Annotated in this window: 44 protein-coding genes, 1 rRNA gene, 1 pseudogene and 2 riboswitches (1 of these 48 running past the window's edge); of the genes and pseudogenes, 20 read left to right on the top strand and 26 right to left on the bottom strand. The window is 70.0% G+C overall.

The genetic code is table 11. The features are described from left to right. The 6 genes from acs to EAT51_RS20800 all read left to right on the top strand — a co-directional run. A protein-coding gene (gene acs / locus EAT51_RS12525; protein ID WP_130520705.1) for an acetate--CoA ligase crosses the window boundary here: on the top strand, positions 1–1,036 show its 3' portion. 917 nt of this gene lie to the left of the window's left edge; the window shows 1,036 of its 1,953 coding nt (coding positions 918–1,953); its start codon lies off the left edge, out of view; its stop codon occupies positions 1,034–1,036. A 117-nt stretch (positions 1,037–1,153) separates the two neighbouring features. Then, positions 1,154–1,822, top strand: coding sequence for a response regulator transcription factor (locus EAT51_RS12520; RefSeq protein ID WP_130520703.1), 669 nt, complete (start codon positions 1,154–1,156; stop codon positions 1,820–1,822). A gap of 120 nt (positions 1,823–1,942) precedes the next feature. Further along, positions 1,943–3,649, top strand: a complete 1,707-nt coding sequence (gene aceK, locus EAT51_RS12515) for a bifunctional isocitrate dehydrogenase kinase/phosphatase (protein WP_130561704.1) — start codon at positions 1,943–1,945, stop codon at positions 3,647–3,649. A 239-nt stretch (positions 3,650–3,888) separates the two neighbouring features. Continuing rightward, positions 3,889–5,271 (top strand): magnesium transporter, encoded by a 1,383-nt coding sequence (mgtE, locus tag EAT51_RS12510; RefSeq protein ID WP_130520699.1) that lies wholly within the window; start codon positions 3,889–3,891, stop codon positions 5,269–5,271. A 460-nt stretch (positions 5,272–5,731) separates the two neighbouring features. Continuing rightward, positions 5,732–8,437, top strand: coding sequence for a bifunctional acetate--CoA ligase family protein/GNAT family N-acetyltransferase (locus tag EAT51_RS12505; RefSeq protein ID WP_130520697.1), 2,706 nt, complete (start codon positions 5,732–5,734; stop codon positions 8,435–8,437). 121 nt (positions 8,438–8,558) lie between these two features. After that, complete coding sequence (locus EAT51_RS20800) at positions 8,559–9,521, top strand: hypothetical protein (RefSeq protein ID WP_130531892.1); 963 nt, start codon at positions 8,559–8,561, stop codon at positions 9,519–9,521. A 218-nt stretch (positions 9,522–9,739) separates the two neighbouring features. On the opposite strand, the gene EAT51_RS12495 is transcribed toward EAT51_RS20800, so the two are convergent. Next, entirely contained in the window at positions 9,740–11,158 is a 1,419-nt protein-coding gene (locus EAT51_RS12495; protein ID WP_130561703.1) for a hypothetical protein, read from the bottom strand. 213 nt (positions 11,159–11,371) lie between these two features. Between EAT51_RS12495 and EAT51_RS12490 the strand changes: the two genes are divergently transcribed. From EAT51_RS12490 to EAT51_RS12465, 6 genes are all read left to right on the top strand, one after another. After that, entirely contained in the window at positions 11,372–12,448 is a 1,077-nt protein-coding gene (locus tag EAT51_RS12490; RefSeq protein WP_228257924.1) for an alpha/beta hydrolase, read from the top strand. Positions 12,449–12,452: 4 nt separating this feature from the next. Further along, complete coding sequence (locus EAT51_RS12485) at positions 12,453–14,105, top strand: long-chain-fatty-acid--CoA ligase (RefSeq protein WP_130520691.1); 1,653 nt, start codon at positions 12,453–12,455, stop codon at positions 14,103–14,105. Between the two features lie 190 nt (positions 14,106–14,295). After that, entirely contained in the window at positions 14,296–14,772 is a 477-nt protein-coding gene (locus EAT51_RS12480) for a hypothetical protein (protein WP_130520689.1), read from the top strand. A 299-nt stretch (positions 14,773–15,071) separates the two neighbouring features. Continuing rightward, a complete protein-coding gene (locus tag EAT51_RS12475) occupies positions 15,072–16,037 on the top strand; it encodes a TerC family protein (RefSeq protein WP_130520687.1) in 966 nt (321 codons plus the stop codon). Between the two features lie 97 nt (positions 16,038–16,134). Beyond that, a complete protein-coding gene (locus tag EAT51_RS12470) occupies positions 16,135–16,938 on the top strand; it encodes a rhomboid family intramembrane serine protease (RefSeq protein ID WP_130520685.1) in 804 nt (267 codons plus the stop codon). 25 nt (positions 16,939–16,963) lie between these two features. Then, positions 16,964–18,145 (top strand): glycoside hydrolase family 18 protein, encoded by a 1,182-nt coding sequence (locus EAT51_RS12465; protein WP_130520683.1) that lies wholly within the window; start codon positions 16,964–16,966, stop codon positions 18,143–18,145. On the opposite strand, the gene EAT51_RS12460 is transcribed toward EAT51_RS12465, so the two are convergent. From EAT51_RS12460 to EAT51_RS12435, 6 genes are all read right to left on the bottom strand, one after another. After that, positions 18,129–18,545, bottom strand: coding sequence for an acyl-CoA thioesterase (locus tag EAT51_RS12460; protein WP_130520681.1), 417 nt, complete (start codon positions 18,543–18,545; stop codon positions 18,129–18,131). The two genes, EAT51_RS12465 and EAT51_RS12460, sit on opposite strands and share 17 nt — an antisense overlap. Positions 18,546–18,628: 83 nt before the next feature. After that, entirely contained in the window at positions 18,629–18,850 is a 222-nt protein-coding gene (locus EAT51_RS20795; RefSeq protein WP_165421985.1) for a diguanylate cyclase, read from the bottom strand. Beyond that, the gene (locus EAT51_RS20790; protein WP_130561702.1) at positions 18,805–21,594 is read right to left on the bottom strand and encodes a ligand-binding sensor domain-containing diguanylate cyclase; all 2,790 of its coding nucleotides are present in this window, start codon (positions 21,592–21,594) and stop codon (positions 18,805–18,807) included. Before EAT51_RS20790 ends, EAT51_RS20795 begins: the two co-directional genes overlap by 46 nt. 153 nt (positions 21,595–21,747) lie before the next feature. Then, complete coding sequence (locus EAT51_RS12445) at positions 21,748–22,767, bottom strand: ribonucleotide-diphosphate reductase subunit beta (RefSeq protein ID WP_130520677.1); 1,020 nt, start codon at positions 22,765–22,767, stop codon at positions 21,748–21,750. Between the two features lie 383 nt (positions 22,768–23,150). Beyond that, positions 23,151–23,321, bottom strand: coding sequence for a hypothetical protein (locus EAT51_RS20300; protein ID WP_165422518.1), 171 nt, complete (start codon positions 23,319–23,321; stop codon positions 23,151–23,153). Positions 23,322–23,518: 197 nt separating this feature from the next. Continuing rightward, positions 23,519–25,855: a ribonucleoside-diphosphate reductase subunit alpha gene (locus tag EAT51_RS12435; RefSeq protein WP_379655795.1), complete on the bottom strand. Its 2,337-nt coding sequence runs from the start codon at positions 25,853–25,855 to the stop codon at positions 23,519–23,521. Positions 25,856–26,124: 269 nt separating this feature from the next. Beyond that, a riboswitch (cobalamin riboswitch) is annotated at positions 26,125–26,357 on the bottom strand. A gap of 231 nt (positions 26,358–26,588) precedes the next feature. On the opposite strand from EAT51_RS12435, the gene EAT51_RS12430 reads away from it, so the two are divergent. Further along, the gene (locus EAT51_RS12430; protein WP_130520670.1) at positions 26,589–27,497 is read left to right on the top strand and encodes a ZIP family metal transporter; all 909 of its coding nucleotides are present in this window, start codon (positions 26,589–26,591) and stop codon (positions 27,495–27,497) included. Here EAT51_RS12430 and EAT51_RS12425 read toward each other — a convergent pair whose 3' ends face one another. Genes EAT51_RS12425 through EAT51_RS12415 form a run of 3 tightly spaced genes read right to left on the bottom strand, consistent with a single transcriptional unit; the run spans position 27,498 to position 29,251 of the window. Then, entirely contained in the window at positions 27,498–28,352 is an 855-nt protein-coding gene (locus tag EAT51_RS12425) for a sterol desaturase family protein (RefSeq protein ID WP_130520667.1), read from the bottom strand. It abuts the gene before it with no gap. Between the two features lie 12 nt (positions 28,353–28,364). Then, positions 28,365–28,667 carry an EF-hand domain-containing protein gene (locus EAT51_RS20915; RefSeq protein ID WP_425478238.1) on the bottom strand — a complete coding sequence of 101 codons (303 nt, stop codon included), beginning with the start codon at positions 28,665–28,667 and terminating at the stop codon, positions 28,365–28,367. A gap of 53 nt (positions 28,668–28,720) precedes the next feature. Beyond that, on the bottom strand, positions 28,721–29,251 hold the full coding sequence (locus EAT51_RS12415) for a hypothetical protein (RefSeq protein WP_130520666.1): 531 nt from the start codon (positions 29,249–29,251) through the stop codon (positions 28,721–28,723). Positions 29,252–29,426: 175 nt separating this feature from the next. On the opposite strand from EAT51_RS12415, the gene ompR reads away from it, so the two are divergent. The 4 genes and pseudogenes from ompR to EAT51_RS12395 all read left to right on the top strand — a co-directional run bounded on the left by ompR (position 29,427) and on the right by EAT51_RS12395 (position 34,834). Beyond that, positions 29,427–30,146, top strand: a complete 720-nt coding sequence (gene ompR, locus EAT51_RS12410) for an osmolarity response regulator transcription factor OmpR (protein WP_130520664.1) — start codon at positions 29,427–29,429, stop codon at positions 30,144–30,146. After that, positions 30,143–31,399, top strand: a complete 1,257-nt coding sequence (locus EAT51_RS12405; RefSeq protein WP_130520662.1) for an ATP-binding protein — start codon at positions 30,143–30,145, stop codon at positions 31,397–31,399. Before ompR ends, EAT51_RS12405 begins: the two co-directional genes overlap by 4 nt. A 21-nt stretch (positions 31,400–31,420) precedes the next feature. Continuing rightward, positions 31,421–32,317: an alpha/beta hydrolase gene (locus tag EAT51_RS12400; RefSeq protein WP_130520660.1), complete on the top strand. Its 897-nt coding sequence runs from the start codon at positions 31,421–31,423 to the stop codon at positions 32,315–32,317. Positions 32,318–32,593: 276 nt separating this feature from the next. After that, a pseudogene (locus EAT51_RS12395) lies at positions 32,594–34,834 on the top strand (TonB-dependent siderophore receptor). A gap of 416 nt (positions 34,835–35,250) precedes the next feature. Here EAT51_RS12395 and EAT51_RS12390 read toward each other — a convergent pair. The 7 genes from EAT51_RS12390 to EAT51_RS12360 all read right to left on the bottom strand — a co-directional run bounded on the left by EAT51_RS12390 (position 35,251) and on the right by EAT51_RS12360 (position 43,085). After that, on the bottom strand, positions 35,251–36,264 hold the full coding sequence (locus tag EAT51_RS12390; RefSeq protein ID WP_130561701.1) for a patatin-like phospholipase family protein: 1,014 nt from the start codon (positions 36,262–36,264) through the stop codon (positions 35,251–35,253). A 123-nt stretch (positions 36,265–36,387) separates the two neighbouring features. Further along, a complete protein-coding gene (locus tag EAT51_RS12385; protein ID WP_130561700.1) occupies positions 36,388–37,698 on the bottom strand; it encodes an arsenic transporter in 1,311 nt (436 codons plus the stop codon). Positions 37,699–37,887: 189 nt separating this feature from the next. Continuing rightward, complete coding sequence (gene arsC, locus EAT51_RS12380; RefSeq protein ID WP_130520654.1) at positions 37,888–38,301, bottom strand: arsenate reductase (glutaredoxin); 414 nt, start codon at positions 38,299–38,301, stop codon at positions 37,888–37,890. Positions 38,302–38,344: 43 nt separating this feature from the next. After that, positions 38,345–38,692, bottom strand: a complete 348-nt coding sequence (locus EAT51_RS12375) for an ArsR/SmtB family transcription factor (protein ID WP_130520652.1) — start codon at positions 38,690–38,692, stop codon at positions 38,345–38,347. Positions 38,693–38,848: 156 nt separating this feature from the next. Then, positions 38,849–39,859 carry a TIGR00266 family protein gene (locus EAT51_RS12370; protein ID WP_130520650.1) on the bottom strand — a complete coding sequence of 337 codons (1,011 nt, stop codon included), beginning with the start codon at positions 39,857–39,859 and terminating at the stop codon, positions 38,849–38,851. Between the two features lie 243 nt (positions 39,860–40,102). After that, a complete protein-coding gene (locus tag EAT51_RS12365) occupies positions 40,103–42,322 on the bottom strand; it encodes a TonB-dependent receptor (protein ID WP_130520648.1) in 2,220 nt (739 codons plus the stop codon). A 136-nt stretch (positions 42,323–42,458) separates the two neighbouring features. Beyond that, positions 42,459–43,085: a nicotinamidase gene (locus EAT51_RS12360; protein ID WP_130520646.1), complete on the bottom strand. Its 627-nt coding sequence runs from the start codon at positions 43,083–43,085 to the stop codon at positions 42,459–42,461. Positions 43,086–43,243: 158 nt separating this feature from the next. On the opposite strand from EAT51_RS12360, the gene EAT51_RS12355 reads away from it, so the two are divergent. After that, positions 43,244–43,942, top strand: a complete 699-nt coding sequence (locus EAT51_RS12355; protein ID WP_130520644.1) for an MgtC/SapB family protein — start codon at positions 43,244–43,246, stop codon at positions 43,940–43,942. A gap of 27 nt (positions 43,943–43,969) precedes the next feature. Here the strand turns inward: EAT51_RS12355 and EAT51_RS12350 are convergent, their stop codons facing one another. After that, positions 43,970–44,713 (bottom strand): sulfite exporter TauE/SafE family protein, encoded by a 744-nt coding sequence (locus EAT51_RS12350; protein WP_130520642.1) that lies wholly within the window; start codon positions 44,711–44,713, stop codon positions 43,970–43,972. 85 nt (positions 44,714–44,798) lie between these two features. Between EAT51_RS12350 and EAT51_RS12345 the strand changes: the two genes are divergently transcribed. Beyond that, a complete protein-coding gene (locus EAT51_RS12345; protein ID WP_205953623.1) occupies positions 44,799–45,698 on the top strand; it encodes a LysR family transcriptional regulator in 900 nt (299 codons plus the stop codon). A 79-nt stretch (positions 45,699–45,777) separates the two neighbouring features. On the opposite strand, the gene EAT51_RS12340 is transcribed toward EAT51_RS12345, so the two are convergent. From EAT51_RS12340 to EAT51_RS12310, 7 genes are all read right to left on the bottom strand, one after another. Then, positions 45,778–46,671, bottom strand: coding sequence for a fructose bisphosphate aldolase (locus EAT51_RS12340; RefSeq protein WP_130520638.1), 894 nt, complete (start codon positions 46,669–46,671; stop codon positions 45,778–45,780). Positions 46,672–46,842: 171 nt separating this feature from the next. Continuing rightward, positions 46,843–49,134 carry a 5-methyltetrahydropteroyltriglutamate--homocysteine S-methyltransferase gene (metE, locus tag EAT51_RS12335; RefSeq protein ID WP_130561699.1) on the bottom strand — a complete coding sequence of 764 codons (2,292 nt, stop codon included), beginning with the start codon at positions 49,132–49,134 and terminating at the stop codon, positions 46,843–46,845. Positions 49,135–49,365: 231 nt separating this feature from the next. Continuing rightward, positions 49,366–49,618, bottom strand: a riboswitch (cobalamin riboswitch). A 114-nt stretch (positions 49,619–49,732) separates the two neighbouring features. Continuing rightward, a complete protein-coding gene (locus EAT51_RS12330) occupies positions 49,733–51,247 on the bottom strand; it encodes a histidine kinase famiy protein (protein WP_265937035.1) in 1,515 nt (504 codons plus the stop codon). 156 nt (positions 51,248–51,403) lie between these two features. Further along, positions 51,404–52,153 (bottom strand): response regulator transcription factor, encoded by a 750-nt coding sequence (locus tag EAT51_RS12325; protein ID WP_130520636.1) that lies wholly within the window; start codon positions 52,151–52,153, stop codon positions 51,404–51,406. Positions 52,154–52,323: 170 nt separating this feature from the next. After that, complete coding sequence (locus EAT51_RS12320) at positions 52,324–52,809, bottom strand: hypothetical protein (protein ID WP_130561698.1); 486 nt, start codon at positions 52,807–52,809, stop codon at positions 52,324–52,326. Positions 52,810–53,029: 220 nt separating this feature from the next. Further along, positions 53,030–53,584 carry a hypothetical protein gene (locus EAT51_RS12315; RefSeq protein ID WP_130520631.1) on the bottom strand — a complete coding sequence of 185 codons (555 nt, stop codon included), beginning with the start codon at positions 53,582–53,584 and terminating at the stop codon, positions 53,030–53,032. Between the two features lie 171 nt (positions 53,585–53,755). After that, the gene (locus EAT51_RS12310) at positions 53,756–55,849 is read right to left on the bottom strand and encodes a catalase (RefSeq protein WP_130520629.1); all 2,094 of its coding nucleotides are present in this window, start codon (positions 55,847–55,849) and stop codon (positions 53,756–53,758) included. A 156-nt stretch (positions 55,850–56,005) separates the two neighbouring features. On the opposite strand from EAT51_RS12310, the gene EAT51_RS12305 reads away from it, so the two are divergent. After that, positions 56,006–56,824 carry a YdcF family protein gene (locus tag EAT51_RS12305; RefSeq protein ID WP_165421984.1) on the top strand — a complete coding sequence of 273 codons (819 nt, stop codon included), beginning with the start codon at positions 56,006–56,008 and terminating at the stop codon, positions 56,822–56,824. Between the two features lie 724 nt (positions 56,825–57,548). On the opposite strand, the gene rrf is transcribed toward EAT51_RS12305, so the two are convergent. Further along, positions 57,549–57,663, bottom strand: a 5S ribosomal RNA gene (rrf, locus tag EAT51_RS12300). Positions 57,664–57,671 lie beyond the last annotated feature (8 nt).

The raw sequence follows: 57,671 nt of genomic DNA, 5'->3' as shown, positions 1-57,671 counted from the left end.
GGCCGACGTGGGCTGGGTCACCGGCCACAGCTACATCGTCTACGGCCCGCTGGCCAACGGCGCCACCTCGCTGATCTTCGAGGGCGTGCCCAACTACCCGAGCAACTCGCGCTTCTGGGAGGTCGTGGACAAGCACCAGGTCACGCTGTTCTACACCGCGCCCACCGCGATCCGCGCGCTGATGCGCGATGGCGACGCGCCGGTGAAGAAGACCTCGCGCAAGAGCCTGCGCCTGCTCGGCACGGTCGGCGAGCCGATCAACCCCGAGGCCTGGCGTTGGTATTACGAGGTGGTCGGCGATTCCCGCTGCCCGATCGTGGACACCTGGTGGCAGACCGAGACCGGCGGCCACATGATCACGCCGATCCCCGGCGCCACCCCGCTCAAGCCCGGCTCGGCCACCGTGCCCTTCTTCGGCGTGCAGCCGGCGCTGGTGGACGCCAACGGCGCCGAGCTGGACGGCGCGGCCGAGGGCAACCTGGTGATCAAGGACTCCTGGCCGGGCCAGATGCGCACGGTCTACGGCGACCACCAGCGCTTCATCGACACCTATTTCCGCACCTATCCGGGCACCTATTTCACCGGCGACGGCTGCCGCCGCGATGCCGATGGCTATTACTGGATCACCGGCCGGGTGGACGATGTCATCAACGTCTCCGGCCACCGCATCGGCACGGCCGAGGTGGAGAGCGCGCTGGTCTCGCATCCCAAGGTGGCCGAAGCGGCGGTGGTGGGCTTCCCGCACGACATCAAGGGCCAGGGCATCTATGCCTACGTCACCCTGGTGGCCGGCGAGATGCCCAGCGAGGAGTTGCACAAGGAGCTGATCGCCCACGTGCGCAAGGAGATCGGTCCGATCGCCTCGCCCGACCACCTGCAGTGGGCGCCGGGCCTGCCCAAGACGCGCTCGGGCAAGATCATGCGCCGCATCCTGCGCAAGATCGCCGAGAACGCGCCCGACCAGCTCGGCGACACCTCGACCCTGGCCGACCCCTCGGTGGTCGATTCACTGGTGTCCGAGCGCAAGGTCAAATAAGACGTGATGGCGGCCGTGGGCAAGGAAGCATCGAAAGCCGATCGCCTGGTCTGGCACTATGCCAGTCGTACGGCGCACGACGCGTCGGACGCTTCCGTCCCCACGCCCCCCGCCTCCATGACCACACTGCTCATCGCCGACGACCATCCCCTGTTCCGGGAGGCCCTGCGCGGCGCCGTGCAGCGCGTGCTGCCCGGCGTGTCCCTGCACGAGGCCGACAGCGTCGATGCGCTGTACGCGCTGGTCGAGGCCAACCCCGACGCCGACCTGCTCCTGCTGGACCTCAACATGCCCGGCGCGCACGGCTTCAATGCGCTGGTGCACCTGCGCGCGCTGCATCCGCAGCTGCCGGTGGTGGTGGTGTCCGCGCGCGAGGAACCCTCGGTGATGCGCCGCGCGCTGGACCATGGCGCGCTGGGCTTCATCCCCAAGTCGGCCGACTCGGACACCATCGGCGAGGCCATCGGCCTGGTGCTGGACGGCGAGCGCTGGGCGCCGGAGGAGGCGCACAACGCGCCGGCCATCGGCCGCGACGAGCAAGAGGTCGCCCAGCGTCTGCGCGACCTGACCCCGCAGCAGTTCCGCGTGCTGCAGATGCTCGGCGCCGGCCGGCTCAACAAGCAGATCGCCTACGACCTGGGCGTGTCCGAGGCCACCATCAAGGCGCACGTCACCGCGATCCTGCGCAAGCTGGGCGTCACCAACCGCACTCAGGCGGTGCTGATGGCCGGGCGGCTGTCGGTGGATCCGGATGGGCTGACGCCGCCGCCGGAAGATCAGGACTGATCGAGGCAGGGGTGAGCGAAGAGGAATGAGAAGTGAGAAAAAGCAAACAGCACCGCGCTGTCATGCATTGCTCCTCGCCTTCGCTCACTCCTCACTCCTCTTCGCTCACTTCTCGCCCGCATGGACGACGCCGCCGCCTACGCCAGCCTGATCGACGAGGCCTTCGCCGATTACCACGCCCGCTTCGCGGACATCACCCGGCGCGCCAAGACGCGCTTCGAGCAGCGCGACTGGAACGGCGCGCGCGACGATGCGGTCGAACGCATCGCGCTCTACGACGCCTGCGTGGACGAGTGCCGGCTGCGCCTGCAGGCGGTGATGGGCCAGCGCGCGTTCGACCGCACGCTGTGGCACGCCATCCGCGCGCGCTACGCGGCGCTGATCGACACCCAGATCGACCGTGAGCTGTACAAGACCTTCTACAACACGCTGACCCGGCGCTTCTTCCGCACCCAGGGCGTGGATGCGCAGGTCGAGTTCGTGGCGCTGGACATCGCGCCCACCGAGGCCATCACCCATCCGGTGGCGCGGCACAACTACCTGGTCTCGCAGACCCGGCCGATGGACACCTTCGCCCGGCTGCTGGGCGACTACGTCTTCGCCGTGCCCTATGCGCACCAGGCGCGCTGCGCGGCGGCCATCGCCGTGCGCCTGCACGACGACCTGACCGGCTGGGGCGAGCCGGTGCGCGCGGTGGAGCTGCTGGACACGGTGTTCTACCGCGAACGCCGCGCCTACCTGGTCGGCCGCGTGCTGGGCGAGACGCGCTTCGCCCCGTGCATGATCGCGCTGATCCACGACGAGGCCGGCCTGCGCGCTGACGCGGTGCTGACCCGGCGCGCGGACGTGGCCCAGCTGTTCGGCATCTCGCGCAGCTACTTCCACGCCGACCTGCCCACGGTGGGCGACGCGGTGGTGTTCCTGCGCACGCTGCTGCCGCACAAGCCCATCGACGAGCTGTACACCGTGCTGGGCCGCGCCAAGCAGGGCAAGACCGAGCGCTTCCGCACCTTCTACCACCACTTCAACGACCATCCCGGCGAGCAGCTGATCCAGGCTGAGGGCACGCGTGGCCTGGTGATGGCGGTGTTCACCCTGCCCAGCTATCCGCTGGTGTTCAAGCTGATCCGCGACCGCTTCGCCGAGACCAAGCAGGTCACGCGCCAGGACGTGGAGGACCGCTACGCGCTGGTGTTCAACCGCGACCGCGTCGGCCGCCTGCTCGATGCGCAGCCCTACCGCTCGCTGCGCTTCCCGCTGGCGCGCTTCGCCCCGGCGCTGCTGGAGGAGCTGCAGCAGACCTGCGCCAGCAGCCTGAGCTTCGAGGGCGAGGACGTGATCATCGCCCTGTGCTACGTGCAGCGCCGCCTGCGCCCGCTCAACCTGTACCTGCGCGAGCAGCCGGCCGAGGCCGCCCGCGCGGCGGCGCTGGACTACGGCCAGGCCATCGTCGACATGGCGCGCAACAACATCTTCCCCGGCGACATGCTGCTGAAGAACTTCGGCGTCTCGCGCCATGGGCGGGTGGTGTTCTACGACTACGACGAGGTGCGGCTGATCACCGACTGCCGCTTCCGCGACTGGCCCCAGGCGCAGAGCTACGAGGAACAGATGGCCGACGAGCCCTGGTTCCATGTCGCGCCGGGCGATGTGTTCCCCGAGCGCTTCGCGCAGTTCATGGGCCTGCCCGCCGCGCTGACGCAGGCCGTGCGCGCGGTGCATGGCCAGCTGTTCGACCCGGCCTGGTGGCGAGAGCTGCAGGCCGCGCTGGCGCAGGACCGCTATCCCGACACGCCGCCTTATCCGCCCTCGCTGCGCGTGGCCTGAACGCCGCGACCATCGGCCATGCCGCATCGCGAGAAAGTGGTTGACGCTTCGAGGATGCAGGCACAGACTTCCGCCCGCCCGGCGCAGGCCACAGCGCGCCGGTCCCTTTCGTGAAGCTTTCCTCCTCATGCCCAGCGACCCTTCCAGTCGATCTTGTCTGCCGTCAACGGTGGCTGCGCGCTGAGTCCTGATCGGGTTCGGCCAGGCGGCCGTTGCGGCTGCCCAACCAGGCCGTCCCGATGAACCTGAAGCACTTCTCCTTCAAGACCACCGACCCGGTGGCCGCCCAGCTGGACGCGCTGCGTCCGCTCAACACCGCCGACGTGGTCGAGCGGCTCAACAAGCTCAAGCCCGCCCTGGCCGATGCGACCTTCGCCGGCCTGTCCGACGAGCGCGCGATCAACGTGCTAGAAGCGCCCGAACTGTTGCGCGCCCCGCAGCTGCTGCAGGCCCTGCCGCGGCCGCGCCGGGCGTGCGTGCTCGAAGGCATGGCCGACGACCGCGCCGCCGACGTGGTCCAGGCGCTGGAGCTGACCGACCAGGCCACGGTCCTGGCCGACCTGGCCGCGTGCGCGCCGGCCAGCGCGCACGCGATACAGAAGCTGATGCGCTACCGCCCGCGCACCGCCGGCGCGCTGATGACCACCGAATACGTCGGCGTGCCCGCCGACTGGACCGTGGCCCAGACCCTGGACCACGTGCGCGAGGTCGAGCGCAAGCGCGAGACCGTCTATGCCATCTACGTGCTCGCCCCGGGCAGCGACGTGCTGCAGCAGGTGGTGACCCTGCGCCGGCTGATCACCGGCGCGCCGGGCGACAACATCCTCAGCGTGGCCCAGGTCAATCCGCCGGTCACCGTCTCGCCGCTGACCGACCAGCAGGAGGTCGCGCGCCTGATCCGCCGCCACGACCTGCTCTCGCTGGCCGTGGTCGACGAGCAGCGCCGCATGCTGGGCATCGTCACCGTGGACGACATCATCGACACGATGATGGAGGAGAGCACCGAGGACGCGCACAAGTTCGGCGGTATGGAGGCGCTGGACGCGCCGTACATGCAGATCGGCTTCTGGCGGATGATCCGCAAGCGCGCCGGCTGGCTGTGCGCGCTGTTCCTGGGCGAGATGCTCACCGCCAGCGCGATGCAGCACTTCGAGGGCGAGCTGGACAAGGCGCTGGTGCTGACCTTGTTCATCCCGCTGATCATGAGCTCGGGCGGCAACTCCGGTTCGCAGGCGACCTCGCTGTTGATCCGCGCCCTGGCCCTGGGCGAGCTGCGCCTGCGCGACTGGTGGAAGGTGGCCCTGCGCGAGCTGCCCACCGGCATGCTGCTCGGCGCGATCCTGGGCGTGATCGCCATCGTGCGCGTGGTGGCCTGGCAGCAGCTGGGCATCTACGACTACGGCCCGCACTGGCCGCTGGTGGCCCTGACCGTGGGCGCGGCGCTGGTGGGCATCGTGACCTTCGGCTCGCTGGCCGGCTCGATGCTGCCGTTCGTGCTGCAGCGGCTGCGCTTCGACCCGGCCAGCGCCTCGGCGCCGTTCGTGGCCACGCTGGTGGACGTCACCGGCCTGGTCATCTACTTCAGCATCGCCCTGCTGATTTTGAGCGGGACGCTGCTGTAGGCGCGCGGCGAGCGCGGTTCGTTGAAGCCACCATTGGCGAAGAGGCCACAAGGGCGGCCTCCACCGGTAGAGCGGAGCTTGCTCCGCTGCGTTTCGGCCGGATGATCGGGAAGGCCCAGCGGAGCAAGCTCCGCTCTACAAGGAGGCCGCGATGCGCTGGGAAGAGACAACGGCTGCCACGCACGCTGGGCGCCTCCCCTTTCGCGCAGCGAAGGGGGAGGCTGGGAGGGGGTGCTTTTCAGCTTTCCCGCGGAGAGCACCCCCTCCCCTCAGTCGCTAGGTCGCGACTTCGAGCTCCTCTTGGCCTGCGGCCAAAGGGAGGGGACTAAGCGCGCATCGCCGACGCGTAAGGAGACCTTTGCTCCTCCTCACGCGTTCGCGCGGCGCGTCATGCAGGGGCGCCGCCGGGGCGTGTAACGTGTGGGGCGATGCCCCGCTTCCAGGCCGCCGCTACCACCGCATGAGCACCTACCGCCTCAAGTCCGTGTTCGCGCCGGCCTCGATCGCCATCATCGGCGGCAGCCCGCGCGATCGCTCGGCCGGGCGGGCGGTGGTGCGCAACCTGCGCGCGGCCGGCTTCCCCGGGCGGATCGCCTGGATCAATGCGCGCTACAAGCGCATCGACGAGGTCGACACCGTGCCGCGGCTGTCCGACCTGGACTACGTGCCGGACCTGGTGATCGTCACCACCCCAGCGCACACCGTGCCCAAGGTCGTGGCCAACGCCGCCCAGCGCGGGGTGGCCGCGGCCATCATCCTCACCGCCGGGCTCGGCCACGGCTCCGGCTCGCTGGCCGAGGCCACCGAACGCGCCGCGCGCGCCCACGGCCTGCGCCTGCTCGGGCCGCACTGCCTGGGCGTGATCGCCCCGCACGCGCGGCTCAACGCCAGCATCGCCGCGCACACGCCGATGGCCGGCGACCTGGCGCTGATCTCCGAGTCCTCGGCCATCGCCGCGGCGCTGGTCGAGTGGGGCGTGCAGCACCAGGTCGGGTTTTCGGCGGTGGTGTCGCTGGGCGATGCGATCGACGTGGACTTCAGCGATCTGCTGGACCACTTCGCCATCGACCACCGCACCCGCGCGATCCTGCTCTACGTCGAATCGATCCGCGACGCGCGCAAGTTCATGTCCGCCGCACGCGCGGCCGCGCGCGCCAAGCCGGTGGTGGTGGTCAAGTCCGGCGTGGCCCGCGCCGGCGGCGGCGAGGACACCCACAGCCAGTCGCTGGCCCGGCCCGATGCGATCTACGACGCGGCCTTCCGCCGCGCCGGGCTGTTGCGCGTGGGCGCGCTGGACGAGCTGTTCGCCGCGGCGCAGACGCTGGGCCGGCTGGGCACCTTCCCCGGCCGGCGCCTGGCGATCCTGTCCAACGGCGGTGGCGTGGGCGCGCTGGCGCGCGACCAGCTGACCCTGCTCGGCGGCAGCCTGGCCACGCTGTCGCCGGCCACGGTGCAGCGCCTGGACGGCGTGCTGCCGCACGGCTGGACGCGCGAGAACCCGGTGGACATCGTGGTCGACGCCGATGGTGAGCGCTACGCGACCGCGGTCGAGGCGCTGCTGGCCGACCCCGACAACGACGCCCTGCTGGTGGTCAACGTGCCGACGGCGTTCACCTCCTCGGCCGATGCCGCCAGCGCGCTGGTGCGCAGCGCCGGCGCGCGCCCGCGCCACAGCCATGCCAAGCCGGTGTTCGCGGTGTGGCTGGGCGGCGGCGAGGCGGCGCTGTCCACGCTCAACGCGGCGCAGATCCCCAGCTACGCCACCGAGGCCGATGCGGTGGCCGGCTTCATGCACCTGGTGCGCTACCGGCAGGCGCAGACCGCGCTGATGGAGACCCCGCCCAGCCTGCCCGAGGACTTCGTGGTCGATGCCGCCGCCGCGCGCGCGCTGGTCGAACAGACCTTGAGCGAGGGACGGCGCTATCTGGACCCGGTCGCCGCCAACGCGGTGCTGCGCGCCTACGGCATCCCGACCGCGCAGCTGTGGGTGGCGGCCGACGCCGACGCCGCGGTGCGCTTCGCCCAGCCGCTGCTGGAGCAGGGCCAGCCGGTGGCGCTGAAGGTGCTCTCGCCGGACATCCCCAACAAGTCCGATGTCGATGGCGTGCGCCTGAACCTGGTCTCGGCCGAGGCCGTGCATATGGCCGCGCAGACGCTGATCGAGCGCGCCCGGCGGCTGCGCCCGGACGCGCGCATCGATGGCGTGGTGGTGCAGGCGACGGTGCTGCGGCCCAAGGCGCGCGAGCTGATCGCTGGCATCGCCGACGATGCGGTGTTCGGCCCGGTGATCGTGTTCGGCCGCGGCGGCACCGCCGCCGAGGTGATCGACGATGTGGCCCTGGCGCTGCCGCCGCTGGACCTGCGCCTGGCCCATGAGCTGATCGGCCGCACCCGCGTCTCGCGCATCCTCAAGGCCTATCGCGACGTGCCCGCCGCCGACGAACGCGCCGTGGCCCTGGTGCTGGTCAAGCTGGCGCAGCTGGCCGCCGATCTGCCCGAGATCCGCAGCCTGGACATCAACCCGCTGCTGGCCGACGCCACCGGCGTGGTGGCGGTGGACGCGCGTATCGCCGTGGCTCCCTCGCGCGCGCTGCACAAGGGCCGCGGACATCCGCGCTTCGCCGTGTTCCCCTATCCCAAGGAATGGGAGCGCACCCTGGCCCTGAGCGATGGCGGCACGGTCTTCGTGCGGCCGGTGCGGCCGGAGGACGACGCGCTGTTCCGCGCCTTCTTCGCCCGCGTCACCGACGAGGACCTGCGCCTGCGCTTCTTCCAGTCGGTCAAGCATTTCAGCCACGAGTTCATCGCCCGCCTGACCCAGCTGGACTACGCGCGTTCGATCGCGCTGGTGGCCATCGACCCGGCCAACGGCGAGATGCTCGGCGCGGTGCGGCTGCTGGCCGATGCCGATTACGATCGCGGCGAGTACGGCATCCTGGTGCGCTCGGACCAGAAGGGCGCCGGCCTGGGCTGGCAGCTGATGCGGATCATGATCGAGTACGCGCACTGGCAGGGCCTGCGCCAGGTCGAGGGCCAGGTGCTGCGCGAGAACCGCACCATGCTGGCCATGTGCCAGCAGCTGGGCTTCACTCTCAGGCCCGATCCGGACGACCCGTCCATCGTCAACGTCACCCTGCCGATCCAGAGCGCCCGCGCGCAGACCTGAGCGGCAAAACGGGCCCGGTGTCACCTTCCGGGACTTGCCCCCTGTTGCGATGCGGCGGCGGCGCGTTAGGCTCGTCCCATGCGCCGCAGGGCACGGATGCGGCAACAAGGGGCGTGACGTGGTGCGGGTGGCGATCGTGGGTTCGGATGTGCAGACCGAAGTGGCGCTGATGCGTCGCCTGCAGCGCATTGCCGCCCTGCCCGCCGACAGCCTGACGCTGATCCACAACCCCGACGGCTGCGACCTGCTGGTGCTGCAAGAGGCATCGACCACGCGCGTGGCCGGCGCGCGCCTGGCGCAGGAGCGCCCGGCCCGGCCGCTGTGGCTGATCGATGCCGGCGGGCGCCTGTCCGACCCGCGCCAGGGCGCCGCGCCGCTGCACGAGCAGGCGATCCGGGAGGTGCTGCAGGCCCTGCACGCCCCGCATGCGCAGGCCGACGTCGCCCCGTCCACCCCGGCACGCCCCTTCGCCGAGCAGCTGCGCGAGCACCTGCAGGCCCGGCGCACGCAGGCGGTGCTCTCGCTCGATGGGGTGGACGTGCTGCATCTGGATTTCGTCGCCGGCCAGGCCGTGCCACTGCACAGCGCGCGCCAGGCGGTGGACAACGTGCCCGGGCTGCTGGGGCCGGGCTTCGACCGGCTGGTGCTGCGCGAGGTGGCGTTCGCGCCGGCCGGCCAGGCCCCGCGCCTGGCCCTGACCCCGTTGCTGTGGCAGACCGCGCTGCGCATGCGCATGGTGCCGAAACTGATCGCGCCGCTGACCGAGACCACCGCGTTGCGCATGCGCCAGTGGCCGGACTTCCGCGTGCTGGCCCACCGCCATGACGACTTCCGGCTGTGCTCGCTGCTGCTCAAGCAGGCCATGACCGCCACCGAGGCCGCTGCGCAGCTGGACATGGACCCCGGCGCGGCGCGCGCCTTCTTCAACGCCGCCTATCTCAGCGGCCACGCCGTGCTGGAAGGCGAGGCGGACGCCCTCGCCACCGCTTCCCCCGACGCGCCACCACCGCCGCCCGGCACCTCGCCCCTGGCGCGGCTGTGGCAGCGCCTGCGCGGCAGCGCGCGCCGCCGCGCCGGCGACTGAGCCAGCCCGTACCGAGCCTGCCTGCACGACCGCGACGATCGTGACGCCTCCGGTGTCGCGTCACTCGAAACCGCCAGCAACCTTCTGCCGTCGCTCCAGTCGGCACGCGGAGCGTGCGTGACGAGGTCGCATCGCGTCGGACTTGGCACGGAAAACATGGCATCGGTCGCTGAGCGCGCAAACCCCGAGCCCCGCGGCCACCCAGGCGATCAAGCGGCTCAGTGCACCAGCTCCTCGGACGGCCGCGTGCCGCGCTCGACCCAAGCGTGCAGTGCGTTCCAGGCCGCCACCGTCTGCGCCGGATCGAAGCCGCAATGCGTGTAGCCCACCACGCCGCCGATCGGCAGTGGTGCCTTCACCCCCGGCACGGTGAACTGCACCAGGCGCGCGTCGTTGCCGGCCTGGTGGACGATGCGGCCCAGGCCCTGCGACTGCGCATAGGGCACCAGCGAATCGATCCGGTTGTGCAGGGTCACCAGCGGCACCTGGAAGCGGCCGGTGGCCTGGTGCCAGCGCCGCGCGTAGGCGATGGCCGCCGGGTCGGCGCCGAAGCGCTGCACCTGTCGGTTGAACACGGCCAACTCCTTGGCGCTCATGTCCGGCACGCGATAGACCTTGCCCTGGTTGCCGTACAGCTGGCCACCCATGGTCTGGCGCAGATCGTCGGCGCCCAGGGCGAGGGTGAGCAGCGGATAGGCGACCGAGGCCGGCTCGTTCTCGAAGCCGCCGATCGCCGCGACCTGCCGCGCGATGCGCGCCTCGGGCCCGTCGGGGCGTTCCTGCGCCGCCTTGAACAGCGCCAGCACCGGCGTGGCGAGGCGGGCCATCTGCGTCCCGCGCAACTGCTCCGGATCGGTCGCATCGCCCGGCGGCGGCACGGTGGGCAGCGCGGTGCGCAGCGCGTCCTGCTCGCCCGGCAGGGCGTAGGGCGTGCCGCGGGTCAGCTGGTTCCAGGCCACGCGCATGTCGAACAGCTGCGCGAACAGCGGCTCCCAGCCCTCGGTCACCCCGCACATCGCCAGCCCGCCGGCGAAGGCCTGCGGGTACTGCTCCAGCAGCGAGAGCACGATGTTGCCGCCCATCGAGCTGCCGCTGACATAGACCTTGTCCGCGCCCAGGCGCACCAGGAAATCGCGCAGCCGCAGCGTGTTGACCGTCGCGGTCTCCACGCCCATGCCGGCCTTGGCGTAGGCGCTGTGCCCGGCCGCCAGGCCCGCGTCGTAGGCGGCCTTCAGGACCTCGGTCGCGCCAGTGCCCGGGGCGGTGGGGTCATCGAGCACGTTCACGGGGCTGCCCGGCGTGGAGTATCCATGCGCGTAGAGCAGGGCATCGTGGTTCCATCGCGCTGGAATGGCGACGGCGAACTGATCGCCGCCGAGCTTGCCGCCCAGCAGCAGGCCGCCCTCCGGGCCAGGCACGACGCTGACCTCGGTCGCGCCAAGCGCGGCGGCACGCGCGGCCAAGGCTCGCTGCGCGCTGGTCGGCTCGGTCGGCGCCTCGGCCGGGGCGGTCGCGGAGGTGTCCGCCGCGGGGCGCGCAGGCGTGACGGCCTGGTGCGTGGCGCTGCAGGCGGATACCAGCGTCATGGTCAGCAGCGTCATGGCCACGCCGCGCGCACGCCGTGCGATCGGATTCATGCGGAAACTCCCTCGAATGACCGGGCCGAGTGTATGGCCTTGCGGAGGGCTCCTCCCGTGGACGTGCCGCGGCCCTGTCCCGGCAGAGGTCACAGGCAAGGCAAGTCCAGTCGACGGGGCAAGCGCCCTGTGCGGCGCAGCATGACCCGGCGCAGGCGATCAGGCAGCTTGGCGGGACAGGAGTGAGCCCCTTCCATCCGCTGGAGCACCGCGTTGAGAACCGCCATCCTTTCTTGTGGGGCCCTGCTCGCGCTGTTCGCCTCGATGTGGACGGTGCGCGCCGCCGAGACGCCCGATCCGCGCGTGCCGCTCAACGGCGTGCAGGTGCCGCTGTCGGCCTTCGCCTCGCCCGAGGCGCGCGTGCGCCTCCAGGCCATGCTCGATGCGCAGGCCCGCGGCGAGGGCCCCGGCCAGGACATCGCCGCGGCGCGTGCGTTCTACGACGCGCAGAACAGCGACCGCGTGGCGCGCATGCGCAAGCTGTGGCCGGTGCGCACCAGCGAGCAGCGCTTCGACGGCGTGCTGGCCGACGTGGCCGAGCCGGCCGACGGCATCGCGTCGGCCAACAAGACGCGCGTGCTGATCAACCTGCACGGCGGCGCCTTCCTGTGGGGCGCGCGCAGCGGCGCGCTGGCCGAGGCCATCCCGATCGCCGGCGTGGGCAAAATCAAGGTGGTCTCGGTGGATTACCGACAGGGGCCGGAATACAGCTTCCCCGCCGCCAGCGAGGACGTGGAAACCGTCTACCGCGCGCTGCTGCGCGACCACCGCCCGCAGGACATCGGCATCTACGGCTGCTCGGCCGGCGGCTATCTCACCGCGCAGGCGGTGGCGCGCCTGATCTCCAAGCAGCTGCCGCTGCCCGGCGCGATCGGCACCTTCTGCGGATCGCTGGCCGCGCCCGATGGCGATTCCATCTACACCTCGGCCGCGCTGGAGGGGCAGAAGGTGCCCGCCGGCCCGCCCAGGCTCTCGGACTACCCGTACTTCCGCGGCGCCGACCTGTCCGATCCGCTGGTGTTCCCGGCCAACTCGCAGGCCATCCTCGCCCGCTTCCCGCCCACGCTGCTGATCAGCGGCAGCCGCGACTTCGCCCTGAGCTCGGTGCTGCACAGCCACGCGCTGCTCGACGCGGCCGGCGTGGACGCCGAACTGCATGTGTGGGACGGCATGTGGCACGCGTTCTTCGTCGATCCCGAGCTGCCCGAGTCGCGCCAGGCCTATGCGGTGATCTGGCGCTTCTTCGACCGCCACCTCGGCCAGGCGCCGGCCGCGGGCAAGGGGCGCTAGGACCATGGGCCTGCGCTACGCCACTCCGGCCGAAGGCCATTACGACTATCCGCTGCACGTGGGCCAGCTGCTGCGCAGCGCGCTGGAGACCCGCAGCGGCCAGTCCATCCTCGGCAGCGACGGACGCCGCCACGACTATCCCGAGTTCGGCCGGCGCGTGCACCGCCTGGCCAACGTCCTGACCGCGCTTGGCGTTTCGCCGGGCGATGTGGTCGCGGTGATGGACTGGGACAGCCATCGCTATCAGGAGTGCTACTTCGCCATCCCGATGCTGGGCGCGGTGCTGCAGACGGTCAACGTGCGCCTGTCGCCCGAGCAGATCGCCTACACGCTGCGCGACACCGGCGCGCGCGTGGTGCTCTTCCACGCCGACTTCGCCGCGCTGGTGGCGCAGCTGGCCACGCAGCTGCCGCAGCTGGAGCGCTTCGTGCTGACCCATGACGGCCAGCCGCCGGCTTCGCTGTCGCTGGCCGTCGCAGGTGAGTACGAAGCGCTGCTGGCCGCGGCCGAGGACCGGCACGCCTTCGTGGACATCGACGAGCGCGCGCTGGCCACCACCTTCCACACCACCGGCACCACCGGCGACCCGAAGGCGGTGGCCTTCTCGCACTGCCAGCTGGTGCTGCACACGCTGGCCGTCGGCACCACGCTGGGCACGCAGCCCGAGGGCCAGGGGCTGCGCCACGGCGATGTCTACATGCCGGTGACGCCGATGTTCCACGTGCATGCCTGGGGCCTGCCGTACCTGGCCACGCTGCTGGGCCTCAAGCAGGTCTATCCCGGCCGCTACGTGCCGGCGCAGCTGCTGCGGCTGCGCCGCGAGGAGGGCGTGACCTTCTCCCACTGCGTGCCGACCATCCTGCAGATGCTGTTGGACGCCTTCGGCCCCGAGGACCCGGTCGACCGGCGCTGGACCATCATCGTCGGCGGCTCGGTGCAGCCGCGCGCGCTGCATCGCGCCGCGGCCGCCAAGGGCATCACCGCGCTGTCCGGCTACGGCATGTCCGAGACCGCGCCGGTGCTGAGCATCGCGCGCTCGTTCGCGGCGCCGGGCGCGCAGCGCGAGACCGAGCTGTGCAGCGCCGGGCACCCGGTCCCGCTGGCGCAGCTGCGCGTGGTCGACCCGGACATGCAGCCGCTGCCAGCCGATGGCCAGCACCAGGGCGAACTGGTCGCGCGCACGCCGTGGCTGACGGCCAGCTACGGCGGCAACGTCCAGGCCGGCGAGGCCCTGTGGCGGGGTGGCTGGCTGCACACCCAGGACGTGGCCAGCATCGCCGCCGATGGCCGCGTGGTGATCCGCGACCGGCTCAAGGACGTGATCAAGACCGGCGGCGAATGGGTGTCCTCGGCGCAAATGGAGGACCTGACCGTGGCCGGCCCCGGCATCTGCGCCGCCTCGTACGTGGGCGTGGCCGATCCGCGCTGGGGCGAGCGGCCGGTGGCCTTCGTGGTGCCCGCCGAGGGCGTACAGGTCTCGCTGGAGGGCGTGCGCGCGCACCTGCAGCAGCACGTGGACAGCGGCGCGATCAGCCGCTACGCCCTGCCCGACGAACTGATCGTGGTCGAGGAGCTGCCACGCACCAGCGTGGGCAAGATCGACAAGAAGGCCCTGCGCGCGCGCCTGGCGCAGCGCGACGCCTTCCAGCGCGATTGATCCGGCCAGGGCGAGCGATGCGCTGGCGGCGTGCCGGCGCCAGTGGACGGCACGCACCGTCACGGACAGGCATCGCGCCGGCCAGCCTGGGTTTAAGGCGCGGCTGCTAGCGTGCATGGGTGATCCCTGCCGGCCTGCTGGCCAGACGGCCCGCACCGCGCAACGGACACGCACCGCAAGGTCTGCCGCCATGAAGTCCATCGCCGTCGTCTCCCTGTTGCTGCTCTGCGCGCCGCTCGCCGCCCTGGCCCAGACCCAGCCGCTGAACCTCAAGCTCAAGGACGACACCAGCTTCTCCGGCGCGGGCGATCCGCCGGGCACCTATTACGGCGACCACAGCGGCCCGGTCGTGGAGACCGACCCGGCCCGGCCGGTGTCCGAACTGGACGACGGCAAGGCCCACGTGCATGGCGCCTTCACCACCGGCATCGGCTATTCCAAGGGCTACGGCAGCAGCACCTACAACGCGGCCGACCTGAGCGTGGCCAAGGCCTTCACCAGCGACGAGGGACGCACCAGCGTGATGCGCATGGACATCCACGTCAGCAAGAGCGATGGCCCGTTCGGCGGCGGCCCCTATGGCGGCTACTACGGGCGGGGTTACCCGGGTCCGCGCTCGGCCTCCGGCGCGGCGATGCGCTGGTCGGCGGCCGACGACGCGCCGTGACAATGCGGACAGATCGGCCCTGATCTGAACGACCCGCTCAGCCTGGGCGTTGACCCGGCGCGTGCCGCGCCGCGACAATCGCCCACAGAAGGGGAGTAGCTCCCACGCGCTGCGATCGTCATGACGGGCTTCACGCCCCGGTCCAGCGGCAACCGGCCCACTGCTAGGGCCGGCTGTGAGCGAGACCTTCGCCGCAACGGCGAAGGTGTGTGTCCCGGATCTCCTTCTTTCCCGGATTCCGTGCGCTTCACTGGACTCGTCGCAGCCTTCGTCCCTCGGCTTACGCGTGGAGCATTCGCATGCAGACAATTGCAAACCCCTGGCTGTGGGGTGGATTCGTGGTGGTGGTGATCGCCGCCCTGTTGGCCGACCTGGTGCTGATGCGCCACGGCGGCCCGCACAAGGTCACCTTCAAGGAAGCGCTGTGGTGGTCGATCGGCTGGGTCGCCCTGGCCCTGGCCTTTAACGCCGGCCTGTGGTGGTACTTGCACCAGACCATCGACGCGGCCAACGCCAACCGCATCAGCCTGGAATTCCTGACCGGCTACCTGGTCGAGAAGTCGCTGGCGGTGGACAACATCTTTGTATTCCTGATGGTGATGTCCTACTTCGCCGTGCCCGAGGAGCAGCGCCAGCGCGTGCTGGTGATCGGCGTGTTGGGCGCGATCTTCCTGCGCGCGATCATGATCTTCGCCGGCGCCGCGCTGCTGACCAAGTTCCACTGGCTGCTGTACGTGTTCGGCGCGTTCCTGCTGTTCACCGGTATCAAGATGTGGTTCTCGGCCGGCAGCGAGCCCGACCTTGAAGCCAATCCGGCGCTGAAGTTCATGCGCAAGCATCTGCGCCTGACCGATGGCTACGTCGGCCACGACCTGTCGGTGAAGCGCGATGGCAAGCGCTGGTTCACGCCGCTGTTCGTGGTGCTGATCCTGATCGCGGTGACCGACGTGATCTTCGCGGTCGACTCGATCCCGGCGATCTTTGCCATCACCACCGACCCGTTCATCGTGCTGACCTCCAACGTGTTCGCGGTGCTGGGCCTGCGCGCGATGTTCTTCCTGCTGGCCGGCATGGCCGATCGCTTCCATCTGCTCCCCTACGGCCTGGCGGTGGTGCTGGTCTACATCGGCGCCAAGATGCTGCTGATCGATGTGGTCAAGATCCCGGTGCTGGTGTCGCTGGGCGTGGTGTTCGGCATCCTGGCAGTCACGGTGTGGCTGAGCCTGGTGCGGCCGCAGAAGCCGCAGGCCGGTCCGCAGGCGTAAGCCTGCCGGATCGGTGAGCGACCCGCGCCGCGGCGTTCCATCCATGGGACGTCGCGGCGCGCTTGTTTTCGCAGCCTGGCGGCGCCATCGAAGCGGGATGGACGCCTACCACCCCGACGATCCGCGCTACGACGCGCAGGCCCAGGCCCGTGCCGACCGGCGGCGCCTGCTGCGGGCCTTCAACGCGTCGCTGGCCTTCGTGCTGCTGCTGGTGCTGTGCTACTGGATGCAGTCCAGCTTCGACTGGCGGGCCTTGGCGATCGCGCCGCACACCGTGCAGGGCCTGGTCGGCATCCTGACCGCGCCGCTGCTGCATGGCTCGGTCGAACACATCGCCTCCAACGCCATCGCCCTGCTGATGCTGGGCACGCTGGCCGGGAGCGTGTACCCGAAGGCCACGCTGCGCGCGTGGCCGCTGCTGTGGCTGGGCTCGGGCCTGGGGGCGTGGTGGCTGGGCGATGCCGGCACGCGCCATCTGGGCGCCAGCGGGCTGGGCCACGGGCTGATGTTCCTGGTGATCGGGCTGGGCCTGCTGCGCCGCGATCGTGCGTCGATCGCCGCCGGCCTGATCGCCTTCCTGTTCTATGGCGGCATGCTGCTGACCGTGCTGCCGCGCGAGCCCGGCGTGTCCTGGCAGGCGCACCTGGGCGGCGCGGTGGCCGGGCTGCTGGCGGCCTGGTGGCTGCGCCGCGCCGACCCGCCGCTGCCGCGCAAGCGCTACAGCTGGGAAGTGGAAGAGGAACTGGCCGCGCAGGCGCACGACGAGGACGCCAGCACGCTCGAGCCGCCCTCGCCGCGCGAGGTGCCGGTGCTGTGGCAGCCGGCGCCGCCGGGCCGCGGCACGGTGCTGGTGTTTCCGCCCCGGCCTCCGCAGGACGCGTCAGGTCAGCGGCTAGACTAGCCGGCCGTTCGCTGCCGGCCCTGCCATGCGCCTGATCGCCTCTTCCGGCCTGTCGGCCGTGCTGGCCTGCCTGCTGACCCTTACCGGCTGCGCCAGCGCGCCTTCGCCGGCGCAGCCAACCGTCCCGCGCACGCCGCTCACCCTGGTCGGCTACGTCACCGCCGGCGAACCGGTCCGCGCCAGCGCCGCCGGCAAGCTGGACGTGGCCAACTTCGCCTTCGCCGCGCCCGATGCCGCGCACCGGGTCAGCCTGGGCACGACGCAGAATGCCGCCGCGCTGTCCGCGCTGGTGCGTCTGCGCCAGCAGGCGCCGGGCCTGCGCGTGGTGCTGTCCATCGGCGGCTGGGGCGCCGGGCATTTCTCCGAGGCGGCGGCCACGCCGCAGGCGCGCGCGGTCTTCGTCGACAGCGCCATGGCGCTGCTGCGCCAGTACGACCTGGACGGGCTGGACATCGACTGGGAGTACCCGACCCTGGCCGATGCCGGCATCAGCGCCAGCGCCGACGACAAAGCGCACTTCACCGCGCTGCTAGGCGACTTGCGCGCGGCGCTGGACGCGCAGGGCGCGCGCGACGGGCGCCGCTATCTGTTGACCATCGCCGCGGCCGAGGGTCGGCTGGCCTCGGGCCTGGACCTGCCGGCGATCGCGCCGCTGCTGGACTGGATCAACCTGATGACCTACGACTTCTACGGCAGCCTGACCCCGACCACCGGGCATGCCGCCGCGCTGGGACGGTCGCGGCTGGCGCCGGCCGATGCGCGCACGACCGAGGCGGCGGTGGACAGCTTCCTGCGCGCTGGCGTGCCGGCGGCCAAGCTGCACGTGGGCATGGCGTTCTACGGGCGCCGCTTCGGCGAGGTCGCGTCGCAGCAGGCGGGGCTGCTGCAGCCCTACCGCAGCGATGGCGGCTTCATTTCGTATCGCCAGATCGTGGAAGGCGACCTGGTCGGCAGCGGCGGCTTCGAGTCCCACTGGGATCCGCAGGCGCGCGCGGCCTGGCTGTGGAATCCGCGCAGCGCGCAGATGATCAGCTACGAAGACCCGCGCGCCCTGCGCGAGAAGGTCGCCTACGCCCGCGCCCAGGGCCTGGGCGGGGTGATGTTCTGGGAGCTGCACCAGGACCACGGCCAGGACTTGCTGGACGTGGTGCGCCAGGCGATCGACGACCCGGCGGCCGCCCGCCCGGATCTCATCCCTGCGCGCTAGCCACCGGCAGCGGCGGGGCGGCGGTCGGGCGTCCCAGCGGATCCAGCGCGATCATCACGAAGCGCCCGCGCGTGCACAGCTTGCGCTCGCCGCTGAGCAGGTCCTCGGTGACCACTTCCACGTCCACGTTCATCGAGCTGCGCCCGACCTTGACGATGGTGGCGATGACCTCGACCAGGTCGCCCTTGCGGATCGGCTGGTTGAAGTCCACCTGCTCCGAACGCGCGGTGACGACCGTGGTGCGCGCGTAGCGCGAGGCGACGATGAAGGCGGCCATGTCCATCCAGGCCAGCGCCTGACCACCGAACAGCGTGCCCAGGTGGTTGGTGTGGTCGGGAAAGACCATGTGCAACAGGCGCGCCTCGGTGGGGCGGGCTTCGGCGGCGGGGGCCTCGGACATGCGGACAAGCTCCTGATCGGGGGGACGGCCGCGCAGGCGACGGCCGGGCGACCATTGTCGCGCGCCGGAACCGCGCGCGGCGATCAGACCAGGGCCGGGGCCGCGCCAGGGGCCTGGTCGCTGGCGATCCCTTCGTGCGTGGCCACCACCACACGATTGCGCCCTTCGCGCTTGGCCTGGTAGAGCGCGTGGTCGGCGCGCCGCAGCAGCGCGTTGGGCGTCTCGCCCGGCTGCAGCCAGGCCACGCCGATCGAGCAGGTCACGCGCAGCGAGAGGCCATCGATGACCAGCGGCTTGGCGCCCACCGCGTCGTGCAGCGCCTGCAGCCGCCGGCCGGCGGCTGCAGGCCGGGCATCACGCCGAGCAGCTCCTCGCCGCCGTAGCGGCCGATGATGTCCGAGCCGCGCATGTTGTGGGCCAGGCGGTCGGCGACGCCGGCCAGCACCACGTCGCCGACCAGGTGGCCGTGGGTGTCGTTGACCTGCTTGAAGTGGTCCAGGTCCAGCAGCGCGATCGCCAGCTGCGTCCCGGCGGCATGGGCGCGCACGGCCTCGCGCTCGAGCTGCTCCATGATGCTGGTGCGGTTGTGCAGGCCGGTCAGGCCGTCGTGGGTGGCCTGCACCTGCAGCGCGGTGCGCGCCAGTTCCAGCGCGCGCTTGTCGGCCTCCAGTTCGGCGGTGCGCGCGGCGACCAGGCGTTCGAGCTGCTGCTTGTGCTTGACGATGGCGTGCACGCGCCAGCGCCACAGGCTGCCGACCAGCGCGACCGCCAGGACGCCCCACAGCGCCAGCAGCAGCGGCGAGCGCCACCATGGCGGGCGCACCTCGAAGCCGAAGGTCACCACCTCCGACTGCGCGCGCCGGCCGACGTCCAGCGCCTGCACCTCGATCACCTGCTTGCCCGAGCCCAGCAGCGGGAAATCCAGCGTGCGCGAATTGGTCTCGATCCACGCGTCCTGGCGATCGCGCAGGCGGTAGCGGAACTTCAGCATGTCGGTCCCGGCGATGCTGCCGGGCGTGGACAGGGTCATGCGCACCGGCAGCTGTTCCCACGGCAGCACCGCGTCCGAGTCGATGCGCTGCCCGCCGCGTTCGACCCGGGCGATGTTGAGCGCCATCGGCGTGCGCGCCAGCAGCTGCTCCGGATGCAGCAGGTGGCTGACGCCGCGCGAGGTGCCGATCCACACCGAGCCGTCGCGGTCCTCGAAGAACCCGCCCTCGGAGATGTCCTCGCTGATCAGGCCGTTGGCCTCGTGCAGCCGCGTCCACTTGCCGTCCTGCAGCACGTCCAGGCCCATGCTGCCGCCGACCCAGAGCCGGCCGGCGCGGTCGTGGCGGATGAAGTAGGGAATCGCATCGCGCAGCAGCGGGTCCTCGACTTCCTTCAGGGTCAGCGTGTCGCCCTGGCCGATCGGGCCGCGGAACAGGCCCGCATCGTCCACGCTGAGCCACAGCGTGCCGTCGCGCCCGATCGAGAGCTTGTCGAACAGCGTATTGGGCATGTCGCCCTGCGCGTGGATCCTGGTGACGCGGTCGTCGCGTTCCAGGCGCATCACCCCGGCCTTGCCGGCGAACCACAGCCGCCCCTGCGCGTCCTGCTCGACGTCGCCGAAGCTCACCGCCGGCAGCGCCTCGAAGCGCCGGGCGACCGGATGGGCCAGATCGTCGATCAGGTACACGCCTTCGGTCGTGCAGATCCACAGGCGCTGGCGATCGTCGAAGAAGATGCGACGCAGCTTGGCCGGCAGGGTCGCGGCGGCCTTCAGCTCGTCGCCCTGCAGGCGCAGCAGCTGGCCGCGATACAGCGCCACCCATACCGCCTGGTCCGGGCCCAGGGTCAGCGCGAACACATCGCGCACCGGCTCGCCCAGCAGATTGTGCAGGGTCTGGATGCGGCCATCGCCGGCGGTCAGGCGGTGCAGGTCGCGCTCGTTGCCGAACAGCATCGCGCCCTGCGCATCGCGCGCCAGCGACCAGTTGGGCAGGCCCTGCAGGCCGTTGCCCGGGCCCCAGTTCTCCACGCCGGCATAGCCGCGCCAGCGCAGCACACCCAGGCCGGGGTAGGACATCCACAGCTCGCCGCTGCGGCTGGCCAGCAGCGCGTTGGGCGGAAGATCGGGCAGCCCGTTGCGGGTGTCGAACCGCTCCCAGCGACCGTCCCAGCGCAGCATGCCGCCGTCGCTGCGGGTCAGCACGCGGCCCTGGCGGTCCTCGGTCAGGTCCAGGTGGCGCGTGGTGGTGGCCTGCATCGAAGGCGGCGGCACCGGCCGCTCCTCGAAGCGCGTCGCGCCCGGTGCCAGCACCAGGATGTGGCGCGGGCTACGCGCCCACAGCGTGCCGCGACGGTCGCGCAGGAACGCGGTCCAGGCATCGCGCGGCACGCCGTCGCCGGGCCCGTAGACGCGCACCTGGCCATCGTCGGTGCGGCGGCAAACGGTCTGGCCGCAGCCGAACCACAGCGCGCGGCCATCGCGGTAGACCGCGCCCAGCTCGGCCAGCTCGGGGTGGGCCTGTTCGGCGGCCCGGTCGAACAGCGCGCGCGTCTTCCAGTGCCCGTCCGCGTCGCGGGTCGCGCGCAGCGCGCGGCTATAGCTCAGCGCCACCGCACCGTCGGCCAGCGCCGCGACGTTGTGGCCGACCTCGAAGGGAAGCGGCGACCCGGCCGGGTCGAGCACGCGCACGGCCCGGTCGCCGTCCCAGAAGTACAGGTTGGCCGCGGTGGCGACCCACAGCCCGCGCCCATCCGGCGCCGGCGAGGCGTTCATCACATAGGCATCGTCCAGACCCGCACCGGCGCCGACGCGTTCGAAGCGCTCGCCCTCGTAGCGGTACAGGCCGCCGTAGGTGCAGGCGTAGACGTTGGCCTGCGGATCCTCGACCAGGCAGTCGGCGCCCAGGCTGCGCAGGCCATCGGCCGTGCCGTAGACCCGCAGCGAGGCGACCTGGGCGGCCACGGGCCCGACCACGCACAGCAGCGCCAGCGCCGCGCCGAAGGCGCGACCGAGCCGGAGCATGGCGATGGTGCGCGCCGAGGCGCGACGGGCGTGCATGGCGGGGAAGCGCGGTCTGCGGGGACGGATATCCCCCAGACTAACGGCACGCCTGGCCTCGACTTAAGCCCGTCAGGCAGTCAGATGCGGTGTTTTGGCGACCTTTTCCGCCCGTAAACGTTTCCAGCGCGGCGTCGGTATCGTGCGGCGCCCTCAGAAGGCGTGATCGAAGCCGACCTCGCCCTGCACGCCGACCTGGTAGGACGACACCCGCCTCTCGAAGAAGTTGGTCAGCTCCTGCACGTCCTGCAGCTCCATGAAGGGCAGCGGATTGCGCACGTTGTACTTGCGCGCCATGCCCAGCTTGGCGAAGTGGTTGTCCGCGCAGTGCTGCAGGTACTGGCGCATGTCGCGGGTGGAGATGCCGGCCACGCCGCCGGACAGCACGTCCTCGGCGAACTGCAGCTCGCACTCGATCGCCTCTTCCAGCATGTCGTAGACCTGCTGCTGCATGTCGGCGTCGAACAGGTCCGGCTCCTCCTCGCGCACCACGCGCACGCCCTCGAAGGCGAAGGCCATGTGGCAGCTCTCGTCGCGGAACACCCAGTTGGTGCCCGAGGCCAGGCCCGGCAGCAGACCGCGCGAGCGGAAGTAGTAGACGTAGGCGAAGGCGGCGAAGAAGAACAGGCCCTCGATGCAGGCGGCGAAGCAGATCTGGTTGAGCAGGAACTGGCGGCGGTGCGCGCGCGTCTCCAGGCGCTTGAGGTCCTGGATGGTGTCCATCCACTTGAAGCAGAAGTCGGCCTTCTTCTTGATCGAGGGGATGTTGTCGACCGCGGCGAAGGCCTTGGCGCGCTCGCCCGGATCCGGCAGGTAGTTGTCCAGCAGGGTCAGGTAGAACTGCACGTGCAGCGCTTCCTCGTACAGCTGGCGCGAGAGGTACATGCGCGCTTCGGGCGCATTGAGGTGCTGGTACAGGTTCAGCACCAGGTTGTTGGACACGATCGAATCGCCGGTGGCGAAGAAGGCGACCAGCCGATGGATCAGATGGCGATCGGCCGGGGTCATCTTGTCGTGCAGATCGGTGATGTCGATCTGGAAGTTGATCTCGTCCACCGTCCAGCTGTTCTTGATGGCGTCGCGATACATGTCGTAGAACTGCGGATAGCGCATCGGGCGCAGGGTCAGTTCGAAACCGGGATCGAGCAGCATCTGACGGGGTTGAGCGGACATGGTGTGTGAATTCCTAAGAAAAATAGGTGGGACCGAAGTCCCACCAAAGGTAAAAATTAAATGTCTATCGTGTGTGTCCAGCGCGGTACACCACGCTTAGACAGATAGTTGACCAAGTTCTTTGTTCCGTAAAATCGAACGCGGCCCGCGGAGCTGAAAGCCAACGCTGCTTGATCAACTTGAAGCCCTAGCCTTCGAGCTTGAGCTGTCAGGTGCGCCAACGCAGCATCATTGTTCCCAACCGCTGACGAAGCGGAGAACACCGCAAAATTGACCCAAGCTCCAGTCGTAGACCGCTCTCGTAAATGCGCCATCTTTATTTGCATTTAGCTTCTCCGAACTTACTTCGCAGGTAGGAGTGCACATCCTTGTGCGAGATCGAATCACTTTTCTTTCCTTACTCCCTTGAACGGAGTCTTGGCGCTCGTTTTCACATCCATGATTCTTCCATCTGGACCACGTTTTGCGAAATTTCCTGAGGGAGTCTTGAACTGCGAACGATCACGTACTGCGCCATTGCGATGACCATCGCCTTTCGGCGGATTTGTAGCCATGAAGCTTCTCCTATTTGCCAGAGATGCTTGAGCTCAAAACTTCGATCGGCTTCCGATCAGTCCGCATCAATTGCGGTTATGATTTATGGACTTCCTAGACAGAAGTAGCCAACCCAAGACACCCCGCTCAAGCGACATGGATGTTTTGGTGAAGCAACCAGAAGGGGCCGAATGACAGTTCGGCCCCTTCTTTTTTCTTACTGGCAGGCCTCGCAGGCTTCCGGGTTTTCCAGGGAGCAACTGACCGCCTCGACCGGGGTGTAGGCCGGCTTGGGGGCCTCGCTGGCGCCGTGGCTGATGGTGGCCTTGGCGATGCGGGTGGCCGGACGCGAACGCAGGTAGTAGGTGGTCTTGATGCCCTGCTTCCAGGCGTACATGTACATGGAGGACAGCGCGCCGATGTTCGGGCTCTCCATGAACAGGTTGAGCGAGGCGGACTGGTCGATGAAGGCGCCGCGGTCGGCGGCCATGTCGATCAGCGAGCGCATCGGCAGCTCCCAGGCGGTGCGGTAGACCAGGCGCAGGGCCTCGGGGATCTCCGCCACGCCCTGGATCGAGCCTTCGGCCAGCTTGATCGCATCGCGCATCTCCGGCGTCCACAGGCCGAGCTTCTTCAGCTCGTCCACCAGGTAGCGGTTGACCTGCAGGAAGTCGCCGGACAGCGTCTCGCGCTTGAACAGGTTGGACACCTGCGGCTCCACGCACTCGTAGCAGCCGGCGATCGAGGCGATGGTCGCGGTCGGGGCGATGGCGATCAGCAGCGAGTTACGCAGGCCGTGCTGCTGGATGCGCTCGCGCAGCGCGTCCCAGCGCGCGGTGTCCTCGGGCACCACGCCCCAGGCGTCGAACTGCAGCTCGCCCTGGGCGGCGCGGGTGTCGGCGAAGGACGGATGCTTGCCGCGCTCCTGCGCCAGCTCGCACGAGGTCTCCAGCGCGTGGAAGTAGATCGTCTCGGCGATCTTCCTGCTGATCGCGCGCGCCTCGGCGCTGTCGAAGGCCAGGCGCTTGCGGAAGAACACGTCCTGCAGGCCCATGCAGCCCAGGCCGACCGGGCGCCAGCGCAGGTTGCCGCGGCGCGCGGTCTCGATCGGGTAGAAGTTCAGATCGATCACGCGGTCCAGCTGACGCACGGCCAGGCGCACGGTCTCGGCCAGCTTGTCGTAGTCGAAGTCGCCGTACTCGTCGAAGTGGCGGCCCAGGTTGATCGAGCCCAGGTTGCACACCGCGGTCTCCTCGTTGGAGGTGACCTCCAGGATCTCGGTGCACAGGTTGGACAGATGGATCACGTTGCCCGGGCGCAGGGTCTGGTTGGACGCCTTGTTGCACTTGTCCTTGAAGGTCATCCAGCCGTTGCCGGTCTCGGCCAGGGTGCGCATCATCCGCGCGTACAGCTTGCGCGCCGGCACGGTCTTGCTGGCCTTGCCCTGCGCCTCGGCCTGCTCGTAGGCGCGCTCGAAGGCCTCGCCGTACAGGTCGGTCAGCTCCGGCACGGCCTTGGGATCGAACAGCGACCACGGCTTGTCCGCTTCCACGCGCGCCATGAACAGGTCCGGCACCCAGTTGGCCAGGTTGAGGTTGTGCGTGCGGCGCGCGTCGTCGCCGGCGTTGTCGCGCAGCTCGAGGAAGTCGTCGATGTCCGCGTGCCAGGTCTCCAGGTAGACGCAGGCCGCGCCCTTGCGCTTGCCGCCCTGGTTGACCGCCGCCACCGAGGAATCCAGCGTCTTCAGCCACGGCACGATGCCGTTGGAATGGCCGTTGGTGGACTTGATCAGCGAGCCGCGCGCACGCACGCGCGAGTAGCTCACGCCGATGCCGCCGGAGAACTTGGACAGCTGCGCGATGTCGCCGTACTTGGCGTAGATCGACTCCAGCGAATCCTGCGGCGAGTCCAGCAGGAAGCAGCTGGAGAGCTGCTCGTGCGTGGTGCCGGAATTGAACAGCGTGGGGCTGGACGGCAGGTAGTCCAGGTGCGCCATGCGCTGGTACAGCGCAAGGGCCTCCGGCACGTCCTCGCTCAATGCGCTGGCGATGCGCAGGAAGAACTGCTGCGGGGTCTCGATCACCTTGCGGCTGTGCGGGTGGCGCAGCAGGTAGCGGTCGTACAGGGTGCGCAGGCCGAAGTACTCGAACTCGCGGTCCAGGCCGGCGTCGACGGCGTCGTTGAGCTTGCGCGCATTGACCTGCACGAAGTTCAGCAGGCGCTCGTTGATCAGGCCGACCTCATGGCCGCGGGCCACCGACTGGGAGAAGGCATGGATCTCCTGGCCGGAGACCTCCTTGGCGATGAAGTTGGCCAGCAGGCGCGCGGCCAGGCGGCCGTACTCGGGCTCCTCGCCGATCAGCAGCGCGGCGGTGCGGATGGACAGCTCGTCCAGCTCCTGCGTCGTGGCGCCGTCGTACAGGCCGGAGATGGTGCGCGTGGCCACGCGCATCGGATCGACCGCGTGCAGGCCTTCGGCGCAGCGCTGCACGGCGCGCACGATCTTGTTCAGGTCCACCGCCTCGCTGCCACCGTTGCGCTTGGTCACGCGCATGGCCGTGGCGGTGGGCGGCGGGGTCAGCGAGAAGGCGGCGTCGGCCGGGCGCTGGGCCACGGCGGAATCGGTCTGGGTCACGGTCGGAACTCTCCATGCGTAGATGCACGCATTGCGCCTTCCCACGAGGGCGCAACAGGGGCCGGGCGACCGAGGGTGAAACGGCGGCGTCGCAGAAGCCGCGACCGCACGAACGGCGTTCGTGGTCGGGCCTTGCGTCACCAGCCGTCTCTCCCTCGAAAGACACCGCGGCCGGCGCCGCGCGAGGTGCTTGCGCGCGACTGTCGGCAGGTCTTCGGACTGACGGGCGTGAAGCCAGGACACAGTCCTGCTTCTCCTAACCCACCGCTTCCCAAGGCCACCGGGGGCCTCAGTGCAGATGGCGGGGTCGTTCCCAATCACCGCTGCGGGGCAGTGCCGGAGTGGGCCGCAAGGCCGCACCGGCTTCCCTTTTCATCCCCGCGGCTTGTGGCCGCGAGGAACCGACGACCCCAAGATAGTGGGGTCACCCACGCCCGTCAACGCCAAATGTAGTGACAAAAGGGAAGGTCCTGATGCCATGCGGGTTTCACGGATTTCTGGCGCGTGGAGCATTCCCGGCCGGTGTGCGCTGCAGCACGGTTGACGCGCCCTTGCCCGTCGGTGTCCGATGTTGGGCAGGCACCTTCGGTCCCGTTGCGGACAACGGCACCCCGAGCGCACGCGCGCCCCTTCCGCCCACGAAGCCCCTGCCATGCACGATCACACCCTGTCTTCCCCGTCCGCGCTGCGGCGCCTGCTGCCGTGGCTGCTGGCGCTGGCCGCCCTGCTGCTGGGCGCCTGGCTGCTGCAGGAAGTCCTGGCCCAATGGCCGCATCGCCCCGGCCTGCGCCAGGCGCTGCGCGACGGCCTGATCTGCGCCGCGGCCACCGCCGCCGGCGCGCTGCCGGTGCTGGCGGTGCGGCGCCTGCCGCAGACGCTGGCCGACGGCCTGATGGGCTTCGGCGCCGGCGTGATGCTGGCCGCCACGGCCTTCTCGCTGATCGTGCCCAGCCTGCAGGCGGCCAAGGACCAGGGCTACGGCGGGCTGGGCGCGGGCGGGCTGGTCAGCGTCGGCATCTGCCTGGGCGTGGCGATGATGCTGACGATGGACCGGGTGATCCCGCATGCGCATCTGGACCAGCAGGGCCAGACCACGCGCGTGGGCGGCCTGCACCAGTGGCTGCCGCCGCAGGTGACGCTGTTCGTGCTGGCCATCACCCTGCACAACATCCCCGAAGGCATGGCGGTGGGCGTGGCCTCCGGCTCGGGCATGGCCAACGCCGAGCCCTTCAGCCTGGCCATCGCGCTGCAGGACATTCCCGAAGGCCTGGTGATCGCGCTCTCGCTGGCCACGGCCGGCGTGAGCCGCGGGCGCGCGGTGCTGATCGGCGCGGCCTCGGGTCTGGTGGAGCCGCTGGGCGCGGTGGTGGCGGCGGTGGCGGTGGGCGCGTTCTCCACCCTGCTGCCTTGGGGCCTGGCGTTCGCGGCCGGGGCGATGCTGTTCGCGGTCAGCCACGAGGTCATCCCCGAGTCGCACCGCAACGGCCACGAGACTCTGGCCACCATCGGCCTGACCCTGGGCTTCTGCCTGATGATGGTGATGGATACCGGGCTGGGCTGATCAGCCGCCCGGCTTGAACCCCGGCGGCCCGAACAGCGTCCGCAGCGCCTGCCCGGGCGAGCGCACCCGGCGCAGGTCGGCCCACAGCCCCCGCCAGCCGTGCAGGGCGATCCGCACCGGATGGTGGCTGCGCAGCGGTTCGACCAGGCCGTAGCGCGGCGGCACGCCCGGCAACTGCGCGCGGAAGCTGCCGAACATCCGGTCGAACACGATCAGCACCCCGCCGTAGTTGCAGTCCAGATACTCCGGATTGCTGGCGTGATGCACGCGATGGTGCGCCGGGGTGTTGAAGACGTATTCGATCCAGCGCGGCAGCACGCCGATCAGCTCGGTATGCAGCCAGAACTGGTAGAGCAGGTTCAGGGCCAGCGCGCCCAGCACCGCCGGCACCGGGAACCCCAGCCACACCAGCGGAGCGAAGAACAGCGCCTGCCCGGTGAGCTGGGCGGTCCAGCCCAGCCGGTACGCCGAGGCCAGCGTGTACTGCTCGGGCGAGTGGTGCACGCAGTGGTTGACCCAGAACCAGCGGATCCGGTGGTCGGCGCGGTGCATGGCGTAGTAGCAGGCCTCCTGGCCGACGAACAGCAGCGCCCATTGCCAGGGCGCATCCATCGCCAGGGTCGTCAGGCGCACCTGGTGCACCGCCAGCAGCACGACGCCGGCCACGCCGCTGCCGAGCACCAGGCCGACCAGGCCGCGGCCGAGCGCATCCCCCAGCGAGGCCCAGTAGCTCTTCCAGTCGTAGGCCAGGCCGCGACGCAGGCGCAGCCAGGCTTCGAGCGCCGCCAGCAGCGGCAGCACCAGCGGGACCCACCGCAGCCAGGACAGGTGCGGGCCAAGCAGGGACAGGACCATGGCCGCGGCCGCCTACTGGCCCGACCCGCGTCGGGCGGCGGACAGCGCCTGGCCCGCCGCGCGCAGTTCCTCGCGCGACAGGGCGCCGTCGTGGTTGGCGTCCAGCGCGTCGAAATGTTCGAACAGGCGCGGCAGGCTGGCCTGGGCTTCGCTGCGCTGGATCAGGCCGTCGCCGTTGGCATCGGCGGCCTTGAGCTTGCGCGCCATCTGCTGGCGTCCGGCCGAGGCGGCGCTGTCGTTGGCCTGCTGCGCCAGCAGGCAGGACGGGGCCAGCGCGAGCAGCGCCAGCGTCAGCGCGTGGAGGAGCTTCTTCATGGGCAGGTCTCGATCGAAAGGGCGCGCCGCCGGCCTGGCGGCGCGCGAAAGGTTCACTTGCGGCAGGCCACGACCTGGCCGCTGCTGTCGGTGCAGGTGCCGGTGTGGCTGACGCTGCCGTTCTGCACCGTGGTCGATCCGGTGTAGGACGCCCCGCCGGCCGTGGTGGCGCTGGTGCTGCGCGCGCCGTTGACGTTGCCTGCGGCATCGCGGCTGATCTCGCCGCTGGTGGACAGGCTGCCGCCGGCGGCGGTGGTCGCGCTGGCCGTGCCCTGGCGGCCGGCGCTGCCGTCGGCGTTGCGGTACCAGCTGCCGCTGCGGTGCGCGCTGCCGCCGTCGGCGCCCTGCACCGCCGCGCCGCTGCGGCCGGTGGTATTGCCGGCCGCATCGGTACGGCTGCCGTGGCCGCGCACATAGGCGCCGTTGGCGTTGCGTCCAGCGGCGGCCGTGCCGCGCACCTGCGCGCCATCGGCGGCGGTACCGCCGCCATGGACGCGGACGCGGCCGGCCCAGGCGTCGGTGGAGAAGGACAGCGCGCCGCCAACGGCCAGCGCGGACAGCAGCATCAGGTGGGTCGTACGCATGATCGGTTCCTCGCGATGGGATGGAACGGCGTCGATCGCCGTGCCGCCATGCTGGGCCGGCCGGGGCCGCGAGGTGTTGCGCGTATGCCAGCGGATGTGTCCGCCGGCCGGCGCTGAAACATCTGCCTACAACCGGCGTTGTCGGCGCCAGCCGCCGGGCGCGATAGTGCGCCGCATGAGCGAGATCACCGCCAAGCTGCTGCTGGTCGACGACGACGTGCGCCTGCGCGAACTGCTGCAGCGCTACCTGGAAGGCGAGGGCTTCGCCGTCAAGGCGGTGGGCGACGGTACGCAGATGCGCCAGGCGCTGGACCGCGGCCATTTCGACCTGATCGTGCTGGACCTGATGCTACCCGGCGAGAGCGGCCTGGAGCTGTGCCGGCGCCTGCGCGGCCAGGGCGACCCCACGCCGGTGGTGATGCTCACCGCCAAGGGCGACGAGATCGACCGCATCGTCGGGCTGGAGATCGGCGCCGACGACTATCTGCCCAAACCGGTCAATCCGCGCGAGCTGCTGGCCCGCATCCGCTCGGTGCTGCGACGCACGCAGGCCGTGCCGGGCGCGCCGCAGGCCGAGGGCGGGATCGTCGCCTTCGGCCCGTGGCGGCTGGACCTGGGCAACCGCCAGCTCAGCCGCCAGGGCCGCGTGGTGAAGCTGACCAGCGGCGAGTTCGCGGTGCTGGCGGTGCTGGTGCGGCACCCGTGGCAGACACTCTCACGCGACCGGCTGATGAGTCTGGCGCGCGGGCGCGAGCACGAGGCCTTCGAGCGCAGCATGGACGTGACCATCGCCCGCCTGCGCAAGCTGCTGGAGGACGACGCGCGCAACCCGACCATCGTGCAGACGGTCTGGGGCGCGGGCTATGTGTTCGTGCCGCCGGAGGAGGTCGCGTGAGGCGCGCGCCGGGGATGTTCGCCCAGCTGGCGCTGGTCATCGCGCTGGTGCTGGCCGGCGCCGGCGTGCTGGCCGCGGTGCTGGGCCGCGAGCTGGCCATCGCCCCGGCCGCCGATCAGCTGGCGCGCGCCATGCGCGGCTTCGCCGGACTGGCCGAGGAGGTGGGCCGCAACAGCGGCCACGCCGCCACGCTGCGCTATCTGCAGCAGGCCGGGCTGGACGTGCGCAAGACCGCGCCAGCGGCCGACGCGCGCGCGTTCGCCCCCTTCCTGCGCGTGCTGCGCCAGCGCGCGGCGCGCGCGCTGGGCGGCGAGCGTGCGGTCGTGCTGTCGCGCGATGCCGACGGCGACCGGCTGTGGATGCAGCTGCGCACCAGCCCGACGCTATGGATCTCCTTCGGCGCCAAGCCCGCGCGCGGCAGCCGGCGCTTCACCCTGGCCCTGCTGCTGGGCTGCGTCTGCCTGACCTGGCTGGCGGCGGCGTACTGCGCCCAGCGCCTGGTCGGCCCGCTGCGCCAGCTGGCCCAGGCCGCGCCCGGGTTGGTCCGTGGCGAGGCGCCGCGGCTGGACGTGCGCGGCCCACGCGAGGTGCGCGAGCTGGCCGACGCCCTGGAGCAGGCCAGCGAGGACGTGCGCAGCGCCGCCGACGAGCGCGCGCTGATGCTGGCCGGCATCTCGCACGACCTGCGCACGCCGCTGACCCGGGTGCAGTTCGCCACCGCCCTGCTGCCCGACACCGACCCCACCCTGCGCGCCGGCATCGACCGCGACATCGCCGAGATCGACGCCATCCTCTCGCAGTTCATCGCCTACGCCCGCGACGGCCGCGACGAGGCGGCCGAGCCGCTGGACCTGGCGCGGATCTGCCGCGAGGCGCTCGATGCCGCCGGCGGACCGTGGGACGTACAGTGCCCGGACACCGCGCCGCTGCGCGGGCGGCCCATCGCCCTGCGCCGCGCGCTGGAGAACCTGGTGGCCAACGCGCAGCGCCATGGCGCCGCGCCGTTCGCGCTGCGCCTGGTCGGCACCGGCGATGGCGCCTGGCAGGTGACCGTGTGCGACCACGGCCCGGGCATGGACGCGGCGCAGGCGCAGCGCGCGCTGCAGCCATTCGTGCACGACCCGGCCGGCGGCGGCAGCGGCCTGGGGCTGGCCATCGTCGACCGCGTGGCGCGCCAGCACGGCGGCGCGCTGCAGCTGCTGCCCAACCCGCCGCGCGGCCTGCGCGCGGTCCTGCGCCTGCGCGGCGCCTGACGTCCAACCGGAACCTCCGCCATGCGTGTCCGCTCCGCCTGCTGTGTCCTGCTGCTCTGCTTGCCGCTGCTGGCCTGCGCGCAGTCGCGCGGCGAGCGCCTGCGCCACCTGCTGGGCCAGCGCCAGGCCGAGACCGGGGAAACGCAGTCGCTGCCCGCCGACGCACGTGTGCTGCGCGAGGTCGCCTATGGCCCCGATCCGGCGCAGCGCTACGACGTGTATGCGCCCGCCGGCGCGCGCGGCCTGCCGATCATCGCGATGGTCCACGGTGGCGGCTGGAGCAAGGGCGACAAGGACAATCCCGGCCTGGCCACGCCGAAGGCGGCGTACTGGCTGCCGCGCGGCTATGTGCTGGTGTCGATCAACTACCGCATGCTGCCCGACGCCGATCCGGCCGTGCAGGCGCGCGACGTGGCCGCGGCCATCGCCCACCTGCAGCGGCACGCGCAGGACTGGGGCGGCGATCCGGCGCGCACGGTGCTGATGGGGCATTCGGCCGGCGCGCATCTGGTCGCCCTGCTCGGCGCCGATGTCGCGGCGCTGACCGAGGCCGGCGCGCAGCGCCCGCGCGCGGTGATCGCGCTGGACAGCGCGGCGATGAATGTCGTGCAGATCATGCAGGCGCGCCACTTCCCGCTCTACGACCGCGCCTTCGGCGACGACCCCCGCACCTGGAGCGCGGTCTCGCCCTGGCACCATCTCTCGCGGGCTTCGCTGCCGATGCTCGCGGTGTGTTCCTCGCGGCGCGAGGACAGCTGCGCGCAGGCACGCGGGCTGGCGCAGCGCGCGCAGGCCTTCGGCGTGACCGTCCAGGTCCTGCCCGAGGACCTGTCGCATATGCAGATCAACCGCACGCTGGGCGAGCCTTCCGCCTACACCCGTGCGGTCGATGCCTATCTGGCCACCGCGATGAACTAAGCCGCGCACCGCACGCAGTTCTTCTCTGACGGCTTTGTCATCGCGCCTGGCGGCGCGCGAGGCCTTTGGCGGCCACCGCATGCCCGTGTGTGGCTTGTCCGCCATTTGAGAATCACTTACATTTGCGCGCCGCAGGCCTCCGCGCCAACGCCCGCCTGCGTGGTCATCGGACGACCATCGCCAGCCCGCTATCTGGGCAAGCCTCCCAACGTCTTCCCCGCCGTGCGCTCGCCTTCGCCGCGCGCGGCGTGCCTGCCTGCGCCCTCAAGGAACCCCATGTCCGCTGCCATTTTCCGCGCGTCCGCCGCGCCGACCCGCTCCCCGCTCGCCGCGGCCCTGCTGCTGGGGCTGGGCCTGTGCGCCCCGCTCGCCCACGCCGCCGATGGCGAGACCGACGCCGAGGAGCAGGCGCGCCGCCGCACGCCCAAGACGCTGGACAACGTGCAGGTCACCGGCGCGCGCGCCGAGCCGTCCACCACCACGCGGCTGCCGATCAGCATCCAGGACACGCCGCAATCGGTGAGTGTGGTCGGCCTGCAGCGGCTGGAGGACGAATCGATGTTCAGCATCAACGATGTGATGCGCAACATCACCGGCGTCAACGTGTCCTTCTGGGATACCCAGCGTCCGCTGTACTTCGCGCGCGGCTTCCAGATCACCGACTTCCAGGTCGACAGCCTGCCGACCTACAGCGGCTCGACCAACCAGGAGTACGACACCGCCTTCTACGACCGCATCGAAGTCATCCGCGGCGCCAACGGCCTGCTCAGCGGCGCCGGCATTCCCTCGGCCACGGTCAACCTGCTGCGCAAGCGTCCGGGCCGCGACTTCGATGCGGCGGTCACCGCCAGCGTGGGCAGCTGGGACTTCCGCCGCGTACAGGCCGACATCAACCTGCCGCTGACCAAAGACGGGCGCTTCCGCAGCCGCTGGGTCGGCGCCTGGACCGACCGCGACTATTACTACGACCGCTAAGAAGAGAACAAGAAGGCCGGCATGGTCGTGCTGGAAGGCGACCTGACCGACAGCACGACGGTCACGGTCGGCTACCAGATCCAGGGCAACAACCCGACCGGCTCGACCTGGGGCACGGTGCCGTTCTTCAGCGCCGATGGCGCCAGCGCCCACCTCTCGCGCTCGACCAACTTCTCGCCGGCCTGGACGCGCTGGCAGCGCCAGACCCGCACCGCCTTCGCCAATCTGGAGCAGCGCTTCGGCGAGGACTGGCTGCTGAGGGTGAACTCGGCGCATACCAAGGGCGAGGTGCAGAGCCTGCGCGTCTACGGCAGCGGCTACCCGGACCCGGCCACCGGCGCCGGCACCTGTCTGCAGGCCAGCGCCGGCGAGACGAACGACACCCGCGATGCGCTGGACGTATACCTGTCGGGCAAGTTCGCGCTGTTCGGCCGGACCCACGACGTGGTGGTCGGCGGCAGCTGGCAGGACCTGCAGTCCACTACGCCCGGCGTCGCCTTGGTCTATCCGAGCGACTGGCAGATGATCGCCACGCCGTATGGCAATGCGATGGGCTTCAACGTGCCCAACCTGTACGACTGGGACGGCAGCGCCGGCGCACTGACCTATCGCCGCACCGGCGCCTGGCGCCAGGCCCGCACCACCCAGCGCGGCGTCTATGCCTCGGCGCGCCTGCGCCTGGCCGAGCCGCTGTCGCTGATCGCCGGCGCGCGCCTGAGTTCGTGGGAAACGCGCACCCGCGCCTACAACGCCGCCGGCACTTACACCGGCACCAGCGGCCGCTACAAGGTCAGCGACGAAGTCACGCCCTACGTGGGCCTGGTCTACGACCTGGTGCCGGATGTCTCGCTCTACGCCAGCTACACCGAGATCTTCAATCCGCAGAACTACAAGGACAGGAACGACAACCTGCTGGCGCCGGTGCAAGGCTCCAACCTGGAAGCCGGCCTCAAGGCGCAACTGTTCGATGGCCGCGCCATGGCCACCGCCGCGGTGTTCGAGGCCAAGCAGGACAACTACGCGGTGCTGGACACCACCCAGCCGCCGAACTCGCTGCCGGACGGCAGCTCGGCCTATGTGGGCGTCAACGGCACCAAGAGCCGCGGCTGGGAAGTGGACTTCAACGGCGAGCTGCTGCCGGGCTGGACGCTCAACGCCGGCTACACCCACGTCAAGGTGACCCGCGCGCCGACCGATGCCATCTACGCCAACCTGCCCGAGAACTATCTGCAGCTGTCCACGCAGTGGCGCCTGCCGGGTCGCTGGGATCGCCTGAGCCTGGGCGGCGGCGTGAGCTGGCAGAGCAAGGTGCAGGGCTTCAACATCGAGCGTCCCAATGGCGATGGCACCACCACGCCGGTCACGGTCACCCAGGGCGCCTACACGCTGGTCCACCTCAACGCCAACCTGCGCATCAACGCGCAGTGGACCGCGACGCTATCGGTGCGCAACGCGCTGGACAAGACCTACTGGGCCAACCTGGACTACAACAACTACGGCGAACCGCGCTTCGTCTCGGCGAGTTTGCGGTGGCGGTTCTGAGGGCTGGCGATGGGGGTTGAGTAAGGGCGCTAAGCGACACTCGTCGTTCCTGCGAACGCGGCCTCCCGCGCCCTTGGCTTTACCGCGCGAAAGTCCCTGGGTTCCCGCGTTCGCGGGAACGACGGTAGAGGTGTTGCTGGCGCTTCGAGTGAGAAGCGGCCTCGCGAGGTGTGCGACATCGAGATCAACGGATCTCAAGCGACTAACGCGCAGCGAAGCTCCCGCTTCTGCCCCCTCCCTTTCGCGCAGCGAAGGGGAGCTCGAAGTCGCGAACTAGCGACTGAGGGGGAAGGGTTGCTTTTGCTTTTGCTTTTGCCTTTCGCTGGTGCGCAGTTCCGCTCAGGCAACTACTCGCAGTGCCGAGTTCGACCAGATGAAAGCCCTATCCGGCCTCAACAACGACACGACCCAACCGCTCACTTGGCCGGACAAGGCGTCCCGCGGAACGTCAGCCGCTGCAGCCGCGTCGGCTCCACACACGGCTGCGACTTCGGCTCGGCAGCCGCTGCTGCGGCCGCCGCGCGCTCGTGCTGCAGCTGGGCCAGGCGCGCCTTGATCTGCGGCATCACCGCCAGCGCGGCCTTCTCGCCTTCCAGGATGGCCGCGTTGCGCTGGCTGAAATCGGCCGCGCCGATCTCGTTGACCTTGGGCCGCACCACCACATCGGCGCGCGCGAGTTCCTGCTGGCCGGCGCGCTGGCCCATGATGGTGATCGACTGGTTGAGCGTGCCCAGCAGATCGCCCGGATTCTTGCCGCTGGCCTTGCTGGAGATGTCCACGGCGATGACGAAATCCGCGCCCAGCTGCTTGGCCGCATCCACCGGCACCGGGCTGACCACGCCGCCGTCGACGTAGTGCCACTTGCCGATCTCCACCGGCTCGAACACGCCCGGCACGCTGCTCGAGGCGCGCACCGCCTGGCCGGTGTCGCCGCGGTTGAACATGGTGCGCTCGCCGTCCTCCAGGCGCGTGGCCACCGCGACGAAGGGCTTCTTCAGCCGCTGGATCGGCGTATTGCCCACCTGCGCGTTGACGTAATCCTGCAGCGCGCGGCCCTGCACCAGCCCGCCGGAAAACAGGCGCACATCGCGGATGGTCGATTCGTCCAGCGCCACGGCCTTGCTCTGCATCTGAAACACGTCCATGCCGCTGGCGTAGAGCGCGCCGACCACGCTGCCAGCGCTGGTGCCGGCGACCACGTCGGGGCGGATGCCGTTGGCCTCCAGCATCTTGATCACGCCGATGTGCGCGAAGCCCTTGGCCGCCCCGCCGCCCAGCGCGATGCCGATCACCACCGGCTTGGCGGTGACCGCCGGCGGTGGCACCACGGTCGTGGCCGGCGGTGGCGTCTTGACCGCCTCGCCGCCGCAGGCCGAAAGCAGGGTGACGCAGGCGGTCAGCAGCAGGCAGGTCAGGCGCGAAGCAGGCATGGCACGCAGGGCGTTGGGGAAAGCACGCAGCTTAGTCAGCCGATGCCAAACGGTGGGCAACTTGTGCCGAGCCGGCCACATCGAGCGGCGGCCCCGAGGCGCGCCGGCCCCGGGCGCCGCCGCTCAGTGCCCGTGCACGGCCGGGAGCCAGAGCCACAGGGTCACCAGGGTGGCCAGCAGCACGGGAGGCGTCAGGACAAGCCCGACCTTCATGTACTGCGCCCACGTGATCCGCTGCCCCTTGCCGGCCAGCACGTGCAACCACAGCAGGGTCGCCAGCGAGCCGATCGGCGTGAGCTTGGGCCCCAGATCGTTGCCGACCACGCTGGCGTAGATCATCAGCTCGCGCGTCTGCGCAGGGACGTCGGCCGCGTCGATGGCCAGCGCGCTGACCAGCGTCGCCGGCATGTTGTTCATGAGCGAGGCGAGCCCGGCCACGGCGAAGCCCGTGCCGACCGTGGCCGCGAACGTGCCTTGCGCCGCCAGCCACACCAGGAGCGCGCGCGCCGCCTCCATGAGCCAGGCACGGCCCAGGCCATAGACGATCAGATACATGCCGAGCGAGAACAGCACGATCTGCCAGGGCGCACCGCGCAGCACCTTGCCCAGCGCGACCGTCGCGCCGCGACCGCCGGACGCCCAGCGACCGGCGATCGCCAGGAGCAGCAGCGCGGCGGCACCGGTGACCAGCGCGACCGGCACGCCCAGCGGGCCGGTGACGAAATAGGCCAGGAGCAGCAGGGCCAGCAGCGGGAAGGCGGCGCGGAACACCGCTTCGTCGCGGATCGCCTGGCGCGGCGGCTTCAGACGATCGATGCCGTACGTAGCGGGCATGTCGCGTCGGCACCACAGCCACAGTACCCCCAGCGTGGCGCCGACCGAGACCAGGTTCACCGGCACCATCACGGCGGCGTAGCGACCGAACGCGATCTCGAAGTAGTTGGCCGTGACGATGTTGACCAGGTTGGACACCACCAGCGGCAGGCTTGCCGTGTCGGCGATGAAGCCGCACGCCACGGTGAAGGCCAGCGCGCCGGCTGGCGGGAAGTCCAGCCGCAGCAGGATCGCCAGCACGATCGGCGTCAGCAGCAGCGCCGCACCATCGTTGGCGAACACCGCGGCGATCGCCGCACCGAGCAGCACGACCAGCGGAAACAGCCTGCGGCCAGCGCCGCCGCCCCAGCGGGAGACATGCAGCGCCGCCCAGGCGAAGAACCCGGCCTCGTCCAGGAGCAGCGAGATCACGATCAGGGCGACGAAGGTGAAGGTCGCGTCCCACACGATGCCCCAGACCGTGCCGACGTCGTGCCAGCCGACCACGCCGGTGGCCAGCGCGACGGCGGCGCCGGCGAGCGCGGACCAGCCGATCCCCAGCCCGCGCGGCTGCCAGATCACAAGGACGAGGGTGACGACGAAGATCGCGAGGGCAAGCATGGGGCGCTCCGGCGCGCGTCAGAGAGAGCGCCGATCCGGCGCCGGTGAGAGCGCCTGGGCGCGCTTCAGGCGCTCGGTAAGTCGCTCGATGGAAGGGGTCGCGCCATGACGCGCGGTGCGGTCAGCGCGCGGGCCCGGACGGGATGCCGTCGCGCGGCGTCGATGTCCGGCAGACACCGCGCATGCGCCTCACGCCGATGTCGCGGGCGCGGTCACGACCTCTCCGTCTTCCTTGGTGAAGCGAGCGACGGGATTGGCCAGCAGCGCCAGCACGCGCTCGGAAGGCCGACACAGCGCCGCGCCCTGCTCGCTGACCACGATGGGCCGATTGATCAGGATGGGATGCGCCATCATCGCGTCCAGGAGCTGGTCGTCGGTCAGCGATGGATCGTCCAGGCCGAGCTCGGCATAGGGCGTGCCCTTCTCGCGCAGCAGCGCACGCGGGCTGATGTCCATGGCCGCGACCAGCGCAACCAGCGCCTCGCGCGTGGGCGGCGTCCGCAGGTACTCGATGACCTCGGGCGTCTCGCCCGACTGGCGGATCATCGCCAGCGTGTTGCGCGAAGTGCCGCAGGCCGGGTTGTGGTAGATGGTGATGCGCATGGGCTTGTGGGGTCCGGAAGAAGGTTCGGGGCACCCGCCCCGCTCACGCGCGGCGCTGCGGGGCGCAGGCGGACGCAAGCCCGAGCAGGTCGCCGCAGATGGCCGGGTTGCCGGAGCAGCAGTCATCGGTGAGAAAGGCCAGCAGCTGGCGCATGTCCTCGTAGCTGGCCGCGTAGCGCACGCGCCGGCCATCGCGCCACGCGCGCACCAGGCCGGCCCGCTCCAGCGTCGCCAGGTGGAAGCTCATGCGCGTGGGCGGGATGGACAGCGCTTCGGCGATGTCTCCGGACGCCACGCCTTCCGGACCGGCTTTCACCAGCAGGCGGAAGGCGGTCAGTCGATCGGCATGCGCCAGGGCGGCAAGCGCGGAAACGGCGACGTCATCGTTCATGCCACCACTCTACAAGTATATTTGTAGAGTGCAAGAGAAAGCTGTTCTCACGGCGCGTGAGCTTGCGCTCGACGCACCCGCCGACGGCGCTCGGCCTGCCGATGCCGGCGGCAGCCCCCGCTTCTCGATCGCCTCCGCGGCGGGGGCGACCCGGAATCAGAAGTTGTTGTCCCCGTCCAGGATGCGGCCCAGCCCGCCCAGCACCGAGCCTTCGCCGCGGGCCTGGCCGCCGCCCTGCGGGGCGGCCTGCAGCATGCGGCCGGCCATGCGCGAGAACGGCAGCGACTGCAGCCAGACCTTGCCCGGGCCGGTCAGCGTGGCCAGGAACACGCCTTCGCCGCCGAAGAACATGCTCTTGATGCCCGCCACGCGGCGGATGTCCATGTCCACGCCGCCGTGGTAGGCGACCACGCAGCCGGTGTCCACGTCGATGCGCTCGCCGGCGGCCAGCTCGCGCTCGACCACCGTGCCGCCGGCGTGGACGAACACCCAGCCGTCGCCCTCGAGCTTCTGCATGATGAAGCCCTCGCCGCCGAACAGGCCGGTGAGGATCTTGCGCTGGAAGGCGATGCCCAGCGACACCCCGCGCGCGCCGGCCAGGAAGCTGTCCTTCTGGCAGATCAGGCGGCCGCCGTGTTCGGACAGCTTCAACGGCACCACGGTGCCCGGATACGGCGCGGCGAAGGCGACCTTGGCCTTGCCGCTGCCGGTGTGCGTGTAGACGGTGGTGAACAGGCTCTCGCCGGTGACCACGCGCTTGCCCGCGGCCAGCAGCTTGTCCATGAAGCCGCCGCCGGCGCCGCTGCTGCGGCCATCGCCGAACACCGTGTCCATCTGCACCGAGGCGTCCTTGAACATCAGCGCGCCGGCCTCGGCCACCGCGCTCTCGCCCGGGTCCAGCTCCACCTCGACGAACTGCATGTCGTGGCCGACGATACGGAAATCGATGTCGTCCGCGCGCCCCGCCCCGGTCGGCGGCGGCGGCATGTTCGGCGGCGAGGCGCCGCCGCCCAGCTCGGCCAGGGTCCCGACCGGCTGCCAGCCGGACAGACCCTCGCGCCAGGCCAGCGCGAACGGGTTTGCGCGCGCGAAGGCCTGCGCGGCCGCGTCGTCGAACGGGCCCGAGCGGGTCTGCTCGGTGCCGGTGAGGAAGTACCAGCTGCTCATGGGCGCACACCTGACTGCGAAGGGATGCGCCGAGTCTAGCGTCAGCCCCCGACAGCCGCGCCCGTGCCCAAGGTCATGCGAAGCGTCCCACCCGTAGAGCGGAGCTTGCTCCGCTAGGGCCTTCCCATGAACCGAACCAGAAGCAGCGGAGGTAGAGCGGAGCTTGCTCCGCTGAGGCATTTCTCAAGAACCGGACCAGAAGCAGCGGAGCGAGCTCCGCTCTACAGGAAGGTGCCTTGCGCGTCAGAAGCCCGCGCGGAACTGCGCGCCGATGATGCGGGGGTCGTTGATGAAGCCGGTCAGGTTGTCGAAGTCGATCGCGCCGGTGGCCCGGATCTGGTTGGTGCAGTTGCGGCAGAACACCGAGGCCTCGTACTTGCCGTCGGCCCAGGTGTAGCCGATCTTCAAACCGCCTTCGGTCAGCGGCTGGCCGATGAACTCGCGCGACTGGTACAGGAAGAAGTTCACTTCGCTGCGATACGACCAGTCGGTGTAGAAGAACAGCTCGCCGTCGGCGCCCATCGGCACGCCGTAGCGCAGGTTGACGTTGCCGATCCACTTGGCCGCCTGCGGCAGCGGGTTGCCGTCGATGCGGGCAAAGCCGTTGGCATCGACCGGGTCGGTCACCGTGCACACCCAAGCCGAGCAGGTCGAGGTGGCCAGGTCCTTGTCCTTGATCTCGGTGTGGTTGTAGCTGCCGTTGAGGCCGAAGCGCAGGTTCTCGGTCAGCAGCAGGTCGAAGTCCAGCTCAGCGCCGTAGGCCTGGCTCTTCTTGGCGTTGATCAGCTGCACGGCATTGGATGTGCCGCCCACCGCGGTCAGCTGCTGGTCCTTGATGTCCATGCTGTAGATGTCGAAGGCCAGCCGGCCGCGACGCTCCCACAAGTCGGCCTTGATGCCGAGCTCATAGGAATCCACCGTCTCCGGGCGGGCCACGGTCACCGGCACGCCGGTGGACGGCGGGCCGAAGCTGGCGCCGCGATAGCCGCGCGCGGCACGCGCGTACAGGTTGACCGCATCGCTCAGCGCCCAGGTCGCGGCGACGTCGCCGGTGACCTTCGAACCGCTGGTGTCACCACCGATCGGCGGCGGCGAGGTGCGGTCCCACTGCAGGATGTCGAAGGTCTTGTGGTCGTGCGTGTAGCGGATGCCGGCGCGCAGGTTGAGCACGTCGGTGGCCTGGTAGTTGAGCGAGGCGAACGCCGCCCACGAGCTGGTCTTCTGCTTGGTCAGGTCGTAACCGGTCAGTGCGCCACCGGCCAGGGTGTCGTAGTCGTAGGCCTCGCCCTGCACGTTGTCGTAGAAGTAGTACAGGCCGCCCTGCCAGTTGAGCGGGCCGGTGTAATCCGACTCGGCGCGCAGCTCCTGGGTGAACTGGTCCAGCGACTTGATCCCGCCGGCGGTCTCCACCGAGAACGGGATGAAGCCCGGGCCCGACGGCGCGGCCGGGTTCACGAACGCGCCCGGGCCGTAGCCGCCGTCGATGTCGCCGCGGCTGTAGTACTTGGAGATGCCCTCGTAGCCGGTGATCGAGTGGAAGGTCACATCGCCCGAGCTGAAGGTCAGGTTGGCGCTGCCGCCATACGTTGTCAGCTCCTGCGCGTTGTGGCCGTCGATGTAGGCCTTGTCCGGGTCGAAGCCATCGACCAGGTTGTTGTTGCCCGACTGGATGATGTTGGCGCGGAACAGGCGCGCGGTGCCGTTGAGCTTGCGCGCGTGCGCGTTGAACAGCGCGTTGAAGTCCTCGGAGGGCTGGAACAGCGCCTGCAGGCGCAGGGCCGAGTCGTCGTAGCCCTCCAGCTTCTGCCCGCTGATCTGGCTGGTCACCCAGTCGTCGCGGTGCTGCTGCAGCAGCGAGATGCGCGCGGCCCAGTCGCTGCCCATCGGCAGGTTGAGCGCGCCTTCGACCGAGCTGGTCGCATGGGTGCCGTAGGACACGCTGGCATAGCCGGAGGTCTCGCCCAGCACCGGCCGCACCGAGTTGAACTTGACCACGCCACCGGGCGTATTGCGGCCGAACTGCGTGCCCTGCGGGCCGCGCAGCACCTCGACGCTGGCCAGGTCGAACATCGGGAAGCCCTTGATGAAGGCGTTCTCGTAGACCACATCGTCGTACACCAGCGACACCGGCTGCGAGGCGTAGGTGGTGAAGTCGGTATTGCCGTAGCCGCGGATGTAGAAGCGCGGGAACACGCGGCCGTTGGAGGACTCCACGTTGAGGCTGGGCGACTTGCCGGCCAGCACGCGCACGTCCGAGGCGCTGGTGGAGAGGGCGTCCAGGTATTCCGGGCGCAGCACGGTGGCCGAGACCGGCACGTCCTTGGCGTTCTCGGCGCGGCGGTCGGCGGTGACGGTGACCGCATCCAGCGCCACCGGCGCCTGCTGCGCCAGCGCGACGGTGGCGACGGCGGCATTGATGGCGATGGCGAGCGTGGCGTGACGCAGCGACCTGCTGGCGGACATGGGGCGACTCCGGGGGCGTGGGTGGTATGCAAGTTGTGCTGTGGCGCAGCACGTTTAACGCAAAATACACGTTTTGGCCCCGGAGTTGTCAAACCCGGGAATCCCGCTCCCCGGCTTGGCGACTCGGATCACGCGTTCAGAGAATGGGGATCCCCGCCTCCTGCAACGCCGCGCGCGTCGGCGCGTCCCCGTCCGGCGTGACCGGGCGCGTCAGCTCCCACAGGAACGCCACCTCGAAGCCTTCGGCGCGCGCATCCTGCGCCGTCCACAGCACGCAGACATCGCGCGCCAGCCCGCAGACGTGCACCTGCGCGATGCCGCGCTCGCGCAGCCAGCCGGCCAGGCCGGTGCTGGGACGCAGCCCATCCGGGCCGTGGTTCTCGCGGAACGCGCTGTAGGAATCGACCTGCGCATGGGTGCCCTTGCGCAGGATCAGGTCGGCCGGCGTCCAGTCCACGCGCGGGTCCAGCGCCGCGCCCGGCGTGCCCTGCACGCAGTGCCGCGGCCACAGCGTCTGCGGCTGGCCGTGCAGCCCGATCACCTCGAACGGCGCATGCCCCGGATGCTGCGCGGCGAAGGAGGCATGCGCACCTGGATGCCAGTCCTGCGTGGCCACGACCGTGCCGTAGACGCGCTCGGCCAGCAGCCGCGCGATGCCCGGCACGATCGCATCGCCCTCGAAGCAGGCCAGCGCGCCGCCCGGCATGAAGTCCGGCTGCAGATCGACCACGATCAGCGCGGTATCGGAAGGCATGTCGGTCATCGAAGCGGCCAGCGGCGTGGGGAAGCCCCAGCCTAGCCACGCGCGCCAGCGGCCTCAAGCCGGCGCCTCCTTGAGCGCACCTTGATCGGGATGGGGCTAGGCTCAGCCGCGTTGCCCGTGCCTGCAGCGCACCGGCCACCTGCAAGGAGACCGCACACATGCTCGATACCTGGGAGATCGCCCTGCGCCTGCTGCTGGCCGCGCTGCTGGGCGGCATCATCGGCGCCGACCGCGGCCGGCTGGAGTGGGCCGCCGGCCTGCGCACGCACATGCTGGTCTGCGTCGGTGCGGCCCTGGCCATCATCGTCTCGGCGTTCGGCTTCAACGACGTGCTGGGCAATCCGCATGTGGTGCTCGATCCCTCGCGCATCGCCGCCCAGGTGATCAGCGGCGTGGGCTTCCTCGGCGCCGGCACCATCCTGTTCCTGCAGCGCGAGCAGGTGATCCGCGGCCTCACCACCGCGGCCGGGCTGTGGGCGGTGGCCTCGATCGGGCTGGCCGTCGGCAGCGGCCTGTACGCGGCCGCGGTGCTGGCCACCGCGCTGCTGTGGATCATCCTGGCCGTGCTCAAGCCGCTGGAGCGCCGCTATCTGCGCCGCCGCCGCGCCTCGATGCCGGGCCTGAAGCTGGTGCTGTCGCGGCAGCACGCGCCGCTGGGGCAGATCCAGCAGCAGCTGGAGCGCAGCGGCCTGCCGGTACAGCGCATGGTGCTCAAGCCGCGCACGCCGCAGACCGATCTGCTCGACGTGCGCTGCGAATCCACCGTGCCGCAGGCGGCGCTGCTGCAGGCCCTCGAAGACCTGCGCGGGGTCCCCGGCGTCGAGCAGGTCGACCTGCGCGGCAGCATCGGCCAGTAGCGCTCCGACCTCACAAGCGCACGCGCCTCACCCGCGCCACGCCAGCTCCAACCCGAGCAGCAGCAGGCAGATCAGGAAGCCGGTCCGGAACGCGGCCGGACGGATGCGCTGGCGCAGGCGCTGGCCCAGCCACATGCCCGCCAGGGCAGGCAGCACGGCGATCGACGACGGCAGCAGATGGCCGACCGACAACGCGCCATGCAGGGCCAGGCCGGCGGCCAGCGCGAGCGTGGAGACGGTGAAGGACAGGCCCAGCGCCTGCACCAGCGCATCGCGCTGCAGGCCCAGCGCCTGCAGGAAGGGCACCGCCGGGATCACGAACACGCCGGTCACCCCCGTCACCACGCCGGTGATGCCGCCGACCAGCGGCGCAAGCACGCGTTCCAGCGCGGGCGACACGCGGAACGGGCGGGACAGCAGGGTCACTAGGGCGTAGAGCACCAGCGCGATGCCGAGCAGGCGCGCCGTGCCTTGCGCCGCTCCATCGGCCAGCCAGGCGGAGGCCAGCACCGTGCCGGCCACCACCGCCAGCTGCATCGGCCACAGCCGTTGCAGCAGCGCACCCAGCTGGCCGCCACTGACCAGCTGCAGCACATTGGTCACCAGCGAAGGCAGCAGCAGCAAGGCGGCCGCCCAGGCCGGCGACATCAGCGCGCCCAGCACGCCCATGGCCACCGTCGGCAGGCCCATGCCGGTCACGCCTTTCACGCAGCCGGCCACGAAGAACGTGCCGAGCACGATCAGCCACCACACTTCCGTCGAGATCTGCATGCCGCCATGAAACGGGGTGACGCGCGCGGGCACAATGCGGTCTGTCCGATGCCGACCTTCGGGCCAGCCGAAGGAGCCCTTGGCCTTGCGATTCGATCTACCCGACCTGCGCCTGTTCCTGGCCGTGCTGGACGCCGGCAGCATCACCGCCGGCGCCGAGCGTGCGCACCTGTCGCTGGCCGCCGCCAGCGAGCGCCTGCGCGCGATGGAGGAATACGCCGGTATCGTCCTGCTCGACCGCCTGCCCAAGGGCATCCGGCCCACCGCGGCGGGCGAGGCGGTGGCCCATCACGCACGCTCGATCCTGCAGCAGTCGGCGCTGCTGCGGCACGCACTGGCCGACCATGCGCGCGGGACGCGGGGGCGCGTGCGCCTGATGGTCAATACCGCGACCATGAGCGAGGCGCTTCCCGCCGCGCTGGCACCCTGGCTGGCGGCCCACCCCCACATCGATGTGGACCTGCTCGAGCGCAGCAGTGAGGAGATCGCCAAGGCGCTGGAGGCCGGCGTGGTGGAACTGGGCATCCTGTCCGAGGCCGCGGCCTCGCCAGGCCTGCAACGCCAGCACTTCGCGCGCGACACCCTGGTGGCGCTGCTGCCGCCCGCGCATGCCGCCGCCAGTGCGCAGGCGCTGGGCCTGGCCGATCTGGCGGCCGAGCCCTGGATCGGCCTGCCCGAAAGCAGTGCCCTGCAGCGCCATCTGGACGCCCAGGCGGCGGCGCTGGGCCTGCGTTTGGCGTACCGCGTGCGACTGCGCACGTTCGAGGCCATCGGCGCGATGGTCGCCGCCGGCGCCGGCGTGGCCGTGGTGCCGGCCGCCGCACTGGCGCGGCTTGGGCCGTGCGTTCGCGGCGCTGCGCTGAGCGAGCCCTGGGCGCAGCGGCGCCTGTGCCTGTGCTGGGACGGTACACGCCCGCTTTCGCCGACCGCGCAGGCCTTGCGCACTCACCTGGCCGACTGGGCCGACCGCGCCGCCGATCGTTGAAGCCCGCCCTGCCGCGGCCCTTGAAACGCGACAGGCCCCGCCGAAGCGGGGCCTGCGTGAACCACACCGTCCGCGTCGATCAGGCGATCGAGGCGCGGTAGATCGACTCGATGGTGGCATCGAGCGTCTTGTTGAACTCTTCGTCGCTCTGCTGCGCGCTCAGGCCCTCGGTCAGCGCGCGGCTGAAGCTGGCGATGATGCCCGGGTTCCGGGCCAGCTTGGCGTTGGCCTCATCGCGGCTGTAGCCGCCGGACAGCGCCACGACCTTGAGCACGCTGGGGTGGTCGACCAGCTCCTTGAAGAAGCCATCGACGCTGGGCAGGGTCAGCTTGAGCACGACCGGCGTGGCCGCATCGACCTTGTCCAGACGCTCGAGCAGCCCCTGCTTCAGCGTGGTCTCGATCTGCGCCTTGTCGGCGGCCTTGATGTCCACCTCCGGCTCGATGATCGGGACCAGGCCGGCGTCCAGCACCTGCTGGCCCAGCTCGAACTGCTGGTCCAGCACCGCCGCGATGCCGGCGGCGTTGTCGGCCTTGATGACCGAGCGCTCCTTGGTGCCGAACACGCCCTTGGCCTTGGCCTTGGCCAGCAGCTCGGCCAGGCCCGGGATGGGCTTGAGCAGCTGCACGCCGTTGGCCTCGTCCTCCAGGCCCTTGTCGATCTTCAGGAACGGCACGACCTGCTTGACGTTCCACAGGTAGTGCGCGGCCTCTTCGCCTGCGAAGCGGTCGTCGAGCGTGCGCTCGAACAGGATCGCCCCGACCACGCGCTCGCCGGTGAACGCCGGGCTGGTGACGATGCGCTCACGCATCTGGTGGACCAGCGCGAACATCTCCGCATCGTTGGAATAGGCCGACTCGTCGACGCCGTAGAGCTTGAGCGCCTTGGGCGTGCTGCCGCCGCTCTGGTCCAGTGCGGCGATGAAGCCCTGGCCGGAAGCAATCTTGTCCCGCTGTTCCTGGTTGATCGACACGGTCGGCAAGTCCTATGAAAGATGGGGGAGCCAGAGTGTACGCAAGCCCCGCGTCGCTGGCAGCCGTGAAAACGTTATCGGCTTCATAACGGTTTCAGCCGGGGACACGCCGCGTGGTGTGCCGCGTGCGCCGAAATGCCGCGCCTGCGGCGCAGGCGCGGCACGCGCGCATCAGGCCGCCTGGGCCAGATCCGCGCGCAGGCGGCGTGCGGCTTCCACCATCTGCTCCAGCGCATGGCGCGTCTCGTCCCAGCCGCGGGTCTTCAGGCCGCAGTCCGGGTTGACCCACAGCTGCTGCGGGCTGAGCACCGCCCGCGCCTTGCGCAGCAGTTCCACCATTTCCTCCACCGAGGGCACGCGCGGGGAGTGGATGTCGTACACGCCCGGGCCGATGCCGTTGGGATAGCGGAACCGCACGAACGCATCGAGCAGCTCCATGCGCGAGCGCGAGGTCTCGATCGAGATCACGTCCGCATCCATCGCCGCCACCGCATCGATGATGTCGTTGAACTCCGAATAGCACATGTGGGTGTGGATCTGGGTCGCATCGCCCACACCGCTGGCGCAGATGCGGAAGGCCTCGATCGCCCAGTTCAGGTAGTCCGACCACGCATCGCGGCGCAGCGGCAGGCCTTCGCGGATGGCCGGCTCGTCGATCTGGATGATGCCGATGCCGGCGGCCTCCAGGTCGTTGACCTCATCGCGCAGGGCCAGCGCGATCTGCCGGCAGGTCTCGCTGCGGGCCTGGTCGTCGCGCACGAACGACCACTGCAGCACCGTCACCGGGCCGGTCAGCATGCCCTTCATCGGCCGCTGGGTCAGCGACTGGGCGTAGCGCGACCAGCGCACCGTCATCGGATTCGGGCGCACCACGTCGCCGAAGATGATCGGCGGTTTGACGCAGCGGCTGCCGTAGCTCTGCACCCAGCCCAGCTTGGTGAAGGCGAAGCCGTCCAGCTGCTCGCCGAAGTACTCGACCATGTCGTTGCGCTCATACTCGCCATGCACCAGCACGTCCAGGCCGATGCGTTCCTGGAAGCGCACACAGCGCTCGGTCTCGGCCTCCAGGAAGGTCTCGTAGTCGGCGTCGGACAGCTTGCCCGCCTTGTGCTGGGCGCGCGCCTGACGCACCTGCTGGGTCTGCGGGAACGAGCCGATGGTGGTGGTCGGGTACACGGGCAGCCCGAACGCCTGCTCCTGCAGCACACGGCGCTGGGCGTAGGGCGAGGCGCGCCGGCTGTCGGCCTCGCTCAGCGTAGCCAGGCGCCGGGCCACCTCGGGCCGATGCACGCGCGCCGACTGGCGGCGCGATTCCAGGCGGGCGCGCTGCTGCGCCAGCGGGCCTTCCGCGCCTTCGCGTCCGTCCAGCGCGTCGGCCAGCACGCGCAGCTCGCCCAGCTTCTGCCGGGCGAAGGACAGCCAGGACTTGAGTTCGGCATCGAGTGCCTTCTCCTGCTCCAGGTCCACCGGCACGTGCAGCAGCGCGCACGACGGCGCCAGCCACAGGTTGTCGGCGCCGACGTGCCCTTGCGCATAGCGCGCCAGCGTCAGCGCGTTGTCCAGGTTGGTGCGCCAGACATTGCGCCCGTTGACCAGGCCGGCCGAGAGCACGCGGCCCTTGGGCCAGGCCTGCAGCACCGCGTCGAGCTGTTCCGGCGCGCGCACCAGATCCACGTGCAGGCCCTCGACCTGCAGCCGCGCGACCAGGTCCAGGTTGTCGCCCAGCGCGCCGAAGTAGGTGGTCAGCAGCAGCCTGGAGCGCGGCGCCTGGGCCAGGAACGCATAGGCGCGGGCGAAAGCCGCCTTGGCCGCCTCGTCCAGGTCCAGCACCAGCGTGGGTTCGTCGATCTGCACCCAGGCCGCGCCGGCGGCATGCAGGCGTTCGAGCAGCTGCGCGTACACCGGCAGCAGGCGCTCGAGCAGCGCCAGCCGGTCGCTGCCATCGGTGGTCTTGGACAGCAGCAGGAAGCTCACCGGCCCCAGCAGCACCGGACGCGTGTCGAAGCCGGCGGCCCTGGCCTCCAGGAACTGCGCCACCGGCTTGTCGCCGCGCAGGGCGAACTCCTGGCCGGCATGCAGCTCGGGGACGATGTAGTGGTAGTTGGTGTCGAACCACTTGGTCATCTCCAGCGCGCGCAGGTCGATGCCGCCGGTCTGCACGCCGCGCGCCATGGCGAAGTAGCCGGCCAGCGGGTCGGCGTCGGCCAGGGCGCGATAACGCTGCGGGAGGGCGTCGAACAGGAACGCCGTGTCCAGCACATGGTCGTAGAGCGAGAAGTCGTTGCTGGGCAGCACGTCGGCGCCGGCCTGCCGCTGCAGCTGCCAGTGCTGCGCGCGCAGGGCCGCGGCGGTGGCCTGCAGCGTGTCGGCGCTGTCCTCGCCCTTCCAGTAGCGCTCCAGGGCGTGTTTGAGTTCACGGCGTGGTCCGATGCGCGGAAAGCCGAGGTTGGTGACGCTGGTCATTGAATGGATCCTCATTGCGTGTGGGCATTGAGGAACGAAGGAACCGCACGCCACGCCTACAGCCCTGCGGCTGCGACGTGCCATGCCAGCGACCTTCGCCCCCGCGGGCGAACCGGCCCCGTGCGCGGAAACCTCCACACGCGCACGCCTGCGGCACCGGGCCTCGCGCCCGCCGCATCACGCGCCCGTGCCGCTCCCGCGAGCGGTGCCAGGTCGAAGCGGAAGACCGAGCAGGGTCCTCCGGCCGGGGCCGGTCTTCGGGCTCATGGACACGGCGCGGAACAGGTCCGCACCCCCTACTCCCTGCCGCTTCCCAGCCCGATGCCTTGCGGCGCGGACCAGTGCTGTTGGCAGGCTTCGTTTCCAATGACCGCTGCGGGGCAGCTCCGGAATGGACGCGCACGGGGCGCGCCTTCACCGGATTCCCGTTTAATCCATCGCTTCATATGGATGAAGCGATGGAACCACGACGGACGCACCTTACGCGCCAGCTGCCGGGCGCGTCAAGGCGGCTCGCGGATCGGTCGCGCCAACGAAAAGGCCCCTTTCGGGGCCTCGTCGTCTCGCAGCTATTTGACGGCAAGGCTGCCGCTGCCGCTCAGCCCACGCCGGTCGGGCCGTCCAGCACCTGACGGACCAGCTTGAGCAGGTCGCGCTGGGTGTAGGGCTTGTTGATCACGTCGAACTGCGCGCCTTCGGCGTCGCTGCGCGCCAGCGTGTTCTCGGCATAGCCGGTGGTGAGGATGACCTTGGTCGCCGGGCTGCGCCGCATGACCTCGTGGGCCAGCACCACGCCATTCATCCCGCCGGGCATGATCAGGTCGGTGAACAGCAGATTGAACGGGTCGCTCGCCTTCAGCAGCTCCAGCGCCTGCGCCGCGTTGCTGGCGACCTCGGTCTGATAGCCGGCCGCTTCCAGGAACATCTGCGCCACCGCCGCGACCTCCTCACGGTCCTCCACGATCAGGATCCGTTCGCTGCCGCCGCGGCCGCTGGCCCGCGGTTCGGGCAGCTGCGGCTTGCCGCCTTCGCTGGGCTGGGCCGGGAAATACAGCCGGATCGTGCTGCCCCGATCCACCTCCGAATAGATGCGCACCGCGCCGCCGGACTGCTTGACGAAGCCGTACACCATGCTCATGCCCAGCCCGGTGCCCTTGCCTTCCTCCTTGGTGGTGAAGAACGGCTCCAGCACGCGCTGCTGGATGTCCAGCGGCATACCGCAGCCGGTGTCGGTCACGGCCACGCTGACGTAGTGACCCGGCGCCAGATGATGGAAGTCGGGGCTGCTCAGATCGCTCTGGTCCACCTCCACGTTGGCCGTCTCGATGGTCACCTGCCGCTGCGGGCGATCCTCCATCGCGTCGCGCGCATTGAGCAGGATGTTCAGCAGCGCCACCTCGGCCTGGGTGCTGTCCAGCTTGGCGTTCCACAGCGAGGCATCCAGGTGGGTGACCAGTTCGACATCGTCGCCCAGCGAGCGGTGCGCCAGGTCGATCATCCCCGACACCAGCGTGTTGAGGTTGGTGGTCCGGCCCTCCAGCCGCTGGCGACGCGCGAAGGCGAGCAGCTGCTGGGTCAGCGTGGCGGCCTTCTGGGCCGCGGCCTGCGCACGCGCGATGCCGGCCTCGATGCGCGCCTGGTCCGGCTTTTCGGCGCTGTTGAGCATTCCCAGCAATTCCAGGTGCCCGCTCATGACCTGCAGCAGATTGTTGAAGTCGTGCGCGATGCCGCCGGTCAGCTGGCCGACCGCTTCCATCTTCTGCGCCTGGCGCAATGCGTCCTCGGCGTCGCGGCGGCGGCTGACGTCCAGCTGCGAACCGAAGAAGAAGATCAGATTGCCCTGCTCGTCGTACACGGGCGAAGTGAACAAGGCATTCCAGAACGAGGTGCCGTCCTTGCGGTAGTTCAGGATCTCCGCGGCGAACTCGCGGTTCTGCGCCACCGATTCGCGTATCGCCGCGACCGTGGCCCGGTCGGTGTCCTTGCCCTGCAGGAAACGGCAGTTACGCCCGACCAGCTCCTCGGCGCTGTAGCCGGTCATCTCGATGAAGGCGCGATTGGCGAAGATGATCGGGTTGTCGGGCTGGTGCGGGTCGGTGACGATCATCGGCATGCGGGTGGTTTCCACCGCCGCGAAGAAGATGTCCGACTTGTGACCCTTCAGGCGCAGGTCGTCGATCGCCGGGGACTTGAAGCCGGGTGCGGTTTCCTGGGGCAAGCGCAATCCTTGGTAAGTGGGAAGGGACCGACGCCGGGCCCAAGGGCCGCCTCAGGCCGCCACGGCGGCCGAATCGGTCTCGGGCTGCGTCGATGGCAGCGGCTGGTCCACCGGCGCCAGACGGAAACCGAAGGTCAGGTGGGTGTGCAGCAGCGGGCTATCGAACGGCTTGTCGATGACCTTGCGCAGATTGTAGATGTGGCTGCGCAGCGTGTCCGAGTCCGGCAGGTCGCTGCCCCAGATCTCGCGCTCCAGCTGGGCCCTGGTGACGATCGCCGGCGAATGCCGCATCAGTACCGCCAGCAGCTGGAACTGGATCGGCGAGAGCGACAGCCGCTGGCCGGCGCGCTTGACGGTGTAGTTCTCCGTCTCCAGGGTCAGATCGCCGACCGTCAGCCGCGTGCCCGCCAGCTGACGGCGCTGGCGCTTGATCAGCGCGTTCAGGCGGGCCTGCAGCTCCGGCAGCGCATACGGCTTGACCAGGTAGTCGTCCGCGCCGGCCTCGATGCCGGTCACGCGGTCCTCGACCCGCTCGCGGCCCGACAGGAAGATGATCGGCGTGCTGCGCTTGACCTCGCGGCGGAACGCACGGCAGACATCCAGCCCGTCCATACGCGGCATCTTGCCGTCCAGCAGGATCACGTCGTAGTGCTGCTCGCTGGCCAGGCGCAGGCCTTCGAGTCCGTCGTGGGCATAGTCGACGTCGTAGCCGATCGATTCGAGATACTCGCCAGTTGCAGTGGCGATCGCGTAGTCGTCATCGACCAGCAGCAGGGTGTGCCGTTGTTGGAAGGCGCGCATAGGGGCAGGTCCTGGAAGTGTGCGGATACCATCGCTGCGCCCCCGCCCATGTCGGGTGAAGGCGAGACCGCTTACCGCTGATTGCACGTATCGCGTTTTCTCTTCGCTCAGCGATGTGGCGTTGAGGTCAGGACGTCTTCGCGTGGTGCTGACGTTTCGCGTGTGGGCAGCTACATCTCTTGTGGCGCGCAGGTGGCGAGTAGATGTTGTCTGCTTTCGCTCAGCAGCACCTCGGAGTGCTCGCGCAGCTGGCGCGCCTGTTGCCTGGCATCGACCAGATTGGCGCGCAGTTCCAGCTCGTCGGCCGCCGTTTCCAGGTGGTCGCGCGCGGTGACCGAACGCGCCCGCTGCTCGTCGATGCGATGGGTGCCCTGGAGCACCTGCATCCGCAGTGCGGCAATCGCACGCTCGGCATCGAGTTCGAACAGCGCCAGCCTGCGCGCCTGTTCGAGCAGGCGCCCATCCGGGTCCCGCGCGCCGACACGGCGACGCAGTCGCTCAAGCACCCGCCTGCATTGGGCGGCTGCCATCCACAGCCGATGCGCTTCCTCGTCCGCCCCGGCCTGCGCCGCACTGCGCAGCCGACGGGCGGTCAAGGCTTCGCGCTTGGCGTGTCTGAGCTTGGCGCGCTCGAAGACGCGCGAGGCTGGCCACATCAATGCTTCCCCTGTCCGCTTCGCAGAGACGTCATGCGCGGGACGAGGCGCGGATGGGACAGCATGACGCCAGCGAAGCGGATGTGCCTCCGCCGGACCTGCGGTCGACAACCGAAGGCGCACACGAGGCCTCTCTCGCACTCGTGCACAAGGATCGATGTACCGCGAGCAACAGGGCCCAACGCCGCGATGTGTGACAAGACGATAAGCAGCCGTGCGCTCAACCGGTCGGCTGGGCGATCGCCGCGACCCGGGCGTCCGGGCGCAGTTCGGCACGTGCCTTGGCCGCGGCGTCCGCCAGTACCAGCAACGCATTGGCATAGTCGGCCGCGGCGTAGGTCACGGTGTCGCGCGTGACCGCGGCGCCGCCCTGCAGCATCGCCACCTGGTCGGTCATCACCGCGATCTGCGCAAGCTCGTCGGCGTGGCCGATCACCTTGGACAGCGCCAGCACCTCCGCCCGCTGGCCGCTGATCGAATCCCAATCCAGCGCGTCCACCAGCGAAGCGGGCGGATCCAGCGTGCGCCACTGCAGCGCGTAGCGCACATCGCCCCAGTGGCCCAGGCGCAGCGAGGTGGCCAGCACGCGCAGGTCGGCGGCCCACTGGTCCAGATCCACGGCCAGCTGCTGGCGCTCCGGTTCCCAGTCGGCGTCATGCAGTGCGCGCTTGCCGCCGCCGAACAAGGGCTGGACCAGCAGGACGAGGACGGCGGCAAGAAGCGCGGCGAGCAGGATGGCGACGAGAACGTCGGATTGCACTGCGAGGTCGGCCATGGTGGTCGGATGGAGAGGATGCGTGGCTCAGATTTACTGAGCCGCACGTGATGGCCGCGCAGTGAATCGCTGAACAGGTCACGACATCGTGGTGCGCTTCGCATCGCCTGAAACGACAAGGGCACGCCGGCAGAAGCCGGCGTGCCCTTCGGGCCGTGCTTGGCGAAAACTTCAGGCCAGCATGCGCAGCTTCGGCTCACGCGCCCATTGCCGCGTCTTGGCCGCGGCGATGAAGCCCTTGGTGTCGGCCGCATCAACGATGCCCGCGTCCTTGCCGACGTTGCCGGCCTTCAGCAGCGGCGCGGCGCCCGCATCGCTGGCGATGGCCTTCAGATGCGCCCAGGCGTTGCTGACGAAGTCGATCGCCGCCGAATCCTTGGCCAGCGCCTTGCCGGCGTCGGCCGACAGCACCACCGCGACCGCATCGAACACGAACGACGGCGTGCCCGCCAGCTGGCCATCGGCGCTGACCTTCCGGCCGTCCGACAGCGCCACGCCCAGCTTGGGCGCCACCAGCTTGACCGTCGCACCCGCATCCTTGGCCGCCTTCTGCAAGGCCTTGACCGTGCCCACGTCCGAGCCGTCATGCACCAGGATGCCGACCGTGCGGCCCTTGAGCGTATCCTTCATCTTGCCGATCAGCTGCAGCGCCGGCGAGAGCGGCATGTCGATCGGCTCGACCTTGGCCTGCGCCGGCGGCGGCAGCGCATCCAGGCCCAGGCCGTTGGCCACGCGCTGGGCCAGCTCGGCATCGACGTGGCGCAGATGACCGATCACCGCTTCACGCACGTGCGCCGTCTCGACCTTGGACAGTTCGAACACCAGCGCCGACGCCAGATGCGCCTGCTCGGGCTTGGTCTGGCTGCGGTAGAACAGCCGCGCCTGGCTGTAGTGGTCGGCGAAGCTCTCCGGCCGCACGCGGCCCTTGGCGCCATCATCGACGGTGGCGTGACTGCGGAAGCCGGCCGGCGTCTCGCGCGGGCTGTCTTCCTGCAGCGAGGACGGCTCGTAGGCCACGCGCCCCTTCGGCACGCCCATCTGCATGTGGCCGTCGCGCTGGTTGTTGTGGAACGGGCACTTGGGCGCGTTGATCGGCAGTTGATGGAAGTTGGGCGAGCCCAACCGCGAGAGCTGCGTGTCCAGGTACGAGAACAGCCGTCCCTGCAGCAGCGGATCGTTGGAGAAGTCGATGCCGGGCACGATGTTGGCCGGGCAGTAGGCCACCTGTTCGGTCTCGGCGAAGAAGTTGTCCGGCCAGCGGTCCAGCACCATGCGCCCGATGATCTGCAGCGGGATGGTCTCCTCCGGGATCAGCTTGGTCGGGTCCAGATGATCGAACGGGAACTGCGCCGCCTGTTCCTCGGTGAACAGCTGCACGCCCAGCTCCCATTCCGGGAAGTCGCCGCTGCTGATCGCCTCGAACATGTCGCGGCGCTGGAAGTCAGGATCGGCGCCGGCCACCTTCACCGCCTCGTCCCAGACATGGGACTGCAGGCCGAGCTTGGGCCGCCAGTGGAACTTCACGAAGGTGCTGTTGCCCTGCGCGTCGAGCAAACGGAAGCTGTGGATGCCGAAGCCTTCGATCATGCGCAGCGAACGCGGGATGGCGCGGTCGCTCATCGCCCACATGATCATGTGCATCGACTCGGGCGTGAGCGAGATGAAGTCCCAGAAGGTGTCGTGCGCGCTGGCCGCCTGCGGGAAGCCGCGGTCCGGCTCCATCTTCACCGAGTGGATCAGATCGGGGAACTTGATCGCGTCCTGGATGAAGAACACCGGGATGTTGTTACCCACCAGATCCCAGTTGCCCTCCTTGGTATAGAACTTGACCGCGAAGCCGCGTACGTCGCGCGGCGTATCCACCGAGCCCGCGCCGCCGGCCACGGTCGAAAAGCGCGTGAACACCGGCGTCTTCACCCCGATCTCGGTCAGGAGCTTGGCGGTGGTGTACTTGGACAGGGACTTGGTCAGCTCGAAATAGCCGTGCGCCGCGGTCCCGCGTGCATGCACGATGCGCTCGGGGATGCGCTCATGATCGAAGTGGGTGATCTTCTCGCGCAGGATGAAATCTTCGAGCAGCGTCGGTCCGCGCGGGCCGGCCTTGAGCGAGTTCTGGTTGTCGCTGACCGGGATGCCCTGGTTGGTGGTCAGTGCGGGATGCGTGCCGCCGGCCTGCTGGTGGAGCTCGTCGCCTTCGCCGCGCGTGACGGCGCCTTGGTCGACGGGCGGGTTGGCGGGCTTGGGGATGGGTTTGCGTGCGGCCATGGCGTGCTGCTCCAGGTGGCGGGCGAAGGGACTCACGATGCTGGTCGCGGAGACGTCAACTGTTTGTGGATTGCCGCTCGCATCGCCTTCACGCGATGCTCCCAAGGTGCCGCCGCGATCTGCGACCATGCACGCATCGCCCCAGGGACCTGCGTGATGTCGCTGCTGTTTCTTGCCTTCGGCGTCCTGCTGACGGCGCTGCTCTTTCGCCTGCGTCGCCCGCGCATCGCGCGTGCTGTCGGCGTGGCCTGGTTCCTGGTGTTCTGGCTGCTGGGCAATGGCGTACTGGCCGGCTGGATCGTCGACGCTACCCAGGCCGGCCAACGCTCGCCGGCACGCGTGGACTGGCAGCCGGACGCGGTGATCATCGTGCTGGGCATGGGCATGCAGCGGCTGCCGCACGAAGGCGGCATCGAACCGCAGTCGCTGGCCTACAGCCGCATCCTGCGCGCGGTGCAGCTGTTCGACGCATGCAAGGCCGCCACGCAGGGCTGCAAGGTGCTGGTGTCCGGCGGCGACCCGGCCGGCCTCGGCAACAGCGAAGCCGAGCTCTATGCCTCGCTCATCGAAGAGGCCGGCGTGCCGGCCGAGGACGTATTGAAGGAGGAAGCCTCGCGCAACACCTTCGAGAACGCCAAGTTCACCGCGCGCCTGCTCTCGAGCAGGGCGCACGGGCCGCTGGTCCTGGTCACTTCGGGCCTGCACATGCGCCGCAGCCTGCTGTACTTCCGCCATTTCGGCCTGCAACCGACCCCGGCGCGCAGCGACTACACCGCGCCGTTCGCCTCCTGGCTGCCCAACAGTTACAACCTGTTGATCAGCGACCTGGCCGCCGTCGAGTGGCTCGGCATCGCCCGCTACCACTGGTACAACTGGCTCGGCCGCAACGACCCTCCCGTCAAACCCACGCCGGACGCCGTGCCCTCCCATCCGCGCCTGCGCGATCGCCCGGTGACGCTCCCGCCGGCGCAGTAGTCCGCCGCCGAGCGATTGGCGGCCAGCCGCGGCCCTGGCGAGCAAGGTCCCGTCGGCGGCCATGGACCGCCACTGCACGGAGCGTCGCGAAGTAAACCTGCTGTAGCGGCTCTCAACCGCGCCACGAAGTCGTGCGGGAGCACCCGAGACGCAGAGCAGCTCAGCCGCTATGACCCTCACGCTCGTTAGCCGCGACTTGGCGCCAGGGCGGTGTCAGGCGCGGCGCAAAGGGTGGGGCCGCTCAGTGCAGGAGAGCGCCATCGGGAGCCCGTCGTTGGATGCAGAGCCCTGCATCGGCTGCCCGATGCGCTGCACCGCTTATCAGGCGCGTGGCGCATGCGTCGCCGTCTGCCGCTGTCGGTGAATCGTCTTGCGCCTTTTCGCGGACGATCAACGCTATTAGCCGAACCTTAGACGCAATCACTATCCGCGCATCTCATCTGCTTTGTCCCGCAGGCACTGGGCTTCCGAGGTGCAGATCGGCCTCGAAGCAAGCCACGAACACGATGCATCAGCATGCGCAGTCGTACTTGGCTCAAGGGGCGCGGCCTTGCGCAACACATTGCCGTCCTTCATCCGCTTCCAGCCGTCCGCCCGCATCGAACGCTCGGGCGTATTGCCTGGCTCTTCGGGTTGCGCCCGATGCCGCGCAGGGGCTTCGCTTTTCGCAGGCGCAAAAGAAGACCCCCTCAGATCGTGAGATCTGAGGGGGTCTGGGGTAAGACCCTGGCGATGACCTACTCTTGCATGGCTTAAGCCACACTACCATCGGCGCAGCTGCGTTTCACTTCCGAGTTCGGGATGGGATCGGGTGGGACCACAGCGCTAATTTCACCAGGGAGACGGT

Source organism: Pseudoxanthomonas winnipegensis, assembly GCF_004283755.1.
Taxonomy (GTDB): domain Bacteria; phylum Pseudomonadota; class Gammaproteobacteria; order Xanthomonadales; family Xanthomonadaceae; genus Pseudoxanthomonas_A; species Pseudoxanthomonas_A winnipegensis.
Note: the sequence above shows the minus strand (reverse complement) of the source record. Positions and strands in the feature narration are given on the sequence as shown.

Excerpts from the sequence above, each read along its gene's own strand:
- EAT51_RS12520 (WP_130520703.1), top strand. The coding sequence starts at position 1,154 with ATGACCACACTGCTCATCGCCGACGACCATCCCCTGTTCCGGGAGGCC.
- aceK (WP_130561704.1), top strand. The coding sequence starts at position 1,943 with ATGGACGACGCCGCCGCCTACGCCAGCCTGATCGACGAGGCCTTCGCC.
- mgtE (WP_130520699.1), top strand. The coding sequence starts at position 3,889 with ATGAACCTGAAGCACTTCTCCTTCAAGACCACCGACCCGGTGGCCGCC.
- EAT51_RS12505 (WP_130520697.1), top strand. The coding sequence starts at position 5,732 with ATGAGCACCTACCGCCTCAAGTCCGTGTTCGCGCCGGCCTCGATCGCC.
- EAT51_RS12495 (WP_130561703.1), bottom strand. The coding sequence starts at position 11,158 with ATGAATCCGATCGCACGGCGTGCGCGCGGCGTGGCCATGACGCTGCTG.
- EAT51_RS12485 (WP_130520691.1), top strand. The coding sequence starts at position 12,453 with ATGGGCCTGCGCTACGCCACTCCGGCCGAAGGCCATTACGACTATCCG.
- EAT51_RS12480 (WP_130520689.1), top strand. The coding sequence starts at position 14,296 with ATGAAGTCCATCGCCGTCGTCTCCCTGTTGCTGCTCTGCGCGCCGCTC.
- EAT51_RS12475 (WP_130520687.1), top strand. The coding sequence starts at position 15,072 with ATGCAGACAATTGCAAACCCCTGGCTGTGGGGTGGATTCGTGGTGGTG.
- EAT51_RS12470 (WP_130520685.1), top strand. The coding sequence starts at position 16,135 with ATGGACGCCTACCACCCCGACGATCCGCGCTACGACGCGCAGGCCCAG.
- EAT51_RS12465 (WP_130520683.1), top strand. The coding sequence starts at position 16,964 with ATGCGCCTGATCGCCTCTTCCGGCCTGTCGGCCGTGCTGGCCTGCCTG.
- EAT51_RS12460 (WP_130520681.1), bottom strand. The coding sequence starts at position 18,545 with ATGTCCGAGGCCCCCGCCGCCGAAGCCCGCCCCACCGAGGCGCGCCTG.
- EAT51_RS20790 (WP_130561702.1), bottom strand. The coding sequence starts at position 21,594 with ATGCACGCCCGTCGCGCCTCGGCGCGCACCATCGCCATGCTCCGGCTC.
- EAT51_RS12445 (WP_130520677.1), bottom strand. The coding sequence starts at position 22,767 with ATGTCCGCTCAACCCCGTCAGATGCTGCTCGATCCCGGTTTCGAACTG.
- EAT51_RS20300 (WP_165422518.1), bottom strand. The coding sequence starts at position 23,321 with ATGGCTACAAATCCGCCGAAAGGCGATGGTCATCGCAATGGCGCAGTA.
- EAT51_RS12435 (WP_379655795.1), bottom strand. The coding sequence starts at position 25,855 with ATGCGCGTGACCAAGCGCAACGGTGGCAGCGAGGCGGTGGACCTGAAC.
- EAT51_RS12430 (WP_130520670.1), top strand. The coding sequence starts at position 26,589 with ATGCACGATCACACCCTGTCTTCCCCGTCCGCGCTGCGGCGCCTGCTG.
- EAT51_RS12425 (WP_130520667.1), bottom strand. The coding sequence starts at position 28,352 with ATGGTCCTGTCCCTGCTTGGCCCGCACCTGTCCTGGCTGCGGTGGGTC.
- EAT51_RS20915 (WP_425478238.1), bottom strand. The coding sequence starts at position 28,667 with ATGAAGAAGCTCCTCCACGCGCTGACGCTGGCGCTGCTCGCGCTGGCC.
- EAT51_RS12415 (WP_130520666.1), bottom strand. The coding sequence starts at position 29,251 with ATGCGTACGACCCACCTGATGCTGCTGTCCGCGCTGGCCGTTGGCGGC.
- ompR (WP_130520664.1), top strand. The coding sequence starts at position 29,427 with ATGAGCGAGATCACCGCCAAGCTGCTGCTGGTCGACGACGACGTGCGC.
- EAT51_RS12400 (WP_130520660.1), top strand. The coding sequence starts at position 31,421 with ATGCGTGTCCGCTCCGCCTGCTGTGTCCTGCTGCTCTGCTTGCCGCTG.
- EAT51_RS12390 (WP_130561701.1), bottom strand. The coding sequence starts at position 36,264 with ATGCCTGCTTCGCGCCTGACCTGCCTGCTGCTGACCGCCTGCGTCACC.
- EAT51_RS12385 (WP_130561700.1), bottom strand. The coding sequence starts at position 37,698 with ATGCTTGCCCTCGCGATCTTCGTCGTCACCCTCGTCCTTGTGATCTGG.
- arsC (WP_130520654.1), bottom strand. The coding sequence starts at position 38,301 with ATGCGCATCACCATCTACCACAACCCGGCCTGCGGCACTTCGCGCAAC.
- EAT51_RS12375 (WP_130520652.1), bottom strand. The coding sequence starts at position 38,692 with ATGAACGATGACGTCGCCGTTTCCGCGCTTGCCGCCCTGGCGCATGCC.
- EAT51_RS12370 (WP_130520650.1), bottom strand. The coding sequence starts at position 39,859 with ATGAGCAGCTGGTACTTCCTCACCGGCACCGAGCAGACCCGCTCGGGC.
- EAT51_RS12365 (WP_130520648.1), bottom strand. The coding sequence starts at position 42,322 with ATGTCCGCCAGCAGGTCGCTGCGTCACGCCACGCTCGCCATCGCCATC.
- EAT51_RS12360 (WP_130520646.1), bottom strand. The coding sequence starts at position 43,085 with ATGACCGACATGCCTTCCGATACCGCGCTGATCGTGGTCGATCTGCAG.
- EAT51_RS12355 (WP_130520644.1), top strand. The coding sequence starts at position 43,244 with ATGCTCGATACCTGGGAGATCGCCCTGCGCCTGCTGCTGGCCGCGCTG.
- EAT51_RS12350 (WP_130520642.1), bottom strand. The coding sequence starts at position 44,713 with ATGCAGATCTCGACGGAAGTGTGGTGGCTGATCGTGCTCGGCACGTTC.
- metE (WP_130561699.1), bottom strand. The coding sequence starts at position 49,134 with ATGACCAGCGTCACCAACCTCGGCTTTCCGCGCATCGGACCACGCCGT.
- EAT51_RS12330 (WP_265937035.1), bottom strand. The coding sequence starts at position 51,247 with ATGCCGATGATCGTCACCGACCCGCACCAGCCCGACAACCCGATCATC.
- EAT51_RS12325 (WP_130520636.1), bottom strand. The coding sequence starts at position 52,153 with ATGCGCGCCTTCCAACAACGGCACACCCTGCTGCTGGTCGATGACGAC.
- EAT51_RS12320 (WP_130561698.1), bottom strand. The coding sequence starts at position 52,809 with ATGTGGCCAGCCTCGCGCGTCTTCGAGCGCGCCAAGCTCAGACACGCC.
- EAT51_RS12315 (WP_130520631.1), bottom strand. The coding sequence starts at position 53,584 with ATGGCCGACCTCGCAGTGCAATCCGACGTTCTCGTCGCCATCCTGCTC.
- EAT51_RS12310 (WP_130520629.1), bottom strand. The coding sequence starts at position 55,849 with ATGGCCGCACGCAAACCCATCCCCAAGCCCGCCAACCCGCCCGTCGAC.
- EAT51_RS12305 (WP_165421984.1), top strand. The coding sequence starts at position 56,006 with ATGTCGCTGCTGTTTCTTGCCTTCGGCGTCCTGCTGACGGCGCTGCTC.